Below are 57,671 nucleotides of genomic sequence, written 5' to 3' on the forward strand. Positions count from 1 at the left end.
GCCCCAGGATTTCAGCTACACATCACAAATCGCCGGGGCCGCTCTGCGGCCCGATCGCGACACAAGGCCGCTCCTACACGTGTTGTGCTCGGTCAGCTATCGGTGGAAACCGGCTGCTTCAACAGCAATACATAAGCCAGCGCCGCCACCGCCGCGACCACGGCACTGATCAGGAAAGCCGAAGCAAACGACCCGGTCTGCTGGATGCTGAACCCGGTCACAATCGGTGCCACCGAGCCCGCCAGGTAGCCGCCGAAGTTCTGGATCGAGCCAAACGAAGCCACACGCCGGCTATCGACCACGGTGTTGGCAATCATCCAGGCAGTGGAGCTGGCCATGTTCACGCTGAACAGCGCGCAGCACAGCAGCGCCACGCTGAGGATGAAGCCACTGCCGAACGAGAGCGGCACGGTGAATACCGCCGCCGCGAACAGCGCGCTCACCACTACCCGCTTGCGGCTACCCAGCACACTGGCGCCGTGCTTCACCAGGCGGTCGCAGACGCGGCCAGCGACTATGGTGCCCAAGGCGCCAAACACATAAGCCAGCGATACCACCCAGGCCGTCTGGTACAGGCTCAGGCCATGCTCACGTTCAAAGTAGCCCGGCAGCCAGGTCAGGTGCAGCCACAACATATAGATCACACCCATGAAGCCCAGCACAGCACCCCAGGTGCTCTTGTGGCGGAACAACTCGGCCCACGCCGCCAGCTGTTCCTTCATGCTCGGCCTGGTGCTTGCCACTGGCTGTTTGTGGGCCTGGGCCGCCAACAGCCGTTCACGCTCTTCGGCGGGCAGCTCGGCCAGGTAGCGCTCCTTGCTCTTGTAGAAGGCAAACCAGCAGGCGGCGAGCAGAATGCCGAACACCCCGGTAACGATGAACATGCCGCGCCAGCCCCAGGTGACCATCAGCAGTGTCAGCAACGGCGGCGCCAGGCATGGCCCGATGCAGGTCGATGACAACACGATGCCGGTCGGCGTGCCGCGCTTTTCGGCCTCGAACCACTCCGCCAGCGCTTTTGCCGCCGACGGGAACATCGGTGCCTCGCCAATCCCCAGCACCACTCGCAGCCCGATGAAAGCAGAAAAACTGTTGATCAGGCCGGAGGCCGTCTGCGCAACCGACCAACCCAGCAGAGCCGCCCCCAAGGAGATCTTGCTGCCAAGGCGGTCGATAATCATGCCCAAGGGCAACTGCGAGAAAGCGTACGCCAGGGAAAACGCCGACAACAGAATGCCCATCTGTGACGGCGTGATGCCCATGTCGCGCTGGATCGAGGTATTGGCAATCGACAGCGCACTGCGGTCGACGTAGTTGATGATGCCGATCACCAGCAACAGGCTGACGGTGATGACCTGGTATTTGCGGAAAGGGTTCGAACTGGCGACCGCTTCCGGCGAGCGGCCAAGCTCGGCTTGCGCATACTTGGTATTCATGGGCGTTCACTTTTGTTGTTATTGGTTGAACAGCGGAGAGCGAATTACATGGACGCTTCAAGCAGCCACTGGTAGTCCTCGGCAGACGCCTCCCGCGGGTTGGTGCGGTGGCTGTGGTCGGCCAACGCGCCCTGGATGATGCGCGGGAACAGGTCCTCGCTGACGCCCAGTTCGCGTAGGCCGGTCGGCAGGCCCAGGGTACGGGTCATGTGGCGGATGGCATGTTCGATCTGGCTTTCATCGACCAGCCCCATCGCCTGGGCGATGCGCGCCATCTTGTGCTCGGTCATTACCGTTTCGGCCTGGCGGTTGAAGCTGATGACAGCGGGCAGGAAGATTGCGTTGAGTGTGCCGTGGTGCAGCTGCGGGTTGATACCGCCCAGCGCGTGGCTGAGGCTGTGCACGCAGCCCAGGCCCTTCTGGAATGCCAGCGCGCCTTGCAGCGAAGCGCTCATCATGTTGATGCGCCCGTCCAGGTTGCCCGGTTCGCGGGTGGCGCTTTCGATGAAACGCCAGGCGCGCCACAGGCCGTCCAGGGCGATGCCGTCGGCGGGCGGGTTGAACGCCGGCGCCATGAAGGTTTCCAGGCAGTGAGCAATCGCGTCCATGCCGGTGGCGGCGGTGAGCGATGCCGGTAGGCCAAGGGTCAGCGCCGGGTCGCAGATGGCGGCCTTGGGCACCACGTGGGGCGAAATCACCCCCACCTTGCGCCCGTCGTCGAGGATCAGGATAGCGCCCCGGCCTACCTCGCTGCCGGTGCCGGCCGTGGTCGGCACAGCGATCACCGGCGCGGTTGCCGGTGTGATACGGGCCAGCCCGCCCTCGATCACCGCAAAGCTTTTCAAAGGCCCTTCGTGCCTGGCACACACGGCCACCCCCTTGGCCAGGTCGATTGCCGAGCCGCCGCCAATGGCGATGATGCCGTCACAGCCGCACTCCAGAAACATGGCCACGGCTTCACGCACAGCGTTCTCGTTGGGGTTGGGCGGCGTGCCGTCATAGATCGGCAGTTGCGCGGTGCTGTCACTGAAGGTGTTCAACGCCGCATCGACGATACCGGCAGCACGCACGCCACGGTCGGTCACGATCAAAGGTTTGGTTATACCAATGCGCTCACACTCAGCGGGCAGGCGGGCAATAGCGCCAATTTCGAATTGGATCTGGGTAATGTAGTTGATCTGGGACATGGGGCCTCCGCAGCCTCCTGGCATTGTTGTTATGGGCGGTTCAGCCGCACTGGATGCGACACCGTGCAGCGCCAGTATAGGAATGCGCGCCTGGCCATGGTATTGAGAACAATCCATATCGGTATAACCTGGACGCATACCAGATGACCCCGTCACTCAATTCGATCATGTCCCGCCTGCACGCCCGCCACCTGCGCCTGCTCATCGAACTGGACGAACACCGCTCGCTGCTGGGTGCGGCAAGCAGTGTCGGGCTTACCCAGCCTGGTGCCAGCAAGGCGCTGCAGGAAATCGAAACCACCTTCGGCACGGTGCTGTTCAACCGCACCAACCGCGGGTTGGAGCCCACGGCTGCCGGGCACTGCGCCATCCGCTACGCGCGCGTGGTGCAAACAGACCTTTCCAACCTGCGGCATGCCCTGGATGCGATCCTGCGCGGGGTCGGTGGCCGGCTGGCAGTGGGGGCAATCATGGGCGCCGTGCCGTTGCTGATGAAGGCCGTGTCACAGCTCGCCAGCATCCAGCCGCAGATGTCGTTCGAAATCATCGAAGACACCAGCCAGTCGTTGCTGGCGCAGATCGAGAGCGGCCGCCTGGACATCGCCCTGTGCCGTACCAGCGTCAGCAGCACACCGCAGCTGTTTGCCAGCACGTTTGTGCAGGACGAGACGCTGGCGGTCATCGCCAATATCGACCACCCGCTCAAGCACGCGCCAAGCCTGAGCCTTGCCGAGCTGGCCGAGAGCCGTTGGATTGTGTACCGGGCCAACATGCCGATGCGCGTGCAACTGGAGCGCGAATTCCACGATGCCGGGTTGCGCTTCCCCCTGCACCTGGTTGAAACCACCTCGATCCTGGCTACCTTGTCGCTGCTGCAAAACCGCCCCGACTTCGTCGCGCTGGTGTCGATCGACGTGGCTCGGCAATGTGCGATGAATCAACAGGTCAGCATTCTGCCCCTGAGCATGGGCTCGGTAAGCGACCCGTACGAACTGGTCACCCGCAAAGGCAGCCAGGCGACACCGGCCATGCACACGCTCACCGAACTGCTGCTGTTGCAGGGCCGACAGTGCAGCAACAGCCAGGCCTGACGTGCCCGCGAACACCGGTGCAGCCGGTGCCATGCACCGCATTGGATTCTTCGCGGGCGCGCCCGCTCCCACAAGTACTGCGCAGGTACGGGCGCTAGTCAGGTGCGCGAACTGGAAGCGCCGCCGGGCCTCAAGGTCTGCTGCCGACGTGCTCCGCCTCGCCACCTACACTCCATTGACGCAAATCAAGCCGTCGTAGCGGGTTCGCGAGACGATGGCTGCAAGCAAGGAATGAATCAAGCACCGCCAAGCGCACCGTGCTCAAGGCTTTGCCATCGATCACTGTGCGCGGCCTTGGATAAGGAACCCCATATGAGCCCGCTGAATCACATCCTGGTAGCCACCGACCTGTCACCGTTTGCCCGCAACGCAGCAGAGCGCGCTGCCTACCTGAGCAAGTCGCAACAGGCCTCACTGGACCTGCTATACGTTGCCAACCCGGCGCCCTTCGAGCGCCTCAAGCAGCTGGTGGTGCCTGATCACGACCTGTTGAAGCGCGTACTGGATACTGCCGGCGAAAAACTGCACGCACTGGCTGCATTGCTGTTCCAGCGCTATGACATTTCTGCTGGCGTGCAAGTCGCCAACGGCTCGGTAACCACGGAAATCACCCGGGTGGTGCAGGACAAGCGCAGCAACCTGCTGGTGTGCGGGGCCAAGGGCCAGAGCGTGGCGCGGCGCCTGCTGCTGGGCTCTACCGTGCAGAACATGCTCAACCGCATGCCCTGCCCTTTGCTGGTGGTCAAGCCGGCCCCCCGCGATACCTACCGCACCGTGCTGGTTCCAGTCGATTTTTCACCTGTGTCGCTGCGCGCCATCGAACTGGCCAAGGCGGTTGCGCCGCAGGCCGAGATCATTCTGCTGCATGTGTACGAAGCCCCCTTCGAAGGCAGCATGCGCTTTGCCCACATCGACCACGACACCCTCACCCACTACCGCAATGTCATCCGCAAGGATGCAGTGAAACAATTGGCCGAATTGAGCAAGGCTGCCGGCGTGGCCGATGCCCGGCAAATGGTGGTGCATGGTGACCCTGGCTGGCGTATTGCCGAGCAGCAACAGGAGCTGGAGTGTGACCTGATCGTGGTCGGCAAGCAGGGTGCGAGCGCGCTGGAAGAGCTGTTGGTTGGCAGCGTCACCAAGCATGTACTGAACGAATCGCAGTGTGACGTGCTGGTTTCGCCATAGCTTGCAGGCTGTATCGAGGGCGCTGAATGGGCATCGCCTGCAATGGCACTGCCATGAGCCGGGCACCGTCCAGGCAATATCACCCGCAGGCTTTGTAAAGAGGTACGACGGACGGCTACGGTATTCATTCCGAACCGTGAGGCCTGCGCCAGGCCAGCAGCTAAACTTTTCTGAATGCCCTGCCCCCCTTCCCCAGGGCACTCATGAGGGTTCCCAGATGGCCACCATCATCGGCACCGGCGGTGCCAACACGCTGACAGGGGGTGCCACGGCCGACACCCTGATTGGGCTGGGAGGCAACGATATTCTCGATGGCGGAGCTGGCAACGACCTGTTGATCGGCGGCAGCGGCAACGACACCTACCGCTACGGGCGCGGCTATGGCAACGACGTAATCGACAACTCGGGCGGCAACAACAAAGACGTCGACCTCATCCAGTTGACCAACCTCACGGCCAGCCAGATCCGCCTGACCCGCATAGGTAATGATCTGGTGCTCAGCGTACTGGCCAGCGGCGAAACCCTCACGGTCAGGCAATGCTTCCTCGATGCCGACCATGCCATAGACGGCATCGTGTTTGCCGACGGCACCCGCTGGGGCGTCAGGGAAGCACTGGCGAACCTGTATTACCTGCCTGTCACCCCCACCGAAGGCGCAGACATCATCAATGGCAACCCCACTGACGACACCTTGTTCGGGCTGGGTGGTAACGATCAGCTGTTCGGCAACTATGGCAACGACACGCTGGATGGCGGTGCCGGCAACGACCGCATGGAGGGTGGCCAGGGCAATGACACCTATGTGGTGGGCGCCGCTGGCGATGTGGTGGTCGAGGCCGCTGCAGCCGGTGATGACCTGGTGCGCGCCAGCATCAGCTACACCCTGGGCAGCAACGTTGAACGCCTGACCCTGACCGGCAGTGGCAACCTCGATGGGGTTGGCAACGCGCTGGACAACACCCTCACCGGCAACAGCGGCAACAACCGCCTTGATGGCGCCGCAGGCAACGATGTACTGAACGGCGGTGCTGGCAATGATGTGCTGCTCGGCGGCGCTGGCAATGATCGCCTCAATGGCGACGACGGCAATGACATCCTCGATGGCGGCGCAGGTAACGATACCCTGGCAGGCGGCGCGGGTGATGACATCTATATCGTCGACCAGGCCGGCGACACGGTCAGCGAGGGGTTTGCCGCCGGCACCGACACCGTACGCAGTTCACTCAACTACACCTTGGGCGCCAACCTCGAGAACCTTGAACTCACCGGTGGCGGCAACCTCAATGGCACCGGCAACAGCCTGGACAACCTGCTGACCGGCAACACCGGCAACAACCGCCTCGACGGTGGTGCCGGCAACGATGTACTGGCCGGGCGGCGCGGCAACGACACCTACGTCTATGGCCAGAATTACGGCAACGACCAAATCGACAACAGTGGCGGCGCCGCCAATGACGTCGATACCTTGCAACTGGTTGGCCTGAACAGCAACCAGGTGCGCTTTGTGCGCCTGTCGAATGACTTGCAGATGCAGGTGATTGCCACGGGCGCGACATTGACCGTGAAAGGCTTCTACCTGGGTAGCGACAACGAGATAGACCGGGTGCGCTTCGACAATGGCCTGACCTGGAACACCGCGCAGCTCAAGGCTGCGGTTGTTGCGCTGCCGAACGCTGCGCCCTCCTCGACCAATGACAGCCAGGCCACCCTGGAAGACACGGCGTTGGTATTGGCTGTGGGCGACTTTGGCAGCTACTCAGACCCCGAGGCAACACCACTGGCCAGCGTCAGGATAACCAGCCTGCCTGGCGCAGGCAGCCTGCAGTTCAGAAGCGGCAACAGCTGGGTTGCAGTGGTGCAGGACCAGGTCATCAGCAAGGCGGACCTGGATGCCGGCAACCTGCAGTTCCTGCCAGCCGCCAACGCCAACGGTGCTGGCTATGCGATCATCGGCTTCAAGGTCAGTGACGGCCAGGCGTTCTCGGCCAATGCCTACACGTTGAGTATCAACGTGACTACGGTGAACGATGCGCCAACAGTCAGCGGCCCGATCACTTTGGCCGATGGCACGGAGGACCAGGCTTACACCCTGACCCGCGAGCAGTTGCTCGGCACCGCCAGCGACGTTGATGCCGGTGAAAGCTTGAGTGTGCAGAGCGTAACCGTGGCGAGTGCAGACGGCACGGTGACCGCCAACCCGGATGGCACCTGGACCTACACACCAGTGCTGGACCGCAATGGGCTAGTCAGCTTTGCCGTGGTGATTGCCGACCAGGCCGGTGCGACGGTATCAACGTCCGCCAGCTTGAACCTGATAGCCGTGCCCGAAGCGCCAACGGCAGTAGCAACGGTGACGGCGCTCAGCAATGACACTGGCATCGCTGGGGATTTCGTCACTCGGGAGGCGCTGCAAACGGTATCAGGCACTTTCACTGGAAGCCTGGCTGATGGCGAGCGGATCGAGGTGACAGCGGACGAGGGGCAAACCTGGGTAGCCGCCTTGGTAGATGCCGCGCAACACACCTGGAGCGCCGAAGGGGTGGTGTTGTCCGAGGGCGATAACCTGCTCCGGGTGCGAACGATCAATGATCTGGGCCAGGTCCAGTCCGGTTTTAGGCACGGTTATCTGTTGGATTTCACCGCAGACAGTGGCAATGATCTTCGGCTGACCGTACCGGACAATCAAATCAACGCGGTGGAAAAACATGCTGTTGGCTACAGCATTCAAGGCCTTGATCCTGATGCCACTGCGTCGGTGGTATTCCGCGATCAAAGCGGGCATGAGGCCGTGGGTGTCAACGGCCTTGTCGATCTCTCAGGGTTTGAGGATGGGCCTGTCGGCGCATTAGTCACGGCAACTGACATAGCAGGGAATACATTCACCACCGGGGTAATTGTAGGCGGAGGCTCACAGACAACGTTAACATTCGATAACCTCCCAACAGGTTCCTCTGTCGGCACTCAGTATGCTGGCGTGATTTTCACCTCGCCGATAGTCATACAAAGCCAGCCCGGCCTCCCCGCCCAGTCAGGCGCCCAACTGGCATATAGCGACGAAGGGTTGATTGATATCAGCTTTTCCGCAGGCTCCGGCAACATCAGCAGGGTCAGTGCATATATCAGCTCCACTGCAGGGGCAACAATCACCGCCTACAGTGCCAATGGTCAGGTCTTGGCACAAACATCTCTTTCGCAAGCAAACAATTCACTTGTATCACTAACATCAAATTCTCTGCCTATCAGCCGAATCGTTATAGACGGCGAAGGCTCGCCGATTGCATTGGATACACTTAATTATCAGGCATCGGTAACACCTACCCTGCTGTTGGACAGTTCAGCTGATCGGGATCTACCTTTGTCAGTTAGCGTTGATGACGCCACTGTCGGCGCAGCCCTGAAAACATCAGTGCCCTACACCATCACCGGCCTCGATGGTGATGCCGTGGCCATCGTTACCTTTAGCGATGGCAGCCATTCCGTTACAGGCAACAACGGCCGTGCCAATCTGTCCGGGTTGAGCGACGGCCCGATATCAGTAACCGTCACCGCTACCGACGCTTTCGGTAATACCGCTACCGGCATCGGCACCCAGCTGCAACTCGACACCCTGCAGGCAGTACCGGAAGGGCCGACGGCCTTGGCTACCGTTACGTTCCTGAGCGATGACACAGGCTTGGCAAACGATTTCATTACCCGCTTGCCAGTTCAGACAGTCAATGGCACGTATACGGATGTACTTCACGACGGTGAGAAGCTTCAAGTAACCGCTGATGGCGGCAATACGTGGGTTGATGCAGCAGTGTCCCCGGATAACCATGCATGGACGGCGTTGATCGACCTTGTCTCTTGGCATAACAGGCTAGACGTGCGTGTTATCGACACAAGCGGCAACATACTGGCGGGCGTAGGCCATGATTACAACCTGGATGTCAGCGCCGATACGGAGCAGCCAGTGGACGTGAGCTTCCCGGACCTCAACATCGACGCAACGGAGAAAGCAGCCGTTGCCTACGTGTTGTCCGGCCTGGATACGGATGCAACAGCAGCCCTGACCTTCCGCGACAGCGCAGGCCACGAGGCCCTGGGGCACGACGGTGTCGTGAATCTGTCAGGCTTTCAAGCGGGCAAAGTCAGTGCAACACTGGCAATTGAAGATATTGCGGGCAACACCCTAGCTCGCGAAGTAGGTATTGGCACAACCACGCATATTAACTTTGACAACCTTGCCGACGAAGTAGCCATCACCAATCAGTTTCAAGCTCAGGGCGTCCTTGTCCATGGCGCGAATTCAATTAATGCTGCCTTTTTGGGACTCACCGCTCACTCAGGAACTCAAGTGGCCTATTCACCTAGTGGGCTCATGACATTCAACTTGTCGACCGCCGATATAAAAACAGTGTCAGCCTATGTCACTGGCCCCGCTGATGTCGGAATATTCGCTTATGACGCTAACAATACGCTTGTCGGACAAGCGCTGCTTCCAGCTAACGCCCCGGCAAATACCTTCCTGTCTGTAACGTCCAATGGCCTTTCGATTTCCAAAGTCGAAATACATGATGGCGGAGCCTCATTCGCTATTGATGACTTCACAGCGATTACTCGCGCTGACCTCACCATAACAAGCAGTGCCGATGCCCCCCCAACCAACCCTGTCAACGGAGACAGCACCGACAATACGCTTCAAAGCACCTCGGCCATCGACGTGTTCACCGGCGGAGCCGGCAACGACACCTTCCAGTTCGCTCAACTTCCAGGCACCCAGCCTGACGTGATCACGGACTTCTCCCCCGGCAATGACGTGGTTGCCCTTGCCGCAGGCGTGTTCGACCTGCATGGCCAATCGATCGCCGATACCTTGGCCAACGTCACCGGAGCCGCACAGGAAACCACAGGCGCGCAGCTGATCTTCAACCAGGACAATCACACGCTGTATTACGATGCCGACGGTGCTGCCAACGGCAACGCAGTGGCAATCACCGTGATTAACGGGGTGTCGAACCTGACACCGAGTGATCTGCAAGTGTTTGGCTGAAGTATCAGCGCCTTCGAGATCGAGCGCCGCCCGCGCGGCGCTCGATCAGTGCCTTACGCCGTTGCACTGATCCTTCAAACCGGGACAGACAACCCCACCTTGACCTTGTCCAGCACAATCAACGTGCGGTAGGTCAGGATGTCCTCGTTATCGGCAAAGTGCAGCCTGACCAGCTTTTCGAAATGCGCTACGTCACGTGCAAGCATGACGATCATGAATGAAACCCCGCCATTGACGAAGTAACACTGCTGTATCTCTGCCACATTGGCGAAATAGCGCTTGGCGCGGTCCATCACCAGCGAGCGGTCGTCACGCAGGCGCGACTCGACAATGGCGGTAATCATCTGGCCGACACTCTCCGGGGCGATGACCGCCGTGTTGGTGGCGATCACCCCGCTTGCCTCCATCTGCGCGATGCGGCGCTGCACGGCAGGCGTGGACAGGCCGATGTCCTCGGCAATGGCGCGCTGCGAGGTTTTGTTGTCTTGCTGAAGCAGCCGCAGTATGGCGTGGTCGAAGCTGTCCAGCGGCCGGTTGGCGGAGTCACTCATTTTCGGGTTCCAAAGAAAGCAGTTCACTCGTCAAGGGCCTATTTTCACAGCAATTGCTTCGCAGGCCGAGCACTAAAATGGCGCCTTGAACGTTGCTGGAGCCACGCGTGAACGCAAAAAATGCTGGAACCTACGCCCCTGTCGGCGCCGCCATCGTCGCCCTGGTGTCCGTGCAGACCGGTGCTGCCCTGGCGAAAACCCTGTTTCCACTGGTAGGCCCCGACGGCGTGGCGGCCCTGCGCCTGGGCCTGTCAGCCGTGATCCTGCTGGTGGTACTGCGGCCCTGGCGCATCTGGCGCCAGGCCAACATGCTTCACCTGCTGGGCTACGGCTTGATGATGGGGCTGATGAACGTTCTGATTTATCGGGCCTTCCTCTACATCCCGGTAGGCATCGCGGTTTCCATCGAAGTTATCGGCCCTTTGGGGGCAGCCTTGCTGACTTCACGGCGCCGCACCGACTTGCTGTGGATCGCCTTGTCGGTCGCCGGGCTTACCTTGCTGCCCTGGGGTGCGGGCAGCCACGGCCTCGACTCGCGCGGCGTGATGTACGCGCTGGCAGCTGCCTTGGCCTGGGGGCTGTATGTGCTGCTCGGCAGCAAAGTGGCAGTTCACGGCAAGCAAGCGGTCGCCACCGGGATGTTGTTCGCAGCGTTGCTGGGTGTACCATTTGGCGCCAACCAGGCGGGGGCTGATCTGCTGGCGCCGTGGGTCCTTATGATTGGGGCAGGCGTTGCCCTGCTCTCCAGCACAGTGCCCTTCCTGCTCGACATGTACGCGATGCGGCACCTGCCACCGAGCATTTTTGGCGTGCTGCTCAGCGCTTCGCCCGCAGCCGGTGCATTAGCCGGCTGGCTGATCCTCGATGAGGTGCTGGCACTTACCCAATGGCTGGGCGTTGCAGCGATTGCCATGGCCTGCGCAGGCGCGGCCCTGGTGGGGCGTCGTCGCTGATAGCAAGCGCTCTACCCAAGGCGTTTCATCGATTGCGCTGATGTTTACTATCAAGCGGCCTGCCTGTTGGCCTGGCAGGGCCGTCCCTATAATCGCCTGCAAATCTCCCCGCTCCTGCGCCTGCTACAGGCGACACCCCTCATGGAACCGAACCCCATGCCAAGCAACCGCCAGGCCCCTCGCGGCCTTCCCGAACATAGCCAACAGAGTGTCACGCAGCAGTGGCTGGCAATCCTCTCGGTAGCCGTGGGTGCCTTCGCCCTGGTCACCAGTGAATTTCTGCCGGTGGGCGTGCTCAACGACGTCGCCAGCGACCTTGGCATCAGTGCCGGCCTTGCCGGCTTGATGGTGACCCTGCCTGGCATCATGGCCGCACTGGCCGCACCTTTGATTTCCGTAGGCGTAGGTGCACTGGACCGGCGCTACCTGCTGATCGGCCTGACGCTGATCATGATCATCGCCAACGCCATCGTGGCCTACGCCGGCGACTTCAACCTGCTGTTGGTCGGCCGCGTGCTGCTGGGTGTGAGTATCGGCGGCTTCTGGGCGACCGCCATCGCCCTCAGCGGCCGCCTGGCGCCTGATGGCATGGGTGTAGCCAAGGCCAACTCGATCATCATGGCTGGGGTAACGCTGGCTACGGTTGTGGGCGTGCCCGTGGGCACCTGGCTGAGTGGCCTTATGGGCTGGCGCATGACCTTCCTGGCCACCGCACTGGTGGGGGTGCCCGTGCTGCTGGCGCAGGTATTCTTGCTGCCGCGGCTCTTGCCGGAAAAGGCCATTCGCATCAGCGACCTGCCGGCCTTGTTCATCAACCCGCAAGCGCGGGTCGGGTTGATCGCCGTGCTGCTGATTGGCCTGGCACACTTTGCTGCGTACACCTATGTTGCACCGTTCTTCAAACAGAATGCCGGCTTTGATGGGCCTACGATTGGTTCATTGTTGCTGCTGTACGGCGTGGCCGGGTTCATGGGCAACATTTTCGCCGGCTTCGCTGCCAACCGCAGCGTGCGCCACACCTTGATGCTGGTAGCGCTCATGATTGCCGTCAGCACCGCCCTGTTCCCGCACTTTGCCACCGGCATGACCGGCGCAGCGATGCTGATCGCGCTGTGGGGCTTCGCCTTCGGCGCGTTCCCGGCCTGCGCCAATATCTGGATGTTTGTCGTGGCGCCCAAGGATGTCGAGCGTGGCATGCCGCTGTTCGTGGCCATGTTCCAGGTGATCATTGCGCTGGGTTCGTTCTTTGGCGGGCAGGTGGTCGACCACATGGGCACCGCAGTGCTGCTGAGCCTGGCCACGGCGCTGGTGGGCTGCGGCTTTGTCACGGTGCTGGTGTTGGGGCGCAACGTCAGCAACAGCCTGGCGGCGCAGCCGAGCTAACACCGGCAATGCCGGTGCCATATACCGCGTGGGATTCTTCGCGGGCTTGCCCGCTCCCACAGGTACTGCATCTGCCTTGAAGGCTGTGGGGATCCTGTACGAGCGGCTTTAGCCGCGAACACCGGCAACGCCGGTGCCATCCACCGCGTTGGGTTCTTCGCGGGCAAGCCCGCTCCTGCAGGACAATGCTGCGGCCTGGCCCTGTGCTTCAGATGCCTCCGCCGTAGCGGTACTGCCAGACAATGCCGGCAACATCGTATTCACTGCCAGTACGGGTATGCGCACCCTCACTTGCAAACAGCTTGATCGAGTTCCTTCGATTCAAGGGCAGCGTAAGGGTGCATCCATAGCGCGTGTGTTCCTGGAAGTCATGGTTGCCGACGCCATCGACAGAGGTGTTTCCACCCGCGAAATAGGTCCCGTCCAGCGAGCCCCAGACACCGTTTTCAAAGGCATAGATTAAATGCACCTGTGTCTGGTACATCGGCCGCTGGGAAAATGTATGGTCGCCAAGGTACTCGTGATTGTCGGTGTAGAAAGTTGCCGCCCCCGACAGCTCCAGGGTCACCGGCCCCAGGCGTTTGGAAACACCGATTTCAGGCTTGAATGACCAGCGATTGTTGCCCAGGTTGACCAGTTTGCTGGAGTCGTACTGGCCAAGCGGCGCCGTGACCGCAAGGCTGGTGCCGATAATCACATCCTGCTGGTAGCTGGGGAACTCGGCCAAGGACAGCGCCGGGGCGCCATACAGGTTGACCGAAAATCGCACCCTTGGGTCGATCAGCCCGGTGACCTCACGCTCCCTGGGTTGGCCAGCGAACAGCGCAGAGCCCGACAACCTGGCCTCAGGCACGACCACATCGAACTTTGCCGAACGGCCCGCGACTTCCAGGGACCTGGCAAAGGCAAATACGACGGTCTTGATGTCGAGCTTGGCATCCTCGAGCGGCACCGAGGGGTTGGCGGTGACGTTGCCGTGCAGGTCGCTATAGCCCATGAGCAGGAAGTTGATACCGACCGGCGTATTGGCGTACGACCTGGGCTCAAGATCCTCTGCAACAGCGCCATGGGCCAACATGATCAGCGATGCCGACAGGAAGCGCACCGCCCTGGTAACGCAGGGTTTGTGTTTCGCCCACATTCGCGTGCTTCCTGTCAGGCCCCGGGGTTTCATTTAATGTTGTAGTTGATCTGCAACCCGGGCGCCCGGCTCAGCGTGATGTCTCTACTTTCAGCACCCCGATGTGTGCCGATCAGCTGGGGAGCCGGCTTGCCGTCGATGAGGCCAGCCCAGGCAGTAAAGGCCGTTGCGCCCGCCTCAAACCTTGAACCGCCCCACCAACGCCGTCATCTCTCCCACCAGCCCCGCCATCGCCTTGCTCGCCTCACTGGTCTGCTGCGCCCCCGCCGCCGAAAAGCTCGACAGCTCACGGATGTTCAGCAGGTTACGGTCCACCTCCCGCGCCACCTGCGCCTGCTCTTCGGCAGCACTGGCGATCACCAGGTTGCGCTCGTTGATCTCGCCAATTGCACTGTAGATGCCTTCCAGCACCTGCCCCGAGGCCAGGGTCACGTCCAGTGTCGACTGGGCGCGGCTGGTGCTGGCCTGCATCGAGGCCACCGCTGCTTCGGTGCCCGCTTGCACGCGGCCGATCATCTGCTCGATTTCCTGGGTTGATTGTTGCGTGCGGTAGGCCAGCGTGCGCACCTCGTCCGCCACCACCGCAAAGCCACGCCCGGCTTCGCCCGCGCGGGCGGCCTCAATGGCGGCATTGAGCGCCAGCAGGTTGGTTTGCTCAGACACTGAACGGATCACTTCCAGCACCTTGCCGATATCCCGCACCTGCCCGACCAGTTGCTGCAGGTGTGCGCTGCTGGTTTGAATTTCGCGGGTCATGGCCTCGGTGCCGTCGATGTTGTCGCTGACTTGCCGGCGGCTTTGCGCGGCCAGCTGGTTGGATTCACTGGTGGTCTGCGAGGTGGTGATGGCATTGCGCGCGACCTCTTCCACGGCGGTGGTCATTTCGGTAACGGCAGTGGCGGCCTGCTCCAGTTCCTGGCCCTGCTGACGAAGGTTGTTGGCGCTTTCTTCGGTGACCGTGTTCAGCGCGCTGGCGGCTGCGTCCAGTTGCCTGGCACAGCTGCTGATTTGCCCCAGGGTGTCGCGCTGGCTCTGCTGCATGCGCTCAAGTTCATGGAACAGCTGGCCGATCTCATTACTGCCCTGCCCCTGCACCGGTACGCTCAGGTCGCCGCCGGCAATACGCTGGAAGTGCCGGCCGGCTTCGCGCAACGGGTGCAAAACGCGCTGGGCAATGAAGGCCCAGCACAGCGCTGCCAGCAACAGCGTCGTGCCCAGCAGGCCTAGGCTCAGCAGTTGGGCGCGGGCCAGGCGCCGGTCGGATTCCAGCATGATCTGCTGGCCGCGTTCGCTCAAGGCACCCACCAGTTGTTGGCGCAGCGCCTGCAGCCGGCCCATGGCGTTGCCAGCGTCGGTGTTGACCTTGAAATACTGCTCGAGCGAGCGCTGGCGCGTCGCCTCACGCTGCCCGGCGACTGCCTTGGCATACTCGCCGTAGGTGGCTTGCAGCTGGGTAGCCAGCGCGTGCAGGGCAGGTTCGCGGGCATTCTCGACAAACGCGTCCACCAGCTGTTGGCTCTTGTCGATCAGCTCGACCGACAGCGCCATGCGCTTGCCGGCACTCTCTTCGTTGCCGCCCAATTGCTCGATGAAGCCTGAAGACACATTGGCGCTGGAGCGAATCGCCATCAGCAAGGCATTGTTCAACCGGTCCGATTGGCGCGAGGTCTGGTCCAGTTCGGTGATCTGCTGGTCACTGCCCACCGCTGCCCGCCAGGCACTGACGCTGGAAAACAGCAAGGTGAGGGTGAACAGCGACAGCACCCAGAACATTCCGGTGCGGATCTTCAGGTTGGCAAGCATGCGGGCAGTACTCCTTGTTGGCACCACTTCTGGTCGATGATTCGACGGTGGGTGTGCTGCTATCGGAGGTACTGGCACAGGCTTGAGGCGCGAGGAGGTGGTTATGGGCGGTAACCGAACAGTTGTTGACGGCCAGATACAGGGGAAAGGCAACACATTGCCCAAGCGGGAACTTCAACGCTCCGCTTCGGTCGATAGCATCCCCTCGCCCTCCGGCCAGGGGCTTGCCCAAGCCCTGTCGAGTCTACCGCCGATGCCCAGCACACCTGTTTTGTCAGCCTTGCTCCTGTTGTTCAGCGCAATCACGGCACAAGGCGCACTGGCCGGTGAGCGCTCGGCGCCCATGCGCAGCAACAATGCTTCGACCGCGCTGATCGAAACCGCCTCGCAACAGTATGCCGACGGCCAACTGGACCAGGCGGCAGCCACCCTGGAGCGCGCGCTGCACATACAGCCAAACAACCCGGCAACGTTGCACTACCTTGGCGTGCTGCGCCTTCAGCAAGGCCAGTATGAACAGGCCGAAACCCTGGCACTGCGCTCCAACCTGCGTGTCGGTGCCAACCATGCATTGCGCAATCGCAACCTGCAGCTGATAGAGGCCGCGCACAACGCCCAACGCTCAGGCATGTTGCCCACGGCTGCGCACTGACTGCTGGTCAGACACTGCGCGTCAGGCCACCATCGACCTTGATGTTCTGCCCGGTGATATAGGCGGCACCCTCACTGGCCAGGAAGGCAATGGTCGCAGCGATTTCTTCGCTGGTGCCATAGCGCTTGAGCGGCACGCTGTCGCGACGCTGTTCGGTCGCCGGCAGGCTGTCGATCCAGCCAGGCAGGACGTTGTTGATGCGTACGTTGTCCGCAGCATAGGTGTCAGCGAAAATCTTGCTGAACGCTGCCAGGCCAGAGCGGAACACTGCCGATGTGGGGAACATCTCGTTGGGTTCGAATGCCCAGGCGGTGGAGATGTTGATGATTACGCCACCCTGCTGCCGTTGCATGATCGGCGTCACCAGGCGTGTTGGGCGGATCACATTGAGCAGGTAAGTGTCCATGCCCTTGTGCCAGTCTTCGTCGCTGATCTCAAGGATCGGCGCGCGCGGGCCGTGGCCGGCACTGTTGACCAGCACATCGACACGCCCCCACTTGGCGACCACGGCATCTACCAGGCGCTGCAGGTCCTCGACCGACTGGTTGCTGCCGGTCACACCAATACCGCCCAACTCCTTGGCCAGCGCCTCGCCCTTGCCAGACGACGACAGGATGCCGACCTTGAAGCCGTCGGCGGCCAGGCGGCGAGCCGCTGCTGCGCCCATGCCACTACCACCGGCGGTGATGATTGCTACCTTTTCTACCGACATATTGCCTCCGTTGAAGACTTGACCATGTGTTTGCAAGTGCATTCACAGTAGCAGCCATGCAGGCATGGAGGGAGGCAGCCAGGCTTTGCCTAGCCAGTAGATTTTCTTTCGTCAACTTGGGCCTTCAGCCACGCCCTGACCGTTTGCAGGGCTGCAGGAGGCTGCCCCTTGCGCGGCCATACCAGGTAGAACGCCTTGTCCAGCCGCAACTGCTGGGGGAATACCTGCACCAGTCTGCCGGCGGCGATGTCGTCGCTGACGAAGGCATGGCTGGCCAGGGTAATGCCCTGCCCGCCAACGGCGGCTTCGATGGCCAGCGAGGTCTGGTTGAAACGCATGGCCTTCGCGGTGAGTGGTGGGTGGCCGGGGAACATCGCTGCGCAAAATTGCGGCCAGAAGTTGTGCGCGTCATGCAGTGCTACATACCGCTGCAAGGCCGCGAAACCATCCGGCGGGCCTGTATCAGCCAACAATGCCGGGCTTGCCACGGCGACCACTTGTGGTTCCATCAGCAACTCGGCGTTGAGCCCGGCGCCGAACGGCGGTTGGCCATAACGCACGGCCAGGTCCACGCCGTCGGTATGAAAGTGCGACAGCCGGTCGGTGGCCAGCACCCGCAGGTCGATGTCGGGATTGCGCTCGGCAAAGTGCCCCAGCCTGGGGATCAGCCATTTCGAGGCAAAGGTTGGCGTTACACTGACTGTAAGGTGGGAAGATGCCGGGCGTAGCAGCCGGGTGGCTTCGTCGATCATCGCCAAGGCGCTGCGCACACTGTTGCTGTAGGCATGCCCGGCATCGGTCAGGCCAAGGCCTCGTGGCAAGCGCTCGAACAGGCGCACCTCCAGGCCGGCCTCCAGCCCACGAATCTGCTGGGCAACGGCCGCCTGGGTGACGCCGAGTTCCTCGGCCGCCAGGCGGAAGTTCAAGTGACGCGCCACCACTTCGAACACGCGCAGGGCATTGAGTGATGGCAACCCGGGGAAACCTGCAGGCATGGCGATGATTTTTCTATTGGCTGATCGGCAGCATTGCGCCGAGGCTAACCCCTTCGGCCCAGGAAGTCGATGAAGTGCCAGCAAATGCCGTATGGGAAAACTATCGTTTGCCACCCGATGCCTGCCCCGTTAAAGTCGGCGCCAGGGCGCTGGCTGCGCCTGCGGTCCGCGCGAAGGGGTTGCCCGAGCCATGCGTCAGCACATTCTCATACCAGCTCCCGGCTTGTCGGCGGACCGAGCCCATAAGGAGTTGGCATGCCCGCCATCAATGCATCCCGCCACCACGGCCTGCTCGACCTGCCCGCCTTGCGCAAGCGTGCCAAGCGCCTGCTGAGTGCACTGAAAAACCACGAAGCTGACGACGTCCGCGAGCAATTGCGCACACTTGGCCTGCCCGGCCCCGACTACCGGCTTGCCGATACCCAATGGCTGGTGGCCCGCGAGGCCGGCTTTGCCAGCTGGCCCAAGCTCAAGGCCCATGCCGATGCCGTGGCCTTTGCCGTGCGTCACCCCGGCTTCGCCGCCGACGACGAGGCCGCCGTTCAGCATTGGCGGTGCGGTAATGACATCGCCCACAGCTTGCGTACGGCTGGTTTTGCCGGTGCCTTCCAGATGTTCGACGACCCGATGGTCATGGGGCCGGTACCGGCACTGCCCGAGGAGCAGTACTGGCAGGTTCGCAGCGCCTACGTGCAGCAGGCATTCAACCTGAGCAGCCATGACCTGGAGCAGCGCCAGGCAGCACAGCGCGCCGCACTGGCCGGGTTGAGCAGAAACAGCAAGCTCGTGCTGTGGTGCGAAGGTGATGCTTACGACCAGCTGTTCCTGATCCGCGTGCTCGCCAGCCTGCCCAGCCTGCCGCGCCGGCTTGAGCTGATCGAAATCAACCAGGTGCCCGGTGTCGAGCGTTTCATCGGGATCGGGCAATTGGCCCCGGACCTGCTCGCCTGGCTGTGGCCACAACGCCGAGCGCTGGGTGAGGATGCGCTGGCCCTGGCCCGCCAGGCGTGGGCGGCCTATACCGCACCAGCTCCCCAAGCCTGGGCTGGCCTGGCCGCCCGCCAGCATCCGGCCTTGCCGTTGCTGGGCGGGGCACTGGCGCGCCAGCTACAGGAACTGCCGGGGGCAAAAGATGGTTTAAGCCTTACCGAACGCCTGCTGCTGCGCGTGCTGGCGGCACGTGGTGAACTACCGGCCGGGCGTGTATTTGCCCAGTTGATGATGCAGGATGAGCCCCTGCCTTACCTGGGCGACCTGATGTTCCATGTGCTGTTGCAGCCCTTGATCCACGCCCCGCAGCCACTGCTTCTGGAGGGCCCGGGAGAAATCTGGGGACAACGACCGCTGCGGCTGACCCCGCTAGCCGAGCAGGTGCTCGCCGGGCAGGCGCACTGGCTCGACCACAGCCCTGCGCAGCGCTGGGTCGGCGGGGTGCTGGTCGATGCTGCAGACAAGCCTTGGGTGGTCAGCGAGCAAGGCGAAGTGTGGCGCCGGCAATAACCTGCATAACCAGGGGCCGCTGTGCGGCCCATCGCCGGCAAGCCCACAGGGCTAGCGCTCACCCAGCATTTGCGTTTCTTGCTCAAACTCCAGCCTTGCGCTGCACCTGTAGGAGCGGCTTTAGCCGCGAACACCGGCAAAGCCGGTGCCATGCTCCGCGGCTCAGCCAAACTTGCCTTTTAGCGATAAGCGAACTAATCCATTAGTTTCCAGATGCCCAGATGCAAGGAGCACAACCATGGCCCGCACCTTCGCACCGCTACTATTCACCGCTGGCTTGCTGGCAACCGGGCTGGCCACTGCTGGCGGCGAAGACTTGGCGCCTGGGCCGACAGTAGGCGATGGCCCGCTGCTCTGGCACAACGAGAGCCTCACCTACCTTTGGGGCAAGAATTTCAAGGTCGACCCACCCATCCAGCAGACCTTTACCTTCGAAAGTGCCAGCAACTGGACATGGGGAGACATCTGGTTCTTCGTCGACCAGATCAACTACAACGGCAAGGAAAGCGCCAGCAATGGCAAGAGCAGTTACTACGGCGAGTTCAGCCCGCGCCTTTCGCTTGGCAAAATCACCGGCGTCGACCTGGCCCTTGGCCCGATAAAGGATGTATTGCTGGCCAGTACCTATGAATTTGGCGAGGGCGACGTCGAAAGCTATTTGCTGGGCCCTGGCTTCGACATTGCCCTGCCGGGCTTCGATTACTTCCAGCTGAATTTCTACTACCGCAAGCCCGACGGCAACCGCGTACCGTCCGGCGCCTGGCAGGTTACGCCAGCGTGGGCCATTACCCTTCCGGTTGGCTCATCCGACATCCTGTTCGACGGTTTCATGGACTGGGTCGTGAACAACAAGGATGCGAGCGCCAGCCAACGCAACCAGTCTGACTATCATGCCAACCTGCACTTCAACCCACAGCTCAAGTACGACCTGGGCAAAGCCATGGGTTACGAGGCCAAGCATCTGTACATCGGTATTGAGTACGACTACTGGTCCGACAAATTCGGGATCAAGGACTCCCAATTCTTCACCACCGACCAGAATACCGTCAGCGCCTTGGCCAAGTACCATTTCTGAGTTGGTGTAGCTGCAAGGGCGTCTTCGCAGCACAAGGCTGCGCCTACAGGGCAGCCGGCAGCCCGAGTACACCCGGTAGCCTGTCCCGTGTCGCTTGGGTACACGGCTGCATCGGCTCGCGTAGCTCGTCGCCGATCACCCCCTGTAGCTGCAATGCCGCCTTGACCACAGCCGGGTTAGGCTCGACGAAGGCCATTTTTACCCAGGGCAGCAGTTGGTAGAACGTACCGCGCGCCGCTAGCCAATCACCCTGGTCGACCTGCTGCAGCATGCGCACATACAGCTCGGCGTGTACATGCGCCGACGCCGAAATAGCCCCCGCGCCGCCCAGGCACAGGTTATTGAAGATTTGCAGGTCTTCTCCGGCCAGCACCTGGGCGTGGCCGTCCTGGATCAGGGCCATGGTGGTCTCGCTATCGCCACCGCAGTCCTTGACCGCCGCAATGCGTGGATGGCGCACGATGCGCCGCAAGGTTTCACGCTCGATGCGCACCCCGGTACGGTAGGGAATGTCGTAGAGGATCACAGGCACCCTGGCGGCATCGGCCACGGTGTTGAAGAAGGCTTCGATGCCGGCCTGCGAAGGCCGGATGTAGCAAGGTGCAGGAACCAGAAGCCCGCCAATCTCGCGCTGCTGGATTTCAGCCTGGAAGGCCAACAGTTCGCCCAGGTTGTAGCCCGACAGTCCCATTACCACCCTGCCCGGCTCTACCCAGCCCAGCACGGCATCCAGCACGGCCAGCTGTTCGGCTTTGGACAGCGCCGCGGCCTCCCCCGTGGTACCGCACACCACAAAACCGGTCACACCCTCTGCGAGCAGCTTCTTCACCAGTTTTTCCAGGGCGGCGAAGTCGACTTCATTGGCGCGCAATGGCGTGACGAGGGCGATCCAGATACCACGAAAATTCGACATGCATAAACTCCTGATGTTGACCGAAAGTCAGCGTCAGCAGGGCGAAGAGTGGAAGTGGTCTGGCAGGGATACCTGGCGCCTTCTGTCTCGTCAGCCCACCTGACGAGACAGCGCGCCTCGGTCAGATGAGCGGCTGTTTCTTGGATTTCTTGGCAACGGCAACGCACGCGCCTGCCTGGGCAATGAAGCCCGAAGCGGAAATGGCGTGGTTGGATAGGGTCATGCTGGTAAGCCCGTTGCGTGGGTATGGCTGGATAATGGTTGAGCGACGGGGACGCTGTCAACCTTGGCCATGAGTCTTGCCTGTGCTGGCCTCATCGCCGGCAAGCCAGCTCCCACAGGTACTGCACAAGGCTTGAGGGCGATGAGGCCAGTACAGGCAACATAAGACAGCTACTCAACTGTGCATGGCCTCAAGCCAATGAGTGCGATGCAGTCAACGCCACTCGCTGTAGGGTTCCAGCGGTGTCACCGGCAGCGCCAGGTTGCCCCGCCATGGCTCGAACAGGTAGCGCAGGTAGAGCATGCCATGGCTAGGCGCATAGTCATCACTGTGCTGCCAGTCGAACCCGCCGCCCAACACCCACTGGTCGCTCAGGCGCCGTTCGAACAGGCCGCGCAGGCGGTAGCCCAGCCCACTGCTGTCGCTGGAGTCGATCATGGCATCGATGTTGGAGCCGTCGGCATACTGCGCCAGCACCTTGCGGTTGACGTGCGCATCCGGGTACAGCCGGCTGCGGCCGCTGTGGGCCTGGGACCAGCTGACGGAACCTTCCAGCAGCACCGACCAGTCGTAGTTGCGCCAGGCATAACTGACCGGCACGCCCACCGATGTGTAGCGCTGCGGGCTGTAGTAGCCGCCCTGCCCCAGGCTGTAGCCGCCCAGGTCCTTGTCATGCCGCCAGTGCATCAGCGTCAGGCCAACGCGAACACGCTCGTCAGCTTGATCCAGCACGCGATGGTAATAGCCGGCCATGGCGCGGGTGCGCTGGTTGTCGGCGACATTTTTGCCATACAGCCAGTGGTGCCCCAGGCTGGCCCAAACGCCGCTGTCACCGCCTTGGTCCCAGCTCAGGCCAAGCGTGGCGCCGTTGGCCGTAACCCCGCCCCAGTGCACGCCCGTCCGGCTGTCACGCGCCCCGGCGAACGACACCAGCGAGTTGCTCATCGGCCGCCGCGAAGCAGTCAGCGACCAGCCAACCTGGCCGAGGTCACCGTTGACCGTTGCGCCACCCAACCCGTTGTTGATCGCGTAGCCCTGGGTGGTACCCAGGTCGAATGCCCAGCGGCTGCCCTGCCAACCCAAAGCCAGCACACTGCCGTCAGCGGTTTGCGAACCGCCGGCGCACGCGGGCAGCGACTTACCGTCAGTACTCTGGCCAACAAACTGGCAGCTACCGTAATCCGGTGTGTAGCGCCCCTGGTCGTCCTTCTCGAACGACCCCGCATCCATGCCGATGCGCTCCACCCGCGCAAAGGCAGTGCCGTCCTGCCATGGGGTATCGACATGCAGCAAGGTCGACTGGGTACTCAGTTCGGACGTACCTGGCGTACCGTCGTCCTCGCGCCAGCCGTAGTCGTGCATCAGCGTCACATGGGTATTGCGCTGGCGATACAGTGCATCGACGTCACTGCGCAGGCTGCGCGCCAGCCAGTCATCGGCGTCTTGCTCGCGGCTGGCCAGCGTGAGTGCGCGATCATCCCGTGGCGACACGGCGGCACGCGCCAGTAACTGCGCATCTGCCATCGCCGCAGCGTAAAGGTCCAATGCCCGTTGCGGGTCATCTTGCGCCACCAGGCGGGCAGCATCGCGCCGCAACAACGGGTCGGGGCGGGCCTGCTGCGCGGCTATCCGCTCAAGCTGCCTGGCCGCCTGGTCATGCTCGCCCAAGGCCACCCAGACAGCCGACAGGCGCCGCTGGGCGTTGCTGTCATCTGCAGCCAGTTGTGGCACCTGCACGCCCAGCATATGCCGGGCCTGTGCCAGGTTGCCTTCGGCCACCGCACTTTCGATCAGCCCAAGGCGCGCTTCGGGTCGCCCGGGCTGTACGGCCAGTACACGCTGGTAATAGCTGCGCGCCTTGCCTGGCTCGCCGCGCGCTGCTGCCCATTCGGCCAACAGCATCAGGTCGTCTGGGCTACCCTCGCCACGCGCCAGGCCTGCTTCGAGCAAGGCTGTCGCCTCGGCACTACGGCCTTGCGCCTGCAACTGCTGCGCCGAAGCCAGGGTCATGCGCCGCCGAATACGCTGTTCCAGTGCGTGCATATCTGTATTCCAGGCCGCCTGCGGCACTGCGCCCAGGCTGTCCAGGGCCAAGGCATCACGGTCGCTGGACTCCAGGAACAGGCCGTGGGCGTAGCGGGTTGCAGGGTCGTGCGGCTGCTGTTGCACAAGCCTGGCAAATGCCACGTCGGCCTCGGCGGTGCGCCCTTGGTGGCGCAGGCTGTTGGCCAACTGATAGACCAGCCAGGGCTCATCAGGGGCCAAGGCAGTGGCCTGGCCCAGCACTTTGCTGGCTGTCGACCAGTCCTCGCGTTGCAGCGCCTGGTCCGCTTGCTGGCGCAGACGTGCAAGCGCCAGGCTGCGGCGCAGGCTGGCGAACTGCGCTTGCTGGCGGGGCGGCAGGCTGTCCAGGTAGCCCTGTGCCTTGTCTGGCGATTGCGCCTGGTACACACGCATCAGGCCACGCACGGCGCTTTCGTTGTCCGGCGCCATACGCCGAACCTGCAAATACTGCCGCTGCGCCGCAGCTGCATCGCCTTCGGCCCAAGAGACATCCGCCAAGCCCAACAAGGCGAACGTGTCGCCAGGGCGTTGCTGACGTGCCTGCTGATATTGTGCACGCGCTGTTCGCAGGTCCTTTGCCTCAAGCGCGCGGTCGCCCTTCTGGAGTACCGCCCAATAGCGGCTAACCAACTCCATGTCGTTCCATTTGCTGATCTTGTAGCTGTCCTGTTCCTTGGCAGTCGCTATGCGCAATGCGGTGTTGGCATCCTCGTAGCGCTTTTGCGACATCAAGGCATAGCCCAGGGCGCCATGCAGGCTGGCGTCATCCGGGTACTGGCGCAAGGCCCGGCGCAGCTGCACTTCGGCTTCGGCAGCGCGGCCCTTGTCGAGCAATGCCTTGCCCCGCTGGCCAGCTTGCCAGGACGGGTCCGCCAGCAGGTTACGCTGCTGTTGCAGGGTCTCGCTGGCCTGCGCCTGCAGCGGCGAGGCCGGGTAGCGCTGGAGAAAGGCTTGCCAGGCTGCCGCGCTGGTGGCGCTTACCGCTTGCCCGGACAGATAGTCGAACTCACGCTGGGCAGCGGCATCCCGTGCACCGGGGTCGCGTGCCAGCTGATCGAGTAGTGCCAATGCTTCGCGGTCGCGATTTTCGGCGAACAACCAGCCGGCCAGGGTCTGGCGCAACCCGGCACTGCCTGGGTACTGCTGGTCAAGTTGCTGCAACTGCCTGATCGCTTCAGGGCGTTGGCCTGGCAGGTTGCCACGCACACGCCAGTAGTCCAGGGCCAGCTCAAGGCTGGGAGGTTCACCCGCGAACAACTGCTCATAAGCCACCAGCGCTTGCTCGTTGCGCCCGGTAACGGCCAGCAGCCGCGCTTGCTGCAAGCGCCGCGCGGTGTCTGGCTGCTGCAGCGCCAGCAGGCGCGTGGCCTGACGTGCCTGCTGGCTGCCAGGCGCGATGGCACTGATCCGGGCACTCAACTGCTCGGCCTCGACGCTGTTCTTCTCGCGCAGCGCCAGGCTCAAGGCCGCCAACAACACATCCGGGTTGCGTGGCTCAAGCAACTGCAGGCGGCCCAGTGCATCGCGCACCAGGTCGTCACGGTGCAGCGCTTCGCCACGGCGTACCTGGTCCAGCAACCATTGCCGCTGTTCACTGGCATCCTTGGGTTGCGCCGCGGCCTGGCCGGCGACTGCCGCCAGCACCAGCACGCCGATCATTCGCTGCATGGCGCACTCCAGGCCGGCAACAAACGGCCGTGCGGGTCAAACCGGTAACGGCCTTCGTCCCAGCCCTGGCCAAACAGCGCCAGCACCTGGCTGTAGTACGCTTTGGCCTCGACCGGCTGCTCGTGCAAGCGCTGGCGCTGGGCCGCCAAGGCCACCACATGCTCCGGCGACGCTGCCAGCAATGGCAGCAACGCCGCAGAAAACCCCGCCGGGCCATGGCCGCTGGCCTTACCGCTGCGCGCATCCACCTGCTCGGGTGGCAACCCTTGGCTTTGGGTCAAGGCCGCCATCGAGGCATAGTGGGCCACCAGCTCGGTACGCTGCGCCGCATCCTTGGCCAGCATGCCGACCCACAGGTAAACACGGATGGCGTCGTAGTCACCGGCGCTGCCATGTTGCGGGTCTGCCGCCAGTTCACCGGCCGGCGTCCACAGCAGCCAGTCCGGGGCAAAGCCCTTGGGCGACGAAGCCAGCCACAAACGCCGCGTGTTGGCTGCCAGCTCGCCCCACAGCGGGTCCACCTGGCTAAAGCGGTCGAACAATTGCAGCGGCAGGTAGCTCGGGTTCAAACGGGTGCCACGGGCATCCTCGAAGCCATAGTCACCCGGCAGCAGCATCACCCCCAGCCCCGGCAGCTTGCGCAGGGTCTGCGCGGCAATGCGCCACAGCAGGCGCTGGCCCAGTTGCGTATAGGCCGGCTCGCTCCACAGGCGCCCTGCCTCCAGCAAGCTGTAAGCAATCCACAGATCGGCGTCACTGGCGTTGTTGGCATCCAGCACCTGCCACTGTTGCTGGCCGTTACGGCCCCACAGCCAGGCCGGCAGGTGCTTGGCCAAGTCGCCTTCGGCCAGGTTGTTGCTGGTCCAGCGCAGCAACTGCGCGAAAGCCGGCCGGTCATTGCCCACCAGGGCGAAGAACAGCGCATAGCTCTGCCCTTCCGAGGTGGTGATCAGGCGCTCATCGCTGGGGTCGATGACCCGCCCGTCGACACTCACCAGCTCGGCCTTGAAGCGGTCCCAGGCCGGCCACGGGCAGGTCGGCGCGGCACTAACGAAAACGGGCAAGCCCAAGGCGACCAACCCTGCCAGCCAGTGGCGCATCATCATTGCGCCTCGCCCAGGCGGCGCCAGCTCGCCCAGCGCAGCGCCCGCCATAGCAGGAAGGCGAACAGCACCACGCAGGTGGCCGCGATAGCCGCGAGCAGCACCGGGTGCTCGGACAGGTGGTACCACAGCAGCAGCCACCACGGCAGTGCGCCAACAAAGTAGTAGTCACCGACAAACTGGCTGCTCACACCGCTGCTGCGCACCAGCGTCACCGAGCCGGCCACGGCATCGAGCTTGCCTACATCGCCGAGCACATCACGCAGCAACGCATATTCGCTGTCGCTGTTGGCCAGCAGGGCAACAACACTGCGCTGCTCATGGAACGGCGACTTGAGCCCGGTGATGGCCGCAATAGGCCCCTGCGCGCTGACTGCCACGCGGCTGCTGGCGGCCACCGCAGCAGTATCGAAACGCTGGCTGCCCGCCAGCCCGGTGCTACGGCCTTGCAGCAGCCAGTCACGCTGGGTGCTGAGCAGCAGGCCAAGGTTGGGCGCATCGCCCAAGGCCTCGGGCAGGCTGCCAATCATCAGCAAATCGGCATCGGCCGCTGCTGCCTGCTGCCAGTCATCAGCCAGCTTCAGGCCAAGTGCCGGGTAGCCGATCTGCCCGGCCAGCCCGCCCACGGTGTCGAGCAAGGTGCCAACTTGCATCGCCGTGGGCTTGGCCGGCACGAGGGCGAGGGTCTCGGAAAGGTCGGCCATGCGGCTGAACGGGAAGCCACTGCGGGCAAATGCGCGCAGGTCGGGCATGGCGATGTAGTGGTGGTAACCGGACAGGTCGATGGTCGAGTTGTCGTCGATTGCCGCACGCACGTCTACCGGCAGCGACGTCTGGCAGCGGTCGCGCTGGGCACTACCCAGCGTGCTGGCAAAGCTGAAATCGAAGCGCAAGCGGTTGCGGTCGCCGATCTTCAACGCCGGCACCAGCGACTTCTCTGTCAGTGCAGTGCTGTCACCGGACAACACCGCCAGGCGCATTTCTTCAAGCGTGCCGCCACGCCGGTCATTGCCCACCAGCGGCATGCTGGTGATGTACTGGTCATTGACGCTGATGCTCAGGCGCGATTCGTCGGTCACTGCAGGCGCCGTGTAGCGGTACAGCGTGCGCAGCGCAATACCCTGGTTGCGCCAGACAAACAGGTCGGGCGGCAGGTTCAGCTCCAGCGTAACCGGCCGCGGTTGCAGGCCACTGACCTGCAGCTGCTCAGGGTAATCGAGCAGTTCGGCGAAGCGCACCGGCCGGTCAGTACGCGTCCAGTTCGGCGCATCGTAGGGCTGGCGCGGTTGCAGCGCGGTCATCTGTTCCACCTTTACCCGGGCCCCGCGGAACAGGTTGTTGCCAACCGCCAGCGCCGAGGCTGCCTTGACCAGGTCGTCATCGTTGCGGCCCAGCACCAGCAGCACTTTGCTGAAGCGGTCGTGCGGGTGGTCGATCATCTGCAGTACCGGGCCGTCGACCAGCGGAAACTGCTGCAGGTCGGCCAGGAATGCCGGGCGACGGTCATTGGTCGCGAACACGATGCTCGGCGCGGGCTTGGCGACGCGGGCCGGCAGGCTGTTGTACAGCACCGGGAAGGTTGCCTTGCGCCAGCCGGCCTGGCTGCCGAAGTAGGACGCCAGGATCGCCGCCGCACGCTGCTCACCCAGGCTCGGCACGCCGCTGAACACCACCGGCAGCACTACCTTGCCAGTGTCGCGGGCGTCAAAGAACGGCAGCGGGAAGTACGCCAGGTCGTTGTCCAGGGCTAGCGCCTGCTCGTGCAACTGCACCTGGCTCTTGCGGTTCAGGTTCAGCCACAGGCCGCTGTGCGCCGGGTCTTCGCAGATATCGGTGTAATGCCCGACGAACTCCAGGCGTACCCGGTTGAAGTCGCTGAGCAGCTTCGGGTCCAGCGGCAACTGGCGGCGTACGCGCTGGCCCAGTTGCTCCTTCTCCACCGGCACCACGCCCATCAGTTCGTCGTTGAGGTACACGCGCAAGTGCGAAAGGTTTGGCAACAACGCGGGCGAAGGCGTGTAGTCCAGTTGCAAGCTGGCGTCGGTGGCCAGGCGGTCGCGACGCAGGCCGAACTCGATATGCTCGCTGTTGCGCACCCCCAGCAGCAGGCTGTCGGACGCATGCCCGAGCTGCTCGAAGGTTTTCGTCACCGGCCAGTTCGGTACCGTGGGTACGGCGGGCTCGGCAAGCGGGGCCACAGTGGCGGCAGCGGCGCTTTGCGACAAGGCGGCAAACAGCGCCATCGCCAGGCCCCAGGTGCGCGCGGGATAACCAGTCATCATGCGTCTCGATCAACAGGGTTCATAAAAGGGAAAGGCCGCGGCGTGCGGGGCCTGTAGCTGGCAAGCCAGTGCACCAGCAGGCGCAGTGGGCGCAACCACGCCCGCAGCCACGGCGGCATGTGCTCGAGCAGGCGCAAGTAACCCCCAGCGCCCAGCTTCAGCACATCGACCAGGCTGCGCAGCGGCCGCTCGACCTCATGCTGCTCGTTCCAGCCAAGCCAGGCATCGGCACGGGCAAAGGTGCAATGCACCAGGTCGATGCGCTGTTGCTGGCTGAGGTCGTGGAACACCAGGCCCACGTGCTGCCCGACGGTGCGGGTGACACAAGCCTGGAAGGCGAATTCGCGCTGGCCCCGGTTGAGCAGCAGGCGTACCTGCGCCCCCGGCTGCAGCGCCAGGCCCTGATGCAGCTGCAGGCCGACACCGCCGTCGGAATAATCGACCAGGTTGCAGGGGTAGGCGTGACCGCTTGCCAGCACCAGCCCCGCCGGCAGGCGCATTTGTACCCGGTGGGCACGGCGCACCTGGCGCACTTCGGCGGCCACGGCAACCGCGCCACCAATGATCAGCAGGTTGTAGACCACCCACAGCGAGCTGACGATCACCGTGCCGACTTCCGCCGCCGGCCCGGTGAACAGGCGCCAAACGGCAAAACCCAGGCCAGCCACGTTGAGCGCCGCCAGCCACAGGTAAGGCTGGGCGATACGCCAGTCGAACTGCTCGTGCTCCATCAGGCCGCCCTTGGCGGTCACGTTGAACTTGCCCTTCTTCGGCGCAAACAGCGCGACCGTGGTCGGCCGTGCGATGTACCAGGCCAGCACGGTCTCGTAGACCTCGCCCCAGAAGGTTTGCCGGTACTTGCCCTGCATGCGCGAGTTGGTCAGGCTGGCGTGGATCATGTGCGGCAACACGTACAGCAGGATCATCAGCGCGGGCGCATAGATGATGTAGGCATGCAGCAACAGAAACGCCAGCGGCGCGGTCAGGAACACCAGCCGCGGCAGGCCGGCCAGGAAGTGCAGCATCGCGTTGGCATAACACACCCGCTGGAACAGGCTCAGCCCACGCCCGAACAGCGGGTTGTCGGTGCGGAAGATCTGCACCATGCCACGGGCCCAGCGAATACGCTGGCCAATGTGCGCCGACAGGCTTTCGGTGGCCAGGCCGGCCGCTTGCGGGATGCTCAGGTAAGCCGACGACCAACCTTGGCGGTGCATGCGCAAGGCGGTGTGGGCATCTTCGGTCACGGTCTCGACGGCAAAGCCGCCGATGCTCTGCAGTGCGCTACGGCGCAGCACGGCACACGAGCCACAGAAAAACGCCGCGTTCCACATGTCGTTGCCGTCCTGGATCAGGCCGTAGAACAACTCGCCTTCATTGGGGCGGCGGCGGAACGAACCCAGGTTGCGCTCGAACGGGTCAGGCGAGAAGAAGTGGTGCGGCGTCTGCACCAGCGCCAGTTTCGGGTCCTTGAGGAACCAGCCCACGGTCAGCTGCAGGAAGGAGCGTACCGGCACGTGGTCGCAGTCGAAGATGGCGATCAGCTCGCTGTCGGTTACGCCCAGCGCATGGTTGAGGTTACCGGCCTTGGCGTGTTTGCTGTCTGGCCGCACGATATAGCCCACCCCCACTTCATCGGCGAACGCGCGGAACGCATCGCGCCGGCCATCGTCGAGGATGTAGATGCGCAGGCACTCGCGTGGCCAGTCCAGGCCCAAGGCCGCCAGCACCGTCGTGCGCACCACCGACAAGTCTTCGTTGTAAGTGGGGATCAGCAGGTCGACGGTCGGCCACTGCTGCGGGTTGGCCGGCAAGTTCGCCGGTTTGCGCTGCAACGGCCAGCAGGTCTGGATGTAGCCCAGAATCAGCACGAACCACGAATAGGTCTCGGCCGCCAGCAGGACCAGCCCGCACACCAGGCCAGTGGTGTCGTTCCAGTTCAGGGTCGAGGTGTAGCGCCACCACAGGTAACGGCAGGAAATGATGGTCGACAGCACGATTAGCATCAGGGTCGGGAAGCGGCCCGGCATGTGCCGCACCAGCATGGCAATACCCAGCAGCAGGCAAATGAACACCAGCTGCGCCAGGTAGCCGAACGGCTCGGTCACGCACAACACGGCCAGGCTGATGGCGCACAGCGTCAGCACGCTGTAGAAGGCCCGCCGGGCGAACTTGCTCAAGCCGCGCAGGCGCGCCGAGGCTGCATGTTTGAAAGCACTGGCGCGGTAGCGTGCGGGCACCTGCTGCAGCCTGTCGATCAGTTGGCCGCGGCAGTAACGCACAACGTGCTGCACACCGCGCAGTTGCGCAGCCACTACGGCGAAGGCGCGGCGTGCAGTGCCTGGTTCGCGTGGTACCGGTTGGCGGCGCAGCAGCAGCCACAGGCTCTGGATCAAAAACCGCACAGGGTCGCCCAGGCTCGGGCGTTTGCCCGCCAGCTGCGGGTACAAGCGCTGACGCTGGGCCAACAGGGCCTGCCAGGCCGGCGACTCCAGGCGCAGGAACAGGAACGCCAGCCACACGCCAAGGGTAAACAGCCAGGCAACCGGCCGCCGTGCGCCGCGTGCGCTGAACCAGGCGCAGGCAGACAACGGGTTCAAGGTCACGACTGGCGCCTCGTCAGGCAGCGCACCGCCAGGCTCTGCACATCCCGGCAGGCCAGGCTCTGCGGCGCGTAATGGCCCAGCGGTGCCTTGCACGCGAGGGCCTCGAGAAAGGCCTCGTCGCGGTGCACCAGCTGGATCGGCAAGCGGTCGCGGAACACGTCACGCCACACCATCAACAGGTCACTCTGCAAGCGGCTGGCCGGGTCGTAACGGTTGACCAGCAGCAGGTCGTAGTGCTCGAGCGGTCGGCGCCCGAGCAGCAGGTGGCAGGCCATCTCGGCCTCGGCCACCAGCACCTGCACATCGGCTTCGACGCTGTAGCCAGCGGCATTGGCCGGCGGCTGTGGCAGGTCGAACAGCAACCAGTCGAAGTGCTCGGCCAGTTCGGCCTGGCGAGTGCGCCAGGCCACAGCGTTTGCCAGCGGCGCCGGCGTGCCGACGGGCAGGTTGCCGAACGGCATCAGGCACAGGCCATCGAGCACCTCATACACGGCATCGCTGAGCGGCCGCCCTTCCCGCTCGGCAAGCGCCCAGCCCTCGCACGTGTCGAGCGGCAGGTTGAAGTGCAGCCCGAGCAGGTTGCTTGGGCACAGGTCGATCAGCAGCACCCGCTCGCCCACGCCCTGCAGCGCATAGCCCAGCGCGGCCAGCAAGGCACTGCGCCCCAGGCCACCGCGTACGCCATGCAACGCCAGGCTGGTCATGACGACACCACGTTGTGCGGCGATGCAGTTGCATACAGCAGGCCCTGGGCGCCGGCCCGGCAGCTCTCAGCCAGCAACGGCCAGCGCTGCAAGGCCTGCTGGACACCCACCAGCATGGAAATGTCCTGGTAGCTCAGCCCCGGCATCTCCAGGTGCTGGCGCAGTTGGGCAATATCGTCGCTACGATCGGCGGGGTCGGCGTTGCCAGGCGTCATGGGCGCTCCTTGGGGATGGGCTGCCAGTCGGTCTGGCCTTGCAGGCGCATGTAGGCGCGCCCCTGGTAGTTCAGAACCTGCGCACCAGAGGTTTCGGCGACTGGTTCGGTGGTCGGCAGGTCGGTCAACAGGCTGGGAACATCCAGCACCTGCTGCTGGCCAAGGCCCGCATACACGCGCGAGATAAGCTCGGACAAGGCCAGGTAGCTGGTAGGTGCCGAAACGCGCAGCGGTTCGCCGCGGGCAGGCTGCCCCATGCCGATGAACTTGAGGCCGACCGGTACATGGGTGATCGACGGCGTGGGGATTTCGCGCATGCCCGACAGCTGCATGCGGTCGCCATGCAGCGCGGCACCATGCTCCGGGACAATGGCCACCACCACCCGGCGGCCGCTGCGCTCCAGTTCATCGAGGAAGCTGCCAAGCTCGCCGAACAGGCGGGTGGCGCGGGTGGCGTAATCGGCCACGCGAGTGCCGCCGTCGGCGGTGACGATGCGGTTGCCGTCATGCAGGCTGATGCTGTTGTAGAACAGCGACACATGCTCGGCCGGGGTCCCTTTGCGCTGCCCCCACCAGCGGCGCAACACGTCCAGGTCACTGGCAATGGGCGAGTCGTCGAAACCCACCAGTGCGCGTGGGAAGTCGGTACTGCGCATGCCGGGTTGCGGCATGCGCTGCTGGGTGATGTCGCCAATGAAGTTGTCGAACCGGCCGCTGTGGTTGAGCAAGGTGTTGCTCTGGAAACCAAGCCTGGCCAGGTTCTGGAACAACAGGCATTGTTCCGGAGCGGGCTGGTACAGGCCCGCGTGCGACGACTGCCCGCAGCTGGCACGCAACAGGCGGATGGCGGCCGGCCCGCTGTAGGACGTAGCCGAGTTGAACTGGTCAAAGAGCACGTCCATGCGCGACAACAGCGGGTTGTCCTGCAGCCCGACGGCGGACAGGTCGTCCCAGGCCAGCGAACAGATGTTGATCACCAGCAGGTCGAACGGCTGCTCATCTGCGTTCACGGCTGGGAACGCCGTCACCCGCTCGCGCTCACTGCTGAAGAACCGCTCAAGCCAGCTGTCGAGCGTGGCATTGTCGGCAAGCGCTTTGGCCAGCACCGGCTCGCTCGAGCTGCCAGCAACTGCGCTCGGCGCCTGGCCCGCGACCAGCGACGGCAAGCCGCCAACGGCCAGCCAGGCCAGCCCCAGCAGGCTCAAGGTACTCAAGCGCAACCAATGGCGCACGTACAGGTAGCCCACCAGCAACAGCGCCAGTGCACCCAGCAGCTGCCAGTTGATGAAGCGGCCCAGCAGTTCGAGCAGGTAGCCCCACGAAAAATCCAGCACCCCTGGCTGCGCCAGCAGGCGGCTGAAAGGTGGCAACCAGGTGTCCTGGTAGAACAACGCGATGCCAAGCGGTACGGCCACCAGCTGCCGCGCAATGCGCAGCCACTTGCCCGGCAACGGGACCAGCAGAAACGCAGCGAACAGCAGGTTCGGCAGCGCCTGGAAGTCGAGCATGCCCAGGGCGACCAGCAGGAACTTGGCCAGGAAATAGAGGTTCCACCCTCCCAGTCCAGGCCAGCGGGCCAGTACCGGGAGGGTGGCTGTGGTATTAGTCATTGCGCGGTTCCTGGCGTGCTGCGCGGTGGCGTACGCCCAACGGTTTCAGAAAACGGGGGGCAAGGCGGCGGCGCAACCAGCCACGCAACACGGCGTGCAGGCGCAGCACCAGCAGGGCCAGGCCCAAGGTAACCAGCGCCGTAATGCCGATTACTTGCAGCAGTTGCACATAGTTCATGCTGTGCCCCGCTTGCCCAGGGCAACCTTGCGCGGTGCCAGGGGCGGCCTCTTCAGAGCAGACAGCTGCGCCGCCGGGCCCGGCTGTGGTGGCCGAGGCACGCGGTCGTCGAGGAAGGCCTGGGTGTTCAGGCTGTCGACGTCGGCAAGCAGCTCCTGGCTGATGAACAGCTCTTTCCACGACAACTGGAAGATGTGGTCAAGTGCCTGCTCGACGCCTTCGGAGCGGCAGGCGAACAGGAACAGGAACAGCACATCGCCAACCACACAGACGATGTCGCCGTCGCGGCGGAACACCGTGCGCGAGCATGCCTGCAGCGGGGTCAGGCCAGGGGCCGGGCGCAACACCAGCAATTGGTGGACGATTTCGCCGTTACGCACCCCGTGCCACATGGTCTGCACGGCTTCGGCGAACGCACGGGGTGCCACCAGCCCGCAAATGGCCAGAGGCCGGAGGCGTGCCAGCAAGGCATCGAAGTCACCTGGCAGGTGCCGGCGCCAGACGTAACCCTGGATGCTCTCGACCATGGTCAAAAAGCGCGACAGGCTGGCGCCGAATGGCACGATCTGGCTGGCGCCGCAGGCCAGCAGCAACTGCTCATCCTGATAGCGCAAGGTCGGCGCCATCTCGCGCACCACCAGTTTCAGGGCATTGCCGCGCAACTGGCGCAAGCGGTGCAACTGGCGCGCCAGGCTATCCAGGCGCTGCCCACCGTCCATGGCGAATATCACCGTGGCGGAAACCGCCCGGCTGGCTTTGGCACCCAGTTCGTCAAGGTTTTCGCAGACTTGCCAGTGTTCGGAGAAAGCGGGCGCACCCTCCAGGACCGGGCGCTGGGCCAGGCATAGCAGCTCATCGCCACCGGTGTGGCTGGGGGCCTGCGGCGCGCTGGCAGCGGCAAAGCCTGCGTTCAGGCGCACCAGTTCAACGTCACGGGTGCCGGCCTTGCCGAGCGGGTTGCTCCAGAAATGCTGCAGGTAGCGCACCCCGCCTTTGCCGCGGTACACCTGGGCCAGCCCGTCGATGCCCTGGTTGAACGCACGCAGGTGCTCCACCAGCCCGGCGCTCTGCCCGCTGCTGATAACCAGTAGCAGCGCAGCCTCGGCCAACAACTGCGGGCGCAGCCTATTGCACCAGCGCTCGACAGCGCCTGCCGCCCAGATGTCGGCAGGCGCCAGCAGCACGAGCATGCGCCCGGGCACGTCGATGCGCGGCAGATCATCGACCAAGTGCAGGGTGGCTTGCGCGCTGGCCTCGTACAGTGCGAGTTCGCCCGGGCCCTGCTCCGCATCGAGCGCCCCCAGCACGCCAGCCATGGCTGGCGCATCGGCAATCAGGGTTGCTTTAGTGTGTTCGGGCATCCCCCCGAGCACTTGGCGGCATAGCAAGGTGGCGTCTTCTGCGGTGTCACAGGCCAACCAATACAGTCCTTGTACATGCAGTTGGCTGCTTTCGGCGCCTAAGCCGGAAATAGCCAAAAACGGCATTCCAATCGTCAAAACACTGGCTCTACATCAAAAAAATTAAAACGGTTTGAAAGGTGAATCTGACACATGCATCGCTGAAGCTCTGCGAGCATCGTCAATAAAACGACAAAGCACATGCAAGACATCAAGATGCGTCAATTCTACAGCACCAAGGCAAAATGAAATCAGCCGAAAATGTAATTAATTGCAAAGTTATGTAAACGGCGGGCCTGAATCCGTTTTTTTCTGCGCAAAGCAAAAGCCCCCACAGGCAAGCCCTGCGGGGGCGTTTTTTTGCTCAAGGCCTGCTTCAGCGGTCCAGCGATGCCGCCGCTTCCAGGCTCATGCCGCGCGTTTCAGGTGCCAGCCATACCGATACGATCAGCCCGGCGAGCGAGACCAGCGCGGCCACCAGCATGGTGTTGCCGATGCCGATGCTCTGCAGTGAGATTGGCACCAGCCATGTGCCAGCGGCAGAGCCGATACGCGACATGGACGACCCCATGCCCACCGCAAACGCGCGGATCTCGGTAGGGAACAGTTCATTGGGATAAACCAGTTCCAGCACTTGCGCCCCACCAATGAACAGCGCATAGGCGCCGAACAGCACCAACACGAGCACCTCGGAACCGTTAGAGAACACCCCCAGCCCGAGCAATGCGAGGGTCGACCACAAGAAGCTGTGGATGATCAGCGGGCGCCGCCCGAGGGTGTCGATCATGCGTGTGGCGACAATGCAGCCGACCACGAACAACAAGGTAATCAGTACCGACCCGTAGGAAGCCCAGGCACCTTTGAGGTTCAGTGCCTGCAACACCACCGGTGCAAATGAATACACCGCGAACATCGGAACCACCGCAGAACTCCAGAACACGGCGACGAACAGCATGCGCTTGCCGTAGCCCGAACGCATCAGCGCACCCAATGACACTTTTTGCTCCACCGCCTGCGCAGGCATGTTGGCGGTGGAAAACGACGGCCCGTATACCTGCTTGATGATGCGCTCGGCCTCGTCGAAGCGGCCCTTGCTCATCAACCAGCGTGGCGATTCGGGGGTTTTCAGGCGGATGATGAACAGCAACACGCCAAGCACACCGGAGCTTGCCAGCACCCAGCGCCAGGCATCATCGCCGCCGCGCGCCAGAATGAAATTGCCCACCATGTAGGACAGTGCCGCGCCCGCAAACCACAGGATGGTCAAGCCGGCCAAGCGGCGGCCACGGTGCTTCTGCGGCAGGAACTCGGTCAGCAGCGACCCCGCAACCGGGTACTCCAGGCCAACGCCTACGCCAACCAGGAAGCGCAGCACGAACAAGGCAGTGCCCGACTCCACCCAGAAAGTACCTACCGAGCCGACGGTGAACAGGATCGGCCCGACGAAGAACAGCCGCCGGCGCCCAACCTTGTCGGTCAGCCAGCCTCCCAGGAAGCCACTGCAGAACGTCCCGAGCATGGCCGAAGCAGCCACTAGGCCTTGCCAGAACGAGTCCAGTTTGAGGTACTCGGAAAACTGCACGATCACTACCCCGATAATACTCAGGATATAACCGTCGAGAATCCAGCCGCCGCCGGCACGCAGGGTCATTAATTGGTGAAACCGGTTGAGTGGTACATCTTCGATTGAAACAGTATTACTGGTCACCGCGAGTGCCCCTTATGGTCTTAATTATTCTTGGAACCTGAAGACGTTCGACTCTAACTTCATAGTGACAACGGCGATTTATTCAAAATGCCTGCACACGCTTGCTTAGCGGCACACTTCGCGCGGCATGATTGATGAATACAAACCCGTGCCAATCAATATCTGGGCGCGTAATGAGCAGGCTCGCGCACATTAATCGAATCATTGTCTACTATGTGTAGACACAGCATAGGCGAGGCCTTCAGCCAGGGTCAACGCTGCTTTTCGGGCTATAAAAAAGGAATTCACCGGCGAATACTCATGAAGTAAAACACCTGATTCATGTCAAGCACCCAGCACTATCAAGCTGTCGAAAAACAGTAGAAAAAACACGCTTGGGTGGCGCGATCTGACATGCGAACGGCGCCATTGGAAGGTTCTGATTAGCCGTAAAGCGCCTGCACGCGCAAGAAAATATTTAACAAAAAATATGAAATTTCGTCGTTTTGGCAGCATGACCATGTCGCCACTCGGCAAGTTCGACAACGTTACTTCTTATGCCTGCCCAGAAAGTGCCATTTAATGCCTGAACACGACAAGCTGAAAACCCACCATTCGGGCAGCCGTGCCGGTGCTTGCCTGGTTTGAGCATGGCTGCGCATCGCGGTGTCTACCTACAGGCGAACGCGTCGATGTGCTGTATGGTTACCTGCTAAGCAAAAACTGAATTCCGGAGACAAGCATGCTTCGTATCTTTGAGCGATGGCTCGACCCCTTCCCACCCGACGAGGTACCGCCGCCACCGGTTGGCCTGTTGCGGTTCATGTGGGCCTGTACGCGGGGCGCACGCGGCTACATTCTGGCGCTGGCACTGCTCAGTGCCGGGGTGTCGATCTACGAAGCCTGGCTGTTCGCCTTTCTCGGCCAGGTGGTCGACCTGCTGTCGGCCTGGCAGGCCGGTGGCACCATTGGCCCCCAGGAGAGCCACGTGTTGTGGGGCATCGGTATCGTCCTGGTGGTCAGCATCGGGCTGGTGGCACTGCGCACCATGGTTCAGCACCAGGTACTGGCGATCAACTTGCCGTTGCGGCTGCGTTGGGATTTTCACCGCCTGATGCTGCGCCAGAGCTTGTCGTTCTTCTCGGACGAGTTTTCTGGCCGGGTCACCACCAAGGTGATGCAGACGGCACTGGCGGTGCGCGAAGTGCTGTTCACGGTGATCGAAATCCTGCCGGGGATTGGCGTGTACTTCATTGCGATCATCGCCCTGGCCGGTGGCTTCGCCCTGAAACTGATGCTGCCGTTCATTGCCTGGGTCGTACTGTTCGGGCTGGCCATGCTGTATTTCGTGCCGCGCCTGGGCAAGGTCGGGCAGGAACAGGCCAATGCGCGGTCGTCGATGACCGGGCGGGTTTCCGACGCCTACACCAACATCACCACGGTGAAGCTGTTCTCGCACTCCAAACGCGAAGCCCACTTTGCGCGTGCGGCCATGGAGGATTTCAAGCAGACCGGCTTCCGCCAGATGCGCCTGGTCAGCCAGTTTGAAATCGTCAACCAGGCGCTGGTGGTGGGTTTGATCTTTGGTGCCGGCGGCTATGCGCTGTGGTTGTGGCATCAGGGCCAGGTCGGCACCGGGGCGGTGGCGGCGATTACCGCCATGGCCCTGCGTATCAACGGCATGTCGCACTGGATCATGTGGCAGATGACCTCGCTGTTCGAGAACATCGGCACCGTACAGGACGGCATGGCCACCCTCACCCGCGGCCCCAAGGTGCAGGATGCGCCGGGTGCCGCCGAGCTGGTGACCAGCGGCGGCGCAGTGAGCTTCGACAAGGTCAGCTTCAACTACAACGGTGAGCGCCAGGTGCTCAGCGACCTGAGCCTGCACATTCACCCGGGCGAAAAAGTCGGCCTGGTAGGCCGCTCCGGTGCTGGCAAGTCCACCTTGATCAACCTGCTACTGCGTTTCTACGACGTGGGCAGTGGCGAAATCCGCATTGATGGGCAGAACGTCGCCAAGGTCACCCAGGACAGCCTGCGCAGCGCGATCGGCATGGTCACCCAGGATACCTCGCTGCTGCACCGCTCGATTCGCGACAACATCGCCTATGGCCGGCCTGATGCGAGCGAGGCGCAGATCCGGGCTGCTGCAGCCAATGCCCAGGCCGATGGTTTCATCAGCCAGCTCAGCGACCGGCAAGGCCACAGCGGTTACGACACCCTGGTGGGCGAGCGCGGCATCAAGCTGTCCGGCGGCCAACGCCAGCGCATCGCGATTGCCCGGGTAATGCTGAAGAACGCGCCAATCCTGCTACTGGACGAAGCCACCAGCGCGCTGGATTCGGAAGTCGAAGTGGCCATCCAGGAAAGCCTGGATGAAATGATGCAGGGCAAGACCGTCATCGCCATCGCCCACCGGCTGTCGACGATCGCGGCCATGGACCGGCTGATCGTCATGGATGAAGGGCGCATCATCGAGCAAGGCACCCATGCGCAGTTACTGGCGAAGAACGGTACCTATGCGCGGTTGTGGCAGCATCAGAGCGGCGGCTTCCTGGGTGAAGACCAGGGTGTTGCGGAGGCGGTGGAGTAGGCCATATGCAGAAAAGAGAGGCAAGGGGCTAATGCCAGTCAGTTAAGCAATTTGGGGCTGCGCAGCAGCCCCATTAGCCTTAACTGACTGGATTAGGCAAGGGGCTGGCGTCTTGCCTGCCAAATCAGCCAAACACATGCGAAGGCCGGCGCAATACCGGGTCAAACGGGTTGACCCGCTCGCCAATCGACGCCGCCTCGCGCTTGAGCAATGCCACCACGGTAGGCATGCGGTTCGGCCCCAGGCGGTCACTGATGGTTGCCACACTCAGCGCCGCCACCGCATGCCCGTTACGGTCCAGAATCGGTACCGCCAGGCCGGCCATGCCGTCGAGCACGCCGGTATTGCGCCCGGCATAACCCAGGCTGCGCACGTTGTCGATTTCCGCACGCAGCAGCACTTCGTCGTAATGGTGGAAGTCCTTCAACCGCGGCAGGTTGTAACGGATCACCTCGTCACGCTCTTCCTCCGGCAGGAAAGCCAGGATCGCCAGGCTGCCCTGCCCCACCCCCAAGGCCACACGGCCGCCGATGTCACCGGTAAAGGTACGGATCGGGTACGGCCCTTCACTGCGGTCCAGGCACACCGCATCGAACCCCGAACGCGCCAGCAGGAACAACGAATCCCCCAGCGAGGCCGACAGCCGCAGCAGGCTGGGGCGCACCACATCGCGCAGGTTGCCAGCCTGCCCGGCCTTGGCCGCCAAGGCAAAGAAATCCAGGCTCAGGCGGTAGCGCTTGCTGGCCGCGCACTGGTCGACCATGCCCTCGTCCATCAGGCTGCGCAGCAAGCGGTGGGTAGTGGGCTGTGCGAGGCCAACCCGCTGCGCCAGCTGGCTGACCTTCTCGCCCTCACCGCCGCAGTCGCCCAACGCACGCAACACGGCGAACAAACGCGAGACCGCACTGACACCCACTTCCTTGCCTTGCTCATTTCGTTTATCGGAATCCAATTTTCACTAAACCCCTAAAAATTCCATTGAACGGAATAATTTCAAAATAGCTGTCACTCAGTGAAATTACCCTTTGTCGCCATCCTAATCATTGCCCTACTCTCCGGTCCATAGGGCGATATCACAACATCGGCCGCCGCCACAGAAGCGAGCGCCAACGTCCGTAAAAGCTTTGCTTTTCGCCGCTGGCGCTCTGCCCACCCTGAAACTGCCGGTTGACCCCGGTTCCGTTTGCGATGGAGCACAGCCATGACCTTTCTTTTGATCGACAAACTCTGCAAGCGCTATGGCGCCACGGAGGCAGTGGCCAGTTCGTCACTGGCCATCGAAAAAGGCGAGTTTGTCTCCCTGCTCGGCCCTTCCGGCTGTGGCAAGACCACCACCCTGCAGATGATTGCCGGCTTCGTAGAGGTCACCAGCGGCCGCATCGTTCTCGACGGTCGCGACATCACCCACGCCAAGCCGGCCAGCCGCGGCCTGGGCGTGGTGTTCCAGAGCTATGCGCTGTTCCCGCACATGACCGTGCGCGACAACGTCGCCTTCGGCCTGCGCATGCGCAAGGTGGCCAATACCGAAATTGCCCGCCGGGTCGACCAGGCCCTGGCGCTGGTGCGCCTGGACAAGCATGCCGAACGCTACCCTCGCGAACTGTCCGGCGGCCAGCGCCAGCGCGTTGCCTTGGCTCGCGCGCTGGTAATCGAACCGCCGGTACTGTTGCTGGACGAGCCGCTGTCCAACCTTGACGCACACCTGCGTGAAGAAATGCAGTTCGAGATCTGCCGAATCCAGAACGAAGTCGGCATCACCACCCTGATGGTCACCCACGACCAGGCAGAAGCCTTGTCGATCAGCGACCGGGTAGTGGTGATGGAAGCCGGGCGCATCACCCAGGTCGATGACCCCTACCGCCTCTACGAACACCCAGGCACGCCATTCATTTCCGACTTTGTCGGCAAGGCCAACCGGCTGCGTGGCGTAACCGGCCCCGGCGGGCAACCGCAGGCGAACGCCCAAGGCCCTCTGACCCTCAGCCTGCGCCCGGAAAAAATCAGCCTCGGCCCTGCCGACAGCGGCAAGCTCGCAGGCCGCATCAGCTGCCGCTACTTCCTCGGCAGCCAGTGGTTGTACCGAGTCGACACTGCGCTGGGCAACCTGGCCGTGGTGCGCGCCAACGACGGCAGCGCGCCACTGGATGAAGGCACCCAGGTCGGCCTGGACTGGAACGATGCCCTGCTGCGGGTGCTGAACGCAGGCGAGGTGGCGGCATGAGCACGGCAAAGCTGCGCAGCAGCGCCTGGGGTTACGGCCTGAGCAGCCCGGCCCTGCTGTTGTTCCTGGCCTTGCTGGTAGTGCCATTGGGGCTGACCTTGCTGCTGTCGTTCAACGCGTTCGAATACAGCAGCGGCATCCAGGCCGGCCAGTACACCCTCAGCCATTACCTGAGCCTTGTGACCGACACCTACTACTACGAAATCTTCTTCCGCACCTTCTGGGTCAGCGCCGTGGTCACCTTGCTGTGCGTACTCATCGGCATCCCCGAGGCCATGGTACTCAGCCGCATGGGCGCACCGTGGCGTTCGATCTTCCTGATCCTGGTGCTGACCCCACTGCTGATTTCGGTAGTGGTGCGGGCCTTCGGCTGGAGCCTGCTGCTGGGCGCCGACGGTCTGGTCAACCAGGGCATCACCGCTCTCGGCGGGCAGCCAGTGAAATTGTTGTACACGCCCTTTGCGGTGATTATCGGCCTGGTCCACGTGATGCTGCCGTTCATGATCATCCCGGTGTGGACCTCGCTACAGAAACTCGACCCGGCCGCCGAGCAGGCCGCACTGTCGCTGGGCGCCAGCCAGTGGACGGTGTTCCGCCGCATCGTGCTGCCGCAGATCATGCCCGGTGTGCTGTCGGGCACGCTGATCGTGTTCGGTCTCGCCGCCAGCTCCTTCGCCATCCCCGGCCTGCTGGGCGGGCGCCGCCTGAAAATGGTCGCGACCATGATCTACGACCAGTACCTGGCCGAACTGAACTGGCCGATGGGCGCCACCATCGCGGTGGCCCTGCTGCTGATCAACCTGCTGGTGATGCTCAGCTGGAACCGGCTGGTCGAACGCCGCTACAAACGCGCACTTGGAGTTTGAACCAATGACCCGTAACGGCCCGCTGGCCCTATCCTTTCACGCCCTGGTGATGCTGTTCATGCTCGCCCCGCTGGTGGTGGTGTGCCTGGTGGCATTCACCCCGGAAAACACCCTGAGCCTGCCCACCGCCGGCTTCTCGCTGCGCTGGTTCAGCGCCATATTCGAGCGTGCCGACTTCCTCGATGCGTTCTACAACAGCCTGAAACTCGCAGCCCTGGCGGCCACGTTGGCCACCCTGCTCGCCGTACCGGCGGGCCTGGCGCTGACCCGCTACAGCTTCCCCGGCCAGGGTTTTCTCAACGGCCTGCTGCTGTCGCCGATCATCATCCCGCACCTGGTGCTGGGTGTGGCCCTGCTGCGGCTATTCGCCCTGCTCGGGGTCAATGGCAGCTTTGCCTGGCTGGTGTTCGCCCATGTAGTAGTGATCACCCCCTATGTGCTGCGCCTGGTGCTGGCTGCGGCCATCGGCATCGACCGCAGCGCCGAACAGGCCGCACAAAGCCTGGGCGCCGGCCGGGTCACGCTGTTCTGCAAGGTGACCCTGCCGATGATCCTGCCAGGTGTGGCCGGTGGCTGGCTGCTGGCGTTCATCAACAGTTTCGACGAAGTGACCCTGTCGATCTTCGTTACCTCGCCCGCCACCCAGACCTTGCCAGTGCGGATGTACGTGTATGCCACCGAGTCCATCGACCCGATGATGGCCGCCGTCTCGGCATTGGTGATCGCCGTCACCGCCCTGACCATGGTCGCCCTGGACCGGGTGTACGGCCTAGACCGCGTGCTGGTGGGCAAGCAATGACAAGGAATGCCCCTATGCCTCTGTTCAAGCGCGTGGCCGAACACGACCGCGAGCCACTGCCCTTCCTGCTCGACGGCCAACCGGCCCAGGGCATGAGCGGCGATACCTTGCTGACTGCCATCCTGACCAACGCCACGCACCTGCGCGGCAGTGACTTCAACGCCGAACCACGCGCCGGCTTCTGCCTGATGGGCGCCTGCCAGGACTGCTGGGTACGCCTGCAGGATGGCCGCCGGGTGCGTGCCTGTTCGACCTTTCTGGAACCGGGCCAGTGCGTGACCCGCGACCCGGGGCGCCGGCCATGAGCGCAGTCGTGATCATCGGTGCCGGCCCCGCCGGCATCCGCGCCGCACAAACCCTGGTGGCCCATGGCGAACGCCCGGTGCTGCTGGACGAGGCCAGCCGCGGCGGCGGGCAGATCTACCGCCAGCAGCCGGCCAACTTTCGCCGGGCGGCCAAAGCGTTGTACGGCTTCGAGACCGGCAAGGCGCAGGCCCTCCACAGCACCCTTGAGCAGTTGCGCGGGCACATCGACTACCGCCCGGAAACGTTGGTGTGGAACGCCGAACAGCAAGTGCTCGATACGTTACAGCAAGGCCAGTTGGCCGACCGCCTGGCGTTCGACCGGGTGATCGTCGCCACCGGTGCAACCGACCGTGTGTTGCCGATACCTGGCTGGACCCTGCCCGGGGTGTACACCTTGGGCGCCGCGCAAATCGCCCTAAAGTTCCAGGGCTGTGCGATCGGCGAACGGGTGGTGCTGGCCGGCAGCGGGCCGCTGCTGTACCTGGTGGCCTACCAGTACGCCAACGCTGGCGCTACGGTCAGCGCGGTGCTCGATACTTCACCGTTTGCCGCCCAGGTACGTGCACTGCCACGCCTGTTGCTGCAACCGGGCACGTTTGCCAAAGGCCTGTATTACCGCGCCTGGCTGGCCGCCAAAGGCGTGCCGGTACATCAGGGCGTGACCCTGCTGGGCATCGACGGCGAGCAACGCGCCAGTGGCGTGCGCTGGTCGCACAATGGCCGGCAACACACCCTGCCATGCGACGCCGTGGCCTTCGCCCACGCCCTGCGCAGTGAAACCCAGCTGGCCGACCTGCTGGGCTGCCAGTTCGCCTGGAATGCCCTCAACCGCGCATGGCTGCCGGTCCGTGATGCCCAGGGCCGGGCCAGCAGCCCCGGCGTGTACCTGGCAGGTGACGGGGCCGGCATCCTCGGCGCAGACGGTGCCGAAATGGCTGGTGAACTGGCCGCGTTGACGCTGCTGGCCGACCTCGGCAAGCCGGGCAACCCGCAACGCCAGCAGCAACTGGAACAGCGCCTGGCCACCCTGCAGCGTTTTCGCCAGGGCCTGGAGCAGGCCTTCCCGTTCCCCGAGGACTGGGCCCGGCAAGCCCCGGACCTGCTCACGGTATGCCGTTGCGAGCAGGTCAGCGCTGGCGAAATCCGCGCCACAGTGCGCGCCGGGCACTGGGAGATCAACCGGGTCAAGGCCATGTGCCGGGTCGGCATGGGCCGCTGTCAGGGGCGTGTATGCGGCGCCGCTGTAGCCGAACTGATTGCCTGCGAAAGCGGCCGCCCGATTGACCAGGTCGGCCGCCTGCGCGGCCAGGCGCCGGTCAAGCCCCTGCCCTTCGGCCTGGAGATCAAGCCATGACGCTGATTGAAGTGGACGCCATCATCATCGGCGGCGGTATTGTCGGCAGCAGCGCCGCCCTGACCCTGGCCCGCGCCGGCCAGCAAGTGGCGCTGCTGGAACGCGATTTCTGTGGTTCGCATTCCAGTGGGGTGAACTACGGCGGCGTGCGCCGCCAGGGCCGCTCGCTGGCCCAGTTGCCGTTGTCGATGCGCGCCCATGCCATCTGGGGCCAGCTGCGCGAATGGATCGGCATTGATGGCGAATACGCCCGCAGCGGCCACCTGAAGCTGGCGCGCAGCGAAACCGACTTCGACGCCTTGAAGGGCTACGCCCAGCGTACCCAGGCGTTTGACCTGCGCCTGCAACTGCTGGAGCGCCGTGAGCTACGCCAGCGCTTCCCCTGGGTGGGAGATATCGCTGTCGGCGCTTCGTACTGCCCCGAGGACGGCCACGCCAACCCACGTCTGGTGTCACCGGCGTTCGCCCAGGCGGCCCGGCGCAGCGGCGCCCAGGTGCATGAGCAGTGCCAGGTACTAGAGGTCGGCCATGACGGCCAACGCTTCAGCGTGCGCACCAGCAGTGGCCAGTGCTTCAAGGCGCCCTGGCTGCTGAACTGCGCCGGCGCCTGGTCGGCGCAACTGGCCGAGCAGTACGGCGAGCCGGTGCCGCTGACCGCAGCCCACCCGGCCATGCTGGTCACCGAACCATTGCCGCTGTTCATGACCGCCAGCACCGGGGTTGAAGGCGGCGGCATCTATGCCCGCCAGGTAGCCCGTGGCAACTGTGTGCTGGGCGGTGGGCGCGGCTTTGCCCTGACCCCGACCACCGCACGCCCCGGCCAGGCCGCCGTGCTCGACATCCTGCGCAATGCCACCGAGCTGTACCCGGCCTTGGCCGGCGCCCAGGCCATCCGCACCTGGAGCGGCACCGAAGGCTACCTGCCCGATGACGAACCGGTGCTTGGCCCCAGCCTGCGCCAACCCGGCCTGCTGCATGGTTTCGGCTTTGCCGGTGCCGGCTTCCAGATTGGCCCGGCAGCCGGTGAAGCCTTGGCGCAATGTGTGCTGCACGGCGCGCCGGCCATCAGCCTGGCGGCCTTTTCCATCAACCGTTTCCAGCCCCACCATCACTACAAGGAAAACCTGTCATGACGCACAAGCAACGTTTTCTCGCCCTGTTCTGCACCGTGCCCAGCCTGTTCGCCTGCCTGCCCGCCATGGCCCAACCCACGTTGTACCTGGGCATGAACGGCGGCACCATGGAGCGACTGTTCAGCGACAATATCCTGCCGAAATTCGAGCAGGCCAACGGGGTGAAGGTAGTGATCGTCCCCGGTACTTCGGCCGACATCCTGGCCAAGGTCCAGGCCACGCCGAACAAGCCATCCATCCATGTGATGGTGCTGGATGACGGCATCATGTACCGCGCCATCGGCATGGGCCTGTGCAGCACGCTCCAGCCCAACCCGATGCTGGCCCAGTTGCCGGAAAAGGCCCTGATCAAGGACAAGGCCGCCGCCGTCAGCCTGGGCGTGACCGGCCTGGCCTACAACAGCCGCCTGTTCAAGGCCAAAGGCTGGGCGGCGCCGACCTCGTGGAACGACCTGGCCGACCCGCGTTTCAAGGACAAGGTGGTATTCCAGTCGATGGCTTCGTCCACCTTCGGCCTGCACGGCTTCCTGATGTACAACCGCCTGCACGGCGGCAGCGATACCGACGTCAACCCGGGCTTCACCGCCTGGAAGAAGAACGTAGGCCCGAACGTGCTGGAGTACATACCTAACTCGGCCAAGCTGTCGGAGATGGTGCAAACCGACGAAGCCGCGTTGTTCCCGCTTACCCCTACCCAGGTGACGGCGCTGAAACTCAAAGGTATTCCGGTGGAGTATGCCGCGCCCAAGGAAGGCGCCGTGGTACTCAACCAGGCCGAATGCGTCACCGCCAACAATGACCAGCCGGAGCTCGCGCAGAAGCTGGCCGAGTTCCTGCTCAGCCCCGAAGCGCAAGCACCGGCCCTGGAGCTGGGCGACCAGATCCCGTCCAACCCCAACACCCCGACCAGCGACAAGACCCGTGGGCAGGTCGAAGCCATGCAGACCTACCTGCAAACGGCGGTGACCATCGACTGGGACCAGGTCAACACCCAGCGCCCGGAATGGAACGCCCGCTGGAATCGCCAGATCGAGCGATAAGCCGAGGCCCCGGGCCCGCTGCCGGCACCCCACGTGCCGGCTGGCGGGCACACCCCCCGCTTGAGCCACCGCTAACCACACAGTCGCTCTGCCCTGCACAGGCGCGGACAGGGCTTCTGCGCGCCCGCAAAACGGCTCGCCCCCCCCTTGCATCACGCTGCCACCCAACTAGAACAAGCAACCGGAGCATGAAATGAGCATCAACACACTCGGGGTAACCGCCCTACTGCTGGCATCCGCCAGCCCCTTGCTGCAAGCCAGCGAGCAGTCCGAGTCAACCGGCTTTATCGATGGCAGCAAGCTGTCGATCAAGGCCCGCAACATGTACATGCAGCGCGACAACCGCGCCAGCGGGGCGCGGCAGAACTACGGCGAGGAATGGGCCCAGGGCTTCATCGGCACCTTGCAGTCCGGCTTTACCCAGGGCAGCGTGGGCTTTGGCCTCGACCTGATCGGCCAGTATGCCTTCAAGCTCGACACCGGCGACGGCCGCACCGGGGGCGGCACCGGCCTGCTGGAGCAGGACAGCCACGGCGCCAAGCAGGACATCAGCAAGGCTGGCGCCGCGCTGAAGGTGCGGGCCTCGAACACCGTACTCAAATACGGCACTCAGGTGATGGCGGTACCGGTGCTGGCCACCTCCGACAGCCGCCTGCTGCCAGAAACCGTCGACGGTTTCTCGCTCACCAGCAAGGAAATCCGCAACCTGCAACTGGACGCTGGCCACTTCACTGGCCTCACCAACCGCAACCAGTCGTCCCGTGACAGCGGGCGCATGACCGCAGTGGACTACATCGGCGGGGTGTACAACTTCAGCGAGCGGCTTTCCAGCAGCCTGTACTACGCCAAGACCGCCGAGCACTTTCGCAAGTACTACGTGAACACCCGCTACCTGCTGCCACTGGGTGCCAGCCAGTCGCTGAAGCTGGACTTCAACGCCTACGACACGCAAAGCATCGGCCAGGCCCGCAGTGGCGAGCTGGACAACCGCATCTGGAGCCTGGGTGGCACCTGGACGCTGGGTGCACATGCCTTCACCCTGGCTTACCAGAAGGTGTCCGGCACCGGCGACTACGTATACGGGCCAGACGGCAATGCAGTCTACAACTTCGCCAACTCGGTACAGTATTCGGACTTCGACTACGAAGACGAGAAGTCCTGGCAAGCCCGCTATGACCTGAACATGGCCAGTTACGGCGTGCCGGGGCTGAGCTTCATGACCCGTTACGTGAAAGGCAGCGACTTCAAGAACGGCACCGGCGGCGACCTGGATGGCAAAGCCTGGGAACGCGATGTCGAGGTACGTTACGTGGTACAGGCCGGTATGGCCCGGGACCTGTCGTTCCGCGTGCGCCAGGCCAGCTACCGCAGCCCGGACCGCGGCGGGCAGATCGATGAGGTGCGGGTGATAACCGAGTACCCGTTTAATCTGTTCTGATGGAATGCACAGCAGCCCCAATGAGTCCCGCTGACGGGTATCAAGCCTTTGGGGCTGACGCAGATTGCAGCGCCATTGCACCGGCTGCGCCGGTATTCGCGGGCTTGCCCGCTCCCACAGGTACTGCGTAAGCCCGGACGGAGCGCAAGCCATGTGGGAGCGGGCATGCCCGCGAAGAAGGCGACGCGATTCTCCAGCCCTGCCGCCTCAATCCAGCACAGGCCGCAGCAACGCCTGCGCCTCATACAATGCCGGTAAATAGCGCAAACGGATTTCATCCAGGCTCAACCGCGAAGCATGCGTAGTGATGGTCAGCGTCGCTTTCAACTGACCGGCCCGGTCCAGCAGCGGCACCCCCAGCACGCGCATACCCATTTCATACTCCTGGTCCACGATGCAGAACCCCTGCCCTTTCACCCGCAGCAACTCTGCCTCCAACTGCACCCGATCCGTCTGCGTATAAGGCGTCAACGCTTGTAGCGGGTTACGGGCGAAATAGTCGTCCCGTTGCCCCTCATTCAGCCAAGCCAGCCAGACCCGCCCGCCAGCAGTGCAATACATCGGCACCCGCGAACCCGGCCTGATCGACAACGAGGCCACATGGCTGTAGCGGCTGCGCACCAGATGAATGATCTCGTCGCCATCGCGGGTACCCACCGACACATGCTCCTGAGTCTGCCGCGCCACCTGCTCGACGATCGGCCGCAGCATGCGCGGCAGCTGCGCCGAGTCCACATACGCCTGGCCAATGCGCAGCGCCTTGGGCGTAAGCCAGTACTCGCGGCTGTCGGTTTCAGCAAACCCCTCATGCACCAAAGTCAGCAAAAACCGCCGTGCGGCACTGGGGGTAAGGCCAGACAACCTGGCCGCCTGCGGCACGCTCAAGCGTGGCTGCTCGGCGCTGAACAGCTGCATCAGGGCCAGGCCTTTCTGCAAGCCGGCGATCAAGTCACGGGGGTGGATAGCGGGCGTATTCATGTATTCGACTCGCATACAGGGAGCAAAACAGCCGATTACTGCGATAACCGGATCAACACTGCGATTATCGCACTAAACAACCGACAAGCGCATTGTTGCTCATGCCCACCTGCATCACCCTGCCTCCACAACAACGCCAATAAGGAGGTCAGCATGATTCGTGGTTCAACTGAACTGGTCGCCATCGTCGGCTCGCCCATTGCCCAGGTGAAGTCCCCCGAAAACTTCAACACTTGGTTCGCCAACAACAACTGCAACCTCGCCATGCTGCCCATCGAACTGAATGATGCAGCGTTGGACGCCTTTGCCAGGACCCTGCGCGGCTGGCAAAACCTGCGCGGTTGTGTGATTACCGTGCCGTACAAGCAGGCCCTGGCCAGCCGCCTGGACGGCATGAGCGAACGCGCGGCGGCCCTGGGCTCGGTGAATGTGCTTCGCCGCGAACGCGACGGGCGCTTGCTGGGTGATAACGTGGATGGCGCGGGCTTCCTCGGCGCTGCTCGCAAACATGGCTTCGAGCCGGCAGGCAAGCGCGCATTGGTAGTCGGTTGCGGCGGTGTCGGCAGTGCCATCGCCTATGCGCTGGGCGAGGCCGGTATTGCCAGCATCACCCTCAGCGACCCCAGCACGGCGCGCATGGGCGCAGTGTGTGAGCTGCTCGGCAATGCCTTCCCCGGGCTTGGGATCAGCACACAGCTCAATAGCCTGGAAGACTTCGACCTGGTGGCCAACGCCTCCCCCGTCGGCATGGGCACCAGCGCTGAGCTGCCCCTGTCAGCAGCCCTGATGGCCACCCTGCAGCCCGATACCCTGGTCGCCGACGTGGTCACCTCGCCCGAGATCACCCCGCTGCTGAACCGGGCACGGCAGGCGGGCTGTGCGATCCAGACCGGCCCGGAAATGGCCTTCGCCCAACTTGGCTACCTCGGCGCCTTCATGGGCGTCACGCCGCTGGAGATCTGAGGCCATGGCGACTCTCGAACATACACGGCACAACTTTGACCTGGTTGTGCTGGGCAGCGGCGCCGGTGGTTTTGCCGGCGCCGCCACGGCGGCGCGCCGCGGGCTGAAGGTGCTGGTGGTGGAAAAGGCTGAGTACTTTGGCGGCACCTCGGCGATTTCTGGCGGAGCGGTGTGGCTTTACGGCACCGAGCAGGCCCGCGTCGCTGGGGCCAAGGACACCCCCGAAGCCATGCGCACCTACCTCAAGCATGTCATCGGCACCGGCTACGAGCCCGCCTTGGTCGACGCCTTCATCGAGCACGGCCATCAGGCGCTGCGCTGGCTGGAGCAGAATACCGAGCTGCGCTATGCCCTGCGCCCGCACTCGCCGGACTATTACCCCGATGCGCCCGGTGCCACCCAGTTTGGCCGGGCGCTGGAAATGGTCGAGTATGACGGCAAGCACCTCGGCCCACATTTCAAGGACCTGCAGATGCCACCGCCCGGCATGCTGCTGTTCGGCGGCATGATGGTCAACCGCGTGGACATCCAGCACTTTCTCAGCATGCGTCGCTCGCCCAAGTCGCTGTGGCATTGCCTGAAGCTGATGGCACGTTACGCGCGGGACCGCCTGCAACACCCGCGTGGCACCCGGCTTACCACCGGCAACGCACTGATCGCCCGCCTGGCCACCAGCGCCTTTGCCCAGGGTGCTCAGCTGTGGTTGCGCAGCGAAGCCGTGGAGCTGATCGTCGAACAAGGCGTGGTTACAGGCGTGGTGGTACAGCGCGAGGGGCGCCGTGAGCGGGTACTGGCTCGCGGTGGCGTGGTGTGCGCCATGGGCGGTTTCGCGGCAGGCGCGCTGGCCGCCGGCTATCGGCCGGCCCAGCAAGCAGCGCACCTGACCATGTCACCTGCCAGCAACGACGGGGCGGCCCTGCGCCTTGGCCAGGCCGTGGCAGTAGCTCAGGGCGAGGGCCTGGCGGCCAACTTCTTCTGGGCGCCGGTTTCCGAACTGCAACATGCCAGTGGCGAGCGTGAACGCTTCCCGCACCTGGTCACCGACCGCGCCAAACCGGGCGTGATAGCGGTGGACCCGACCGGGCAGCGCTTCGTCAACGAGTCCGACTCCTACCACCACTTCGTGCAGACCATGTTCGCCAACGGCATTACCAGCTGCTGGCTGGTCTGCGATGCCGAGGCCATGAACCGCTATGGCCTGGGCCTGGCGCGGCCAAAGCCGGTGAACAACCAGGCGTTGATAGACGCCGGCTACCTGTACCAGGCTGCAACAGTAGCAGCCCTGGCCCAGGCCATCGGCGTCGACCCACAGGTGTTCGCGCAAACCCTTGAGCAGTTCAACGCCGATGCGCGCAACGGCATCGACCGCGCGTTCGGCAAAGGCGGCAACAGCTACAACCGCTACATGGGCGACCCGCAACACACACCCAACCCGTGCCTGGCGCCACTGGCCAGCGGCCCGTACTACGCCATCCGCATCCATACCGGTGACCTCGGTTCGGCCTGCGGCCTGGTAACCAACGCCGATGCCAACGTGCTGAACCGCAATGGTCAGCCCATCACCGGGTTGTACGCAGTCGGCAACGACATGAATTCACTGATGAAGGGCACCTACCCCGGCCCCGGCATCACCCTGGGCCCTGCCCTCACCTTCGGCTGGCTCGCTGCCAACCACATCACCGCGCGCCTGCAGGCGCCGGCCAACCACATGGAGACCCCGGCATGTACTACGAACTGAGAACCTACACCCTCGACCCACTGAAAATGGCCGACTGGCTGGCCCTGTACCAAAGCCATGCGCTGGAAGTGCAAAGCGAGTACCTGGGTAACCTGGTCGGCTTTTTCACCAGCGAGTTCGGCGACGTCAACCAAGTGGTGCATATCTGGGGCTATACCAGCCTCGACGAGCGCATGGCACGTCGCACAGCGATGGCAGCGGACCCGCGTTGGGCAGAGTTCTCACGACGCAACCGCGAACTGGGCGCAGTGCTGCGCCTGCAATCGCGGCTAATGCGGCCAACCGGTTTTTCACCGCTGCAATAAAACCTTGTTCCAACACCTGAGCGGAACCGCACAATGCAACCCCTCGAATGTGACGTACTCGTCATCGGCTCCGGTGCCTCTGGCCTGGCTGCCGCCGTTACTGCCGCGCATCACGGCCTGCATGTGATCGTCGCGGAAAAAGCCAGCCAGCTGGGCGGCACCAGCGCCTGGTCGGGGGGCTGGTTGTGGATACCGCGCAACCCGCTGGCCATCGCCGAAGGCATCGTCGAAGCCGACGGTGCCCCAGAGCGCTACCTGCGCGCACAAACCCATGCCAGCGAGTTGGACCCGCGCCAATGCGCCTTCCTGCGCCATGGCCCGCAGATGGTGGCGTTCTTCCAGCAACACACCGCTGTACAGTTCCAATCCGGCAGCCGCATGCCCGACATGCGCGAAGGTGACGGCAGCGCGCGTGGCGGCCGTTCGCTATGTGCACTGCCTTTCGACGGGCGCCAACTCGGGCCTTGGCTGCACAAGTTGCGCCCACCGCTGGATATTGTCAGCCTGGCCGGCATGGGCATCGCCGGTGGCACCGACATGGCCGCCTTCTTCAACGCCACCCGCTCGCTCAAGGCCGCCTTGCATGTCAGCACGCGCCTGTTGCGCCATGGCCGCGACCTGCTGCTGCACCGTCGTGGCCAGCAACTGGTCAACGGCAACGCGCTGGTGGCACGCCTGCTGCGCAGCGCCCTCGATCTTGGCGTGACGCTGCTGACCGACAAACCGGCCACTCGCCTGCTGGGCGAAGGGCGGGTCAGCGGTGCGTTGTTTGCCGATGGCCAGGTGATTCATGCCCGCCAAGGTGTGGTACTGGCCTGCGGTGGTTTCCCGCATGACCGCCAGCGCATCGCGCAACAGATGCCGCATGCGCCGACGGGTGACCAGCATTACTCCGCTGCGCCCAGGGAAAACAGCGGTGACGGCCTGCGCCTGGGTGAACAGGCCGGTGGCCTGGTGTCTACAACTGCGGCCCATGCGGGCGCTTGGGCACCTGTGTCGCGGGTGCCGCGCAGCGATGGCAGTTTCGGCCACTTCCCGCACTTGATCGACCGCGCCAAGCCCGGCTTCATCGCCGTGCGCCGCGATGGCCGACGCTTCGTCAACGAGGCCGATTGTTATCACGACTTCATGAACGCACTGTTCGCCGCCACGCCGCAGGGTGAGCAGCCGCAAGCCTGGCTGATCTGTGATCACACCGCCCAGCGCCGCTATGGCATCGGCTGGGCCAAGCCCTTTCCCTTCCCTACCCGCTTTTATCAACGCTGTGGCTACTTGCAAAGCGGCGCTACCCTGGCGCAACTGGCGCAGCGCTGCGGGATCGATGCCGCGCAGTTGCAGCGCACGGTGGATGGCTTCAACCGCTATGCCACCCACGGTGAAGACCCTGCCTTCCAGCGTGGCGCATCCGCTTACAACCGGGCCCAGGGCGAACCGTTGCAGGCCCCCAACCCGTCGCTGCGGCCGCTGCTGAAGGGGCCGTTTCACGCAGTGAAGGTGCTGCCGGGCAGCCTCGGCACCTTCACCGGGCTGGGCACGGATGCCTCGGCCCGCGTGTTGGACCACGCGGCGCAGCCGATCCCCGGGCTGTATGCGGTGGGCAACGACATGCACAGCGTGATGGGCGGGCACTACCCGAGCGGCGGTATTACCCTGGGGCCGGGCATGACCTTTGGGTATCTGGCTGGCAGGGCGTTGAGTGGTTTATAGGCGCCTTGGCACTGTTGCTGGGCCTGATTTTCATTAGGGCTGGTCATCCGATTGCCCCGCCTGAGCCACCTTGGGTAACTGTTGCAACAAACCGCGTGGCAAGCGGAAGCCCTTGAATGGCTGCTGGGTAATGGGATTGAAGGCTTTTTCCGCGTTGAGCCGGTAGCGCATGACGCCATCACCGGCCCGGAAACTCAGGTCCACGCTGGTTGCCGTCCGCCCATTGAGCGTACCGCGACTGAGCAAGCGGAACATCGACCATGGGCCGCGGTATTCCAGGCTGCTACTGTTGCCGTTTTGTCTGAGCAAGGTCAGGTTGCTGCGCACGTGCTGCCCCAGGGTATTGGGCCAGACGATACCGATGATCTGGCTCGGACCATGGGTGTAGGAAATCAATTGGCCATCCAGATCAAGCAGGCTGGTGCGCTGATTGGCACTCAGCCCCAACGGCTCGATGCTGAACTGCACGCTCAGGTTGCCACGCTGATCGAAGAAGGTTTCGCGGATGCGATCTGCCAGCTCCAGCTGTTCGATCACATCACTGCGGACCAAGGACTGCCCCTGCTGACCTGCCTGCAAGGCTTCGAGGTTTTCCTTCAGGAACAGCTTCAGGTATTGATCGTTAAACTGCTGCAGCCGCCCCTTGGGCCCGAAGAACGCTTCAAAGTCATCCAGGGACGCATCGGGCGCCCTCACCGAGAACGGGTAACGCCCTGCCAGACGCTGCTGGAAGAAGCTGTAAACCTCAACATCCCAACGCCGCTCCAACTCACGCAATGCTTCAACGCTTAACACTTGCGCAGTCTGGTCCGCCACTTTCCTGACTTGGAGGTTGAGCGGTTCCGGCAACCCTGTAGCCACTCGCTGCAAGGTAGCAATCGGGTCTTGCCCGGTCATCAAAAAGCGCTGGTGCACCGCTTGCAAAGCAGCCTTGCCTCGTTCCGGGCTGTCCTGTACCGCCTTGGCATAGTCGTGAACGGCCGCTATGGCGCTGAGGGTTTCATCGTAGTAGCTCGGCTTTTCGCCTGCTGCCTGCAACATGGCACTCAGCCCGGCAAACGCACGCTGGATGGCCAAGGCTTGCTGGTGTTCGGGATTGCGGCTCGCTGGCCGCAGCGCATCTGCCTCACCCGGTATTTCGATACCTGCTGGTGACACCAACGCCGTGTTTTCCCTGACCGTATCCAGTAACCGATGCAGCGGCGCCGCAGGCCCGGTCAACTGTTCCAGGATCGCGACAGCATGCTCCAGATCACCGAAGTCAGCCACCGAGAAGGCATTCAAGGCACGCCGCCAACTGTCAATGTAATCGGCGCTGTACAGGTTGCGCAGGCGTTCAGCCAACGCATCCCGATCGGCGTCCGAATAATCGAGTTGGCCGCGCTCACCCAGCGCCCACTGGTCGATCATTGCCATTTCAGCGAAGCGCTGACTGCGTGGCTCGAAGTACTCCTTGAACCCTTTGGCGGTGAGCATAGGGGCAAGCAGGATTCCATCATCGCCCTGCCTGGCCCCGGAGGACGGTTGGTACACCACATCGAAGGCCGGCCCTACTTGGTGACGCAGGTCCAAGCCGGTGTGCAACTGCTCATCGGCCTGTTGCTTGAGAGCGGCATAAACCCGCTGCGGCAGCGGTACCTTGCGTAATGCCTGCTGCACTTCGACGACACGCTGGCGATACTGCGGCAATTCGGTATCGGCATAGGCCAAGGCGTATTTCAGGTGCTGCATGAGGTCGCGCTGCAGTTGTCCTTGCCCTGGGAATGCCTGTTGCCACTGCCGGGCCATCCACTCCTCGACCCATTCGGGCCGGCGGTTCTGGCGGTCCTCCAGCATTCGATACACCCTGAGTGCGGCCATTTGCTGCTCGCTGCCGGGTGGGGCTGCGTTCATAGCATCGATCACACCGCTGGCCAAGGCCGGCAAGAAGTGTTTGGAGAGTAGATCCAGATACGCCTCATCGACGCGAGGGCCGATTGCGCGCCCCTGATACAACCCTATATCAGCAACGCCCGGCCACGCAGCGCGATAGTTGCCAAATACCGACACGGCATCGCGGATCTGGTCCAGTGGCTCCAGCAGGTTGCGCCCAGTCGTGTCCACGCGCTGATCCACTTCGTGATGGCTGTACTCCCGGCTCTTGGCAAGCACCATGGTTGCATTGGTGGCGTTGATATCGAAGTAGCGCTGCCAACTGGCAATGACGACACAGAACGCCAGCACACCGACACCAGAACCGACCCATAGCAACTGGCGCTTGGTGCGGGCCACCCTGACGTTGTCCCCGGCAACCCCGACTTCCCGGTAGATAACTCGCCTGAACGCCTGCTGGATGAAGTAGGCCGACGCCTTATTCTGTGCCTTGCCTTCACGCAGGGGCAGTTTTGTCGTGTAGGGCTGTGCCGCCTCACGGACGAATGCATTAAGCATGTCCCCCTGCTGCACGACCGATGAAAAATACACACCACGTACCAAGGCAGGCGTAGTGAAGCGGTCACTGGCCAGTGTTTCACGCAGAAAATTCAGCAATATCGGCTGCAACCCAGCCAGCTGTGCATGCAAGGTGAACAGGCGCGCACAGTTCGGAGCACTGCCCAACCCATCGAGTTGGTCAAAAACCTGCTCGAACAGCAACCTGATCAAACGATCGAAGTGTTCGCCATATTCGACCAGCCAGGCATCGTATGAATCGACCGTATCCAGCGTAAACGTAAAGCCCAGCAAGTTTTCCCGCCCGGAGGCTGAAAGGTTGCTGTAGAGCTGGTCGAAGCCATCCAGCAGGTCGAATTTGGACAACACCACATAAAGCGGCAGGCGCGAACCTAGCTGGCTACTCACCTCATACAGGCGCGTGCGCAAGACGTGAGCCAGTGCG

The 57,671-nt window shown here is 63.4% G+C and carries 42 protein-coding genes (1 of these 42 running past the window's edge); 21 read left to right on the forward strand and 21 right to left on the reverse strand.

Annotation, left to right across the window (positions count from 1 at the left end):
* Positions 1-92: 92 nt before the first annotated feature.
* Together ABE456_RS12175 and ABE456_RS12180 are read right to left on the reverse strand one after the other, a co-directional pair.
* A complete protein-coding gene (locus ABE456_RS12175) occupies positions 93-1,436 on the reverse strand; it encodes an MFS transporter (RefSeq protein WP_346644140.1) in 1,344 nt (447 codons plus the stop codon).
* Between the two features lie 44 nt (positions 1,437-1,480).
* Entirely contained in the window at positions 1,481-2,623 is a 1,143-nt protein-coding gene (locus tag ABE456_RS12180) for an iron-containing alcohol dehydrogenase (RefSeq protein WP_346644141.1), read from the reverse strand.
* 143 nt (positions 2,624-2,766) lie between these two features.
* Between ABE456_RS12180 and ABE456_RS12185 the strand changes: the two genes are divergently transcribed.
* The 3 genes from ABE456_RS12185 to ABE456_RS12195 all read left to right on the forward strand — a co-directional run bounded on the left by ABE456_RS12185 (position 2,767) and on the right by ABE456_RS12195 (position 9,934).
* Positions 2,767-3,714, forward strand: coding sequence for a LysR family transcriptional regulator (locus tag ABE456_RS12185; protein WP_346644142.1), 948 nt, complete (start codon positions 2,767-2,769; stop codon positions 3,712-3,714).
* 312 nt (positions 3,715-4,026) lie between these two features.
* Positions 4,027-4,902 carry a universal stress protein gene (locus ABE456_RS12190; RefSeq protein WP_346644143.1) on the forward strand — a complete coding sequence of 292 codons (876 nt, stop codon included), beginning with the start codon at positions 4,027-4,029 and terminating at the stop codon, positions 4,900-4,902.
* Between the two features lie 217 nt (positions 4,903-5,119).
* The gene (locus tag ABE456_RS12195) at positions 5,120-9,934 is read left to right on the forward strand and encodes a cadherin-like domain-containing protein (RefSeq protein WP_346644144.1); all 4,815 of its coding nucleotides are present in this window, start codon (positions 5,120-5,122) and stop codon (positions 9,932-9,934) included.
* 74 nt (positions 9,935-10,008) lie between these two features.
* Here the strand turns inward: ABE456_RS12195 and ABE456_RS12200 are convergent, their stop codons facing one another.
* A complete protein-coding gene (locus tag ABE456_RS12200; RefSeq protein WP_346644145.1) occupies positions 10,009-10,485 on the reverse strand; it encodes an Lrp/AsnC family transcriptional regulator in 477 nt (158 codons plus the stop codon).
* A 107-nt stretch (positions 10,486-10,592) separates the two neighbouring features.
* Between ABE456_RS12200 and ABE456_RS12205 the strand changes: the two genes are divergently transcribed.
* On the forward strand, positions 10,593-11,438 hold the full coding sequence (locus ABE456_RS12205; RefSeq protein WP_346644146.1) for an EamA family transporter: 846 nt from the start codon (positions 10,593-10,595) through the stop codon (positions 11,436-11,438).
* 156 nt (positions 11,439-11,594) lie between these two features.
* Positions 11,595-12,821 carry an MFS transporter gene (locus tag ABE456_RS12210; RefSeq protein ID WP_346644195.1) on the forward strand — a complete coding sequence of 409 codons (1,227 nt, stop codon included), beginning with the start codon at positions 11,595-11,597 and terminating at the stop codon, positions 12,819-12,821.
* Positions 12,822-13,029: 208 nt separating this feature from the next.
* On the opposite strand, the gene ABE456_RS12215 is transcribed toward ABE456_RS12210, so the two are convergent.
* Both ABE456_RS12215 and ABE456_RS12220 read right to left on the reverse strand, forming a co-directional pair.
* Positions 13,030-13,962 (reverse strand): transporter, encoded by a 933-nt coding sequence (locus ABE456_RS12215; RefSeq protein ID WP_346644147.1) that lies wholly within the window; start codon positions 13,960-13,962, stop codon positions 13,030-13,032.
* 177 nt (positions 13,963-14,139) lie between these two features.
* Positions 14,140-15,765 carry a methyl-accepting chemotaxis protein gene (locus ABE456_RS12220; protein WP_346644148.1) on the reverse strand — a complete coding sequence of 542 codons (1,626 nt, stop codon included), beginning with the start codon at positions 15,763-15,765 and terminating at the stop codon, positions 14,140-14,142.
* 271 nt (positions 15,766-16,036) lie between these two features.
* Here ABE456_RS12220 and ABE456_RS12225 point away from each other — a divergent pair, with 271 nt between their 5' ends.
* The gene (locus ABE456_RS12225; protein WP_346644149.1) at positions 16,037-16,417 is read left to right on the forward strand and encodes a tetratricopeptide repeat protein; all 381 of its coding nucleotides are present in this window, start codon (positions 16,037-16,039) and stop codon (positions 16,415-16,417) included.
* A 7-nt stretch (positions 16,418-16,424) separates the two neighbouring features.
* On the opposite strand, the gene ABE456_RS12230 is transcribed toward ABE456_RS12225, so the two are convergent.
* Both ABE456_RS12230 and ABE456_RS12235 read right to left on the reverse strand, forming a co-directional pair.
* On the reverse strand, positions 16,425-17,129 hold the full coding sequence (locus ABE456_RS12230) for an SDR family oxidoreductase (RefSeq protein WP_346644150.1): 705 nt from the start codon (positions 17,127-17,129) through the stop codon (positions 16,425-16,427).
* Positions 17,130-17,218: 89 nt separating this feature from the next.
* Positions 17,219-18,124 carry a LysR substrate-binding domain-containing protein gene (locus ABE456_RS12235; RefSeq protein ID WP_346644151.1) on the reverse strand — a complete coding sequence of 302 codons (906 nt, stop codon included), beginning with the start codon at positions 18,122-18,124 and terminating at the stop codon, positions 17,219-17,221.
* 255 nt (positions 18,125-18,379) lie between these two features.
* On the opposite strand from ABE456_RS12235, the gene ABE456_RS12240 reads away from it, so the two are divergent.
* Complete coding sequence (locus ABE456_RS12240; RefSeq protein WP_346644152.1) at positions 18,380-19,624, forward strand: DUF1835 domain-containing protein; 1,245 nt, start codon at positions 18,380-18,382, stop codon at positions 19,622-19,624.
* Positions 19,625-19,862: 238 nt separating this feature from the next.
* Positions 19,863-20,699, forward strand: coding sequence for an outer membrane protein OmpK (locus tag ABE456_RS12245; protein WP_346644153.1), 837 nt, complete (start codon positions 19,863-19,865; stop codon positions 20,697-20,699).
* Positions 20,700-20,742: 43 nt separating this feature from the next.
* On the opposite strand, the gene dapA is transcribed toward ABE456_RS12245, so the two are convergent.
* The 11 genes from dapA to ABE456_RS12300 form a co-directional block, all read right to left on the reverse strand.
* Positions 20,743-21,612, reverse strand: a complete 870-nt coding sequence (dapA, locus tag ABE456_RS12250) for a 4-hydroxy-tetrahydrodipicolinate synthase (protein ID WP_346644154.1) — start codon at positions 21,610-21,612, stop codon at positions 20,743-20,745.
* 436 nt (positions 21,613-22,048) lie between these two features.
* Complete coding sequence (bcsC, locus tag ABE456_RS12255) at positions 22,049-25,567, reverse strand: cellulose synthase complex outer membrane protein BcsC (protein WP_346644155.1); 3,519 nt, start codon at positions 25,565-25,567, stop codon at positions 22,049-22,051.
* Positions 25,555-26,670: a cellulose synthase complex periplasmic endoglucanase BcsZ gene (gene bcsZ, locus ABE456_RS12260; protein WP_346644156.1), complete on the reverse strand. Its 1,116-nt coding sequence runs from the start codon at positions 26,668-26,670 to the stop codon at positions 25,555-25,557. Before bcsZ ends, bcsC begins: the two co-directional genes overlap by 13 nt.
* Complete coding sequence (gene bcsB, locus ABE456_RS12265) at positions 26,670-28,952, reverse strand: cellulose biosynthesis cyclic di-GMP-binding regulatory protein BcsB (RefSeq protein ID WP_346644157.1); 2,283 nt, start codon at positions 28,950-28,952, stop codon at positions 26,670-26,672. Before bcsB ends, bcsZ begins: the two co-directional genes overlap by 1 nt.
* The gene (gene bcsA / locus ABE456_RS12270; protein WP_346644158.1) at positions 28,949-31,558 is read right to left on the reverse strand and encodes a UDP-forming cellulose synthase catalytic subunit; all 2,610 of its coding nucleotides are present in this window, start codon (positions 31,556-31,558) and stop codon (positions 28,949-28,951) included. Before bcsA ends, bcsB begins: the two co-directional genes overlap by 4 nt.
* Positions 31,555-32,262, reverse strand: a complete 708-nt coding sequence (bcsQ, locus tag ABE456_RS12275; protein ID WP_346644159.1) for a cellulose biosynthesis protein BcsQ — start codon at positions 32,260-32,262, stop codon at positions 31,555-31,557. Before bcsQ ends, bcsA begins: the two co-directional genes overlap by 4 nt.
* Positions 32,259-32,477: a cellulose biosynthesis protein BcsR gene (bcsR, locus tag ABE456_RS12280; protein WP_346644160.1), complete on the reverse strand. Its 219-nt coding sequence runs from the start codon at positions 32,475-32,477 to the stop codon at positions 32,259-32,261. Before bcsR ends, bcsQ begins: the two co-directional genes overlap by 4 nt.
* The gene (bcsG, locus tag ABE456_RS12285; RefSeq protein ID WP_346644161.1) at positions 32,474-34,087 is read right to left on the reverse strand and encodes a cellulose biosynthesis protein BcsG; all 1,614 of its coding nucleotides are present in this window, start codon (positions 34,085-34,087) and stop codon (positions 32,474-32,476) included. The genes bcsR and bcsG overlap by 4 nt, the downstream gene beginning before the upstream one ends.
* Positions 34,080-34,265 (reverse strand): cellulose biosynthesis protein BcsF, encoded by a 186-nt coding sequence (bcsF, locus tag ABE456_RS12290; protein WP_346644162.1) that lies wholly within the window; start codon positions 34,263-34,265, stop codon positions 34,080-34,082. The genes bcsG and bcsF overlap by 8 nt, the downstream gene beginning before the upstream one ends.
* Positions 34,262-35,752 (reverse strand): cellulose biosynthesis protein BcsE, encoded by a 1,491-nt coding sequence (bcsE, locus tag ABE456_RS12295; RefSeq protein WP_346644163.1) that lies wholly within the window; start codon positions 35,750-35,752, stop codon positions 34,262-34,264. Before bcsE ends, bcsF begins: the two co-directional genes overlap by 4 nt.
* A 289-nt stretch (positions 35,753-36,041) precedes the next feature.
* Positions 36,042-37,373, reverse strand: coding sequence for an MFS transporter (locus ABE456_RS12300; protein ID WP_346644164.1), 1,332 nt, complete (start codon positions 37,371-37,373; stop codon positions 36,042-36,044).
* Between the two features lie 721 nt (positions 37,374-38,094).
* Here ABE456_RS12300 and ABE456_RS12305 point away from each other — a divergent pair.
* Complete coding sequence (locus ABE456_RS12305) at positions 38,095-39,948, forward strand: ABC transporter ATP-binding protein (protein WP_346644165.1); 1,854 nt, start codon at positions 38,095-38,097, stop codon at positions 39,946-39,948.
* 124 nt (positions 39,949-40,072) lie between these two features.
* Here ABE456_RS12305 and ABE456_RS12310 read toward each other — a convergent pair whose 3' ends face one another.
* On the reverse strand, positions 40,073-40,900 hold the full coding sequence (locus ABE456_RS12310) for an IclR family transcriptional regulator (RefSeq protein ID WP_346644166.1): 828 nt from the start codon (positions 40,898-40,900) through the stop codon (positions 40,073-40,075).
* A 249-nt stretch (positions 40,901-41,149) separates the two neighbouring features.
* On the opposite strand from ABE456_RS12310, the gene ABE456_RS12315 reads away from it, so the two are divergent.
* The 8 genes from ABE456_RS12315 to ABE456_RS12350 all read left to right on the forward strand — a co-directional run bounded on the left by ABE456_RS12315 (position 41,150) and on the right by ABE456_RS12350 (position 49,105).
* Positions 41,150-42,169 carry an ABC transporter ATP-binding protein gene (locus ABE456_RS12315; RefSeq protein WP_346644167.1) on the forward strand — a complete coding sequence of 340 codons (1,020 nt, stop codon included), beginning with the start codon at positions 41,150-41,152 and terminating at the stop codon, positions 42,167-42,169.
* A complete protein-coding gene (locus ABE456_RS12320) occupies positions 42,166-43,035 on the forward strand; it encodes an ABC transporter permease (RefSeq protein WP_346644168.1) in 870 nt (289 codons plus the stop codon). Before ABE456_RS12315 ends, ABE456_RS12320 begins: the two co-directional genes overlap by 4 nt.
* Positions 43,036-43,039: 4 nt before the next feature.
* The gene (locus ABE456_RS12325) at positions 43,040-43,834 is read left to right on the forward strand and encodes an ABC transporter permease (protein ID WP_346644169.1); all 795 of its coding nucleotides are present in this window, start codon (positions 43,040-43,042) and stop codon (positions 43,832-43,834) included.
* A gap of 14 nt (positions 43,835-43,848) precedes the next feature.
* On the forward strand, positions 43,849-44,139 hold the full coding sequence (locus ABE456_RS12330) for a (2Fe-2S)-binding protein (protein ID WP_346644170.1): 291 nt from the start codon (positions 43,849-43,851) through the stop codon (positions 44,137-44,139).
* Positions 44,136-45,494: an FAD/NAD(P)-binding oxidoreductase gene (locus tag ABE456_RS12335; RefSeq protein ID WP_346644171.1), complete on the forward strand. Its 1,359-nt coding sequence runs from the start codon at positions 44,136-44,138 to the stop codon at positions 45,492-45,494. Before ABE456_RS12330 ends, ABE456_RS12335 begins: the two co-directional genes overlap by 4 nt.
* On the forward strand, positions 45,491-46,627 hold the full coding sequence (locus ABE456_RS12340; protein ID WP_346644172.1) for an FAD-dependent oxidoreductase: 1,137 nt from the start codon (positions 45,491-45,493) through the stop codon (positions 46,625-46,627). Before ABE456_RS12335 ends, ABE456_RS12340 begins: the two co-directional genes overlap by 4 nt.
* On the forward strand, positions 46,624-47,667 hold the full coding sequence (locus ABE456_RS12345; protein ID WP_346644173.1) for a polyamine ABC transporter substrate-binding protein: 1,044 nt from the start codon (positions 46,624-46,626) through the stop codon (positions 47,665-47,667). The genes ABE456_RS12340 and ABE456_RS12345 overlap by 4 nt, the downstream gene beginning before the upstream one ends.
* Before the next feature lie 193 nt (positions 47,668-47,860).
* Positions 47,861-49,105, forward strand: a complete 1,245-nt coding sequence (locus ABE456_RS12350) for an OprD family porin (RefSeq protein WP_346644174.1) — start codon at positions 47,861-47,863, stop codon at positions 49,103-49,105.
* A gap of 207 nt (positions 49,106-49,312) precedes the next feature.
* On the opposite strand, the gene ABE456_RS12355 is transcribed toward ABE456_RS12350, so the two are convergent.
* A complete protein-coding gene (locus ABE456_RS12355; protein WP_346644175.1) occupies positions 49,313-50,083 on the reverse strand; it encodes an IclR family transcriptional regulator in 771 nt (256 codons plus the stop codon).
* Between the two features lie 153 nt (positions 50,084-50,236).
* Between ABE456_RS12355 and ABE456_RS12360 the strand changes: the two genes are divergently transcribed.
* From ABE456_RS12360 to ABE456_RS12375, 4 genes are read left to right on the forward strand one after another with little or no spacing between them, the layout of a single operon-like run.
* On the forward strand, positions 50,237-51,046 hold the full coding sequence (locus tag ABE456_RS12360; RefSeq protein ID WP_346644176.1) for a shikimate dehydrogenase: 810 nt from the start codon (positions 50,237-50,239) through the stop codon (positions 51,044-51,046).
* A gap of 4 nt (positions 51,047-51,050) precedes the next feature.
* A complete protein-coding gene (locus ABE456_RS12365; RefSeq protein ID WP_346644177.1) occupies positions 51,051-52,784 on the forward strand; it encodes an FAD-dependent oxidoreductase in 1,734 nt (577 codons plus the stop codon).
* On the forward strand, positions 52,769-53,089 hold the full coding sequence (locus ABE456_RS12370) for an NIPSNAP family protein (protein ID WP_346644178.1): 321 nt from the start codon (positions 52,769-52,771) through the stop codon (positions 53,087-53,089). The genes ABE456_RS12365 and ABE456_RS12370 overlap by 16 nt, the downstream gene beginning before the upstream one ends.
* A gap of 33 nt (positions 53,090-53,122) precedes the next feature.
* Positions 53,123-54,796, forward strand: a complete 1,674-nt coding sequence (locus ABE456_RS12375) for an FAD-dependent oxidoreductase (RefSeq protein WP_346644179.1) — start codon at positions 53,123-53,125, stop codon at positions 54,794-54,796.
* Between the two features lie 33 nt (positions 54,797-54,829).
* On the opposite strand, the gene tssM is transcribed toward ABE456_RS12375, so the two are convergent.
* Positions 54,830-57,671 carry the 3' portion of a type VI secretion system membrane subunit TssM gene (gene tssM / locus ABE456_RS12380; RefSeq protein ID WP_346644196.1) on the reverse strand. Its footprint extends 782 nt past the window's final position, so 2,842 of the gene's 3,624 nt are visible here — the last part of the coding sequence; its start codon lies beyond the right edge, outside the window; the stop codon is at positions 54,830-54,832.

Origin of the sequence: Pseudomonas sp. TWI929, assembly GCF_039673335.1 — a bacterium.
GTDB lineage: Bacteria > Pseudomonadota > Gammaproteobacteria > Pseudomonadales > Pseudomonadaceae > Aquipseudomonas.

Excerpts from the sequence above, each read along its gene's own strand:
- ABE456_RS12175 (WP_346644140.1), bottom strand. The coding sequence starts at position 1,436 with ATGAATACCAAGTATGCGCAAGCCGAGCTTGGCCGCTCGCCGGAAGCG.
- ABE456_RS12180 (WP_346644141.1), bottom strand. The coding sequence starts at position 2,623 with ATGTCCCAGATCAACTACATTACCCAGATCCAATTCGAAATTGGCGCT.
- ABE456_RS12185 (WP_346644142.1), top strand. The coding sequence starts at position 2,767 with ATGACCCCGTCACTCAATTCGATCATGTCCCGCCTGCACGCCCGCCAC.
- ABE456_RS12190 (WP_346644143.1), top strand. The coding sequence starts at position 4,027 with ATGAGCCCGCTGAATCACATCCTGGTAGCCACCGACCTGTCACCGTTT.
- ABE456_RS12195 (WP_346644144.1), top strand. The coding sequence starts at position 5,120 with ATGGCCACCATCATCGGCACCGGCGGTGCCAACACGCTGACAGGGGGT.
- ABE456_RS12200 (WP_346644145.1), bottom strand. The coding sequence starts at position 10,485 with ATGAGTGACTCCGCCAACCGGCCGCTGGACAGCTTCGACCACGCCATA.
- ABE456_RS12210 (WP_346644195.1), top strand. The coding sequence starts at position 11,595 with ATGCCAAGCAACCGCCAGGCCCCTCGCGGCCTTCCCGAACATAGCCAA.
- ABE456_RS12215 (WP_346644147.1), bottom strand. The coding sequence starts at position 13,962 with ATGTGGGCGAAACACAAACCCTGCGTTACCAGGGCGGTGCGCTTCCTG.
- ABE456_RS12220 (WP_346644148.1), bottom strand. The coding sequence starts at position 15,765 with ATGCTTGCCAACCTGAAGATCCGCACCGGAATGTTCTGGGTGCTGTCG.
- ABE456_RS12230 (WP_346644150.1), bottom strand. The coding sequence starts at position 17,129 with ATGTCGGTAGAAAAGGTAGCAATCATCACCGCCGGTGGTAGTGGCATG.
- ABE456_RS12235 (WP_346644151.1), bottom strand. The coding sequence starts at position 18,124 with ATGCCTGCAGGTTTCCCCGGGTTGCCATCACTCAATGCCCTGCGCGTG.
- ABE456_RS12240 (WP_346644152.1), top strand. The coding sequence starts at position 18,380 with ATGCCCGCCATCAATGCATCCCGCCACCACGGCCTGCTCGACCTGCCC.
- ABE456_RS12245 (WP_346644153.1), top strand. The coding sequence starts at position 19,863 with ATGGCCCGCACCTTCGCACCGCTACTATTCACCGCTGGCTTGCTGGCA.
- dapA (WP_346644154.1), bottom strand. The coding sequence starts at position 21,612 with ATGTCGAATTTTCGTGGTATCTGGATCGCCCTCGTCACGCCATTGCGC.
- bcsC (WP_346644155.1), bottom strand. The coding sequence starts at position 25,567 with ATGCAGCGAATGATCGGCGTGCTGGTGCTGGCGGCAGTCGCCGGCCAG.
- bcsZ (WP_346644156.1), bottom strand. The coding sequence starts at position 26,670 with ATGATGCGCCACTGGCTGGCAGGGTTGGTCGCCTTGGGCTTGCCCGTT.
- bcsB (WP_346644157.1), bottom strand. The coding sequence starts at position 28,952 with ATGATGACTGGTTATCCCGCGCGCACCTGGGGCCTGGCGATGGCGCTG.
- bcsQ (WP_346644159.1), bottom strand. The coding sequence starts at position 32,262 with ATGACCAGCCTGGCGTTGCATGGCGTACGCGGTGGCCTGGGGCGCAGT.
- bcsR (WP_346644160.1), bottom strand. The coding sequence starts at position 32,477 with ATGACGCCTGGCAACGCCGACCCCGCCGATCGTAGCGACGATATTGCC.
- bcsG (WP_346644161.1), bottom strand. The coding sequence starts at position 34,087 with ATGACTAATACCACAGCCACCCTCCCGGTACTGGCCCGCTGGCCTGGA.
- bcsF (WP_346644162.1), bottom strand. The coding sequence starts at position 34,265 with ATGAACTATGTGCAACTGCTGCAAGTAATCGGCATTACGGCGCTGGTT.
- bcsE (WP_346644163.1), bottom strand. The coding sequence starts at position 35,752 with ATGCCGTTTTTGGCTATTTCCGGCTTAGGCGCCGAAAGCAGCCAACTG.
- ABE456_RS12305 (WP_346644165.1), top strand. The coding sequence starts at position 38,095 with ATGCTTCGTATCTTTGAGCGATGGCTCGACCCCTTCCCACCCGACGAG.
- ABE456_RS12315 (WP_346644167.1), top strand. The coding sequence starts at position 41,150 with ATGACCTTTCTTTTGATCGACAAACTCTGCAAGCGCTATGGCGCCACG.
- ABE456_RS12320 (WP_346644168.1), top strand. The coding sequence starts at position 42,166 with ATGAGCACGGCAAAGCTGCGCAGCAGCGCCTGGGGTTACGGCCTGAGC.
- ABE456_RS12325 (WP_346644169.1), top strand. The coding sequence starts at position 43,040 with ATGACCCGTAACGGCCCGCTGGCCCTATCCTTTCACGCCCTGGTGATG.
- ABE456_RS12330 (WP_346644170.1), top strand. The coding sequence starts at position 43,849 with ATGCCTCTGTTCAAGCGCGTGGCCGAACACGACCGCGAGCCACTGCCC.
- ABE456_RS12335 (WP_346644171.1), top strand. The coding sequence starts at position 44,136 with ATGAGCGCAGTCGTGATCATCGGTGCCGGCCCCGCCGGCATCCGCGCC.
- ABE456_RS12340 (WP_346644172.1), top strand. The coding sequence starts at position 45,491 with ATGACGCTGATTGAAGTGGACGCCATCATCATCGGCGGCGGTATTGTC.
- ABE456_RS12345 (WP_346644173.1), top strand. The coding sequence starts at position 46,624 with ATGACGCACAAGCAACGTTTTCTCGCCCTGTTCTGCACCGTGCCCAGC.
- ABE456_RS12350 (WP_346644174.1), top strand. The coding sequence starts at position 47,861 with ATGAGCATCAACACACTCGGGGTAACCGCCCTACTGCTGGCATCCGCC.
- ABE456_RS12355 (WP_346644175.1), bottom strand. The coding sequence starts at position 50,083 with ATGAATACGCCCGCTATCCACCCCCGTGACTTGATCGCCGGCTTGCAG.
- ABE456_RS12360 (WP_346644176.1), top strand. The coding sequence starts at position 50,237 with ATGATTCGTGGTTCAACTGAACTGGTCGCCATCGTCGGCTCGCCCATT.
- ABE456_RS12365 (WP_346644177.1), top strand. The coding sequence starts at position 51,051 with ATGGCGACTCTCGAACATACACGGCACAACTTTGACCTGGTTGTGCTG.
- ABE456_RS12370 (WP_346644178.1), top strand. The coding sequence starts at position 52,769 with ATGTACTACGAACTGAGAACCTACACCCTCGACCCACTGAAAATGGCC.
- ABE456_RS12375 (WP_346644179.1), top strand. The coding sequence starts at position 53,123 with ATGCAACCCCTCGAATGTGACGTACTCGTCATCGGCTCCGGTGCCTCT.